A 57,039-nucleotide genomic window follows, 5' to 3' on the forward strand; every position below is an offset into this window, starting at 1 on the left:
CACACCATACGCCGCCCAGGGAAATCCCTGGGTGGCGTTCCTCGTTCAGCAACACATGCACACACAATCGACGGCGTAGGCGGCGATGGCTGCTATCCGCTCAGGTCGTCGCGACCACGCAGCCAGACGTCCTACCGCTCTCAACTTGCAGCGCGATAGGCGCCCTGCCGCTCCAGCATCCAGCCCGGATATTCCGCAGGCAAGCGGCTGACCGCGTCCAGCGCCGACAGATCCTCAGCGGTCAGGCGGATCGTGGTCGCGGCCAGATTGTCGGCCAGCTGTTCGGGACGCTTCGCCCCGATGATCACGCTCGTCACAACAGGCTGATGCAGCAGCCACGCCAGCGCGATGCGCGCCACGCTGACCCCATGGGCTGCCGCAATCGGGCGCAGGGCATCGATGACCGCATAGCCCCGGTCCCGATCCACGGGAGGGAAATCGAAGGCGGCACGGCGACCGTCGCCCGCCTCTTCATGCTCGCGGCTATATTTGCCGGACAGAAAGCCGCCCGCCAGAGGACTCCATACCATCAACCCCAGCCTTTCGCTGGTCAGCATTGGCGCGATCTCACGCTCCAGGTCGCGCCCGACCAATGTGTAATAGGCCTGTAGCGACAGAATGGGCGCCAGTTGCCGGGCGCGCGCCAGGCCGACCGCCTTCATGATCTGCCACGCGGCCCAGTTGGACAGGCCGATATAGCGCACCAGTCCCTGGCGTACCAAAGCATCGAGCGCATCAAGCGTTTCCTCGATCGGGGTTGCCGCGTCGAAACCGTGGATCTGATACAGGTCGATATATTCCATCTGCAAACGCTGCAGGCTGCCCTTGATCTGGTCGTGAATATGCTTGCGCGACGCGCCGTTGGCGTTGGGGCCGCTGCCCATGGGGCCCAGCACCTTGGTTGCAATTACCAGATCTTCGCGGGCAAGGCCCAGATTGCGAATGGCCTGGCCCAGGATGCGCTCGCTCTGGCCGCCGGCATAGACATTGGCGGTATCGATGAAATTGACGCCGGCATCCACCGCCGCCCGCACCAGCGCATCGGCCTCATCCTGCTGCAACTGGCCGATCAGGCCCCATATGCCTTCGCCCCCGCCAAAGGTCATGGTGCCAAGGCAGATTTCCGAAACAAACAGGCCGCTGGGGCCGAGTGGGCGATAGCGCATGGGAGATTCCTTCGATGGGGGGATGGTTGAAATATACGCCCCGACAGCGAACGGGCTACGCCGATTCTCGCAAACTCTTGCCCGATAGTCGCAAAGCGCGGGCGCGGGATGGAACGGCGGAAGGCCCGCGGCTACCATCGCGTCATGAGAGATGCGATGGACCATCTGCGCGGGTTGCTGGCGCGACACTGGCACGCCAAGGGGCGAGAGACGCAGATTGACGGCCTATTCCTCAGCCATGCCGAACAGCCCAGCGACATCATGCGATCCATCTATCGCACATCATTCTGCGTGGTGCTGCAAGGATCGAAGATCAGCCTGCTGGGCGAACAGGCATGGCGCTATACCCAGGGTCAATATCTGATCGCGTCGATGGACCTGCCGGTAACGGCCCAGATTGTCGAAGCCTCGCCCGATCGGCCCTATATGGCCTTCAGCCTGACCATCGATCCGGCAATGATCGCGGAACTGGTCGTCGAACTGGAGGATGCGTCGCCTGTCGCCGAACGCGGGCCGCTGGTGGTCGGCGCGCTGGATCCGTCCTTGCTCGATCCCCTCATTCGCCTGTTCGCTTTGCTTGATACGCCCCGCGATCTGCCGGTGCTGGCCCCGCTGATCCGCCACGAGATCGTCTGGCGGCTGCTGACCGGACCGCACGGGGGAAGCCTGCGCCAGATCGGGTTGGCGGGCGGCGCCATAGCGCGCATTGCCCGCGTGCTGCGCTGGATCACCGATCATTATGCTGACCCGATCAGCATCGATGAACTGGCCGGCATGGCTGCGATGAGCGCGGCCAGCCTGCACCGCCATTTCAAGGCGGCGACGACGCTGACACCCATCCAGTTCCAGAAGCAGGTCCGGCTTCAGGCCGCGCGCCGCCTGCTCCTGTCGGAAACCAACGAAGCTGCCGCAGCGGGCTTTGCGGTCGGCTATGAAAGCGCATCGCAATTCAATCGCGACTATCGGCGTCTGTTCGGCCAGCCACCGCGTCGTGATGTCAGCGCCATCAGGAAGGACGTCACGGCAGATCTGGAAGTCTGAGGCCGTTATTGGCGACGAAGCGCCGGTGTGGAGGGCGGCCCATGCCGTTCACGTCGGCGACCAGAGGACCGGGATGGGCCTCAATGCGGTTCCGACCGGTCTATCCGTCCGCCGTCGAGCAAGGGTGCGGCATCGATGGTGTCGGCATCCATCAGCACCGCCAGCTTTTCCGCCGCGGCAAGGATCATGGCCTGTTCCCAGGCTGGCAGGGCATCGAACCGGTCGATGAAGCGCATTTGCAACGGATCGGGCGCGCCGGCCAGCGCCTTGCTGCCATCGGGCAACAGGGTCAGGTGGATCTGCCGCTTGTCGCGCTCCCCGCGCTGGCGCTGAACGAAGCCGAGCGCGACGAGCCGATCCACGATCGCGGTGATCGTTGCCTGGCTGAATTGCAGCGTCTGCGCCACTGCCGAGGGCATGGCTGATCCGCGTGTGTCGATTTCATGCAGCACCAGCAATTGCGAAGGCGTGAGGCCTGTCGTGGAGGCGAGCTGGCGGCTGCCAATCTCTGTCGCGCGCAGCACGCGGCGCAGGGCGCGCAGGGTTAGCGAGGCTATTTCGGAGTTCATCCCAACGCCCATAGCGCGAAGCCAGAGGAAGCGCCATTGCACCCGAAATTTCCATTTTTATCCTTCATTGATTGAAACATTATTTGCCGTTCGGGGTTGAAAATGGCGCCCTAAAAAGGCATATAGTCGATCATCTCGCCGGGGAATCTGCTTCTCCGCGTAAAAATATAATTCGGGAGATAAACAATCTTCGATTCCCAAGCTACAGCGGCCGCTTCGCCGCCACGGGCTTCTGCGCGCTCTGAACAGGGCGAGGGGCAGGACATCATGTTCCGCAAGCCCGTAGCGACCGACGGGCCGGTCATCAGCGGATTGATCGCGGCCTGTCCGCCGCTCGATCCCAATTCGGCCTATTGCAATCTGCTGCAATGCACGGACTTTGCCGATAGCTGCATCATCGCCGAACGCGCTGGCGCGGTGGTTGGCTGGGTATCGGGCTATCGCCCCCCGGCAGCGCCCGAAAATTTCTTTGTCTGGCAGGTCGCGGTGTCATCCGCCGTGCGGGGGCAGCGTCTTGGCGGGCGCATGATCGAAGCGCTGCTGGCGCGACCAGAGCAAAGCGGCGTCGCCTATCTGACGACCACCGTGACCGAAGATAATCGCGCATCCTGGGGCCTGTTTGAAGGACTGGCGCACCGCTGGAACGCGACGCTTGAAAAAACGGCCCGTTTCGAGCGCGAAGCCCATTTTGCCGGCGCACATGACACCGAATGGCAGGCGCGTATCGGCCCGCTGCCGACCCTGACGCATATTTGAAAGAGATTTGACCATCATGACCATCATCACACAGCCCAAACCGACCGCGTCCATTCCGGACACCCGTATCTATGAACGGCGTGAATCGGGGGTGCGCAGCTATGCCCGCGCCATGCCGCGCCAGTTCAACCGCGCGCAGGGCGTGTGGATGCACGACAATCAGGGCGGTCGCTATCTGGATTTCCTGTCGGGCTGCTCGACGCTGAATTATGGCCATAATCATCCGGTGCTGAAGAGTGCGCTGGTCGACTATCTCGCTGGCGACGGCATCACCCATGGGCTTGACCTTCACACCGACGCCAAGGCGGATTTCCTCGCCGCGCTGGAAGATGTCATCCTCAAGCCCCGCGGTCTTGATTATCGCGCCATGTTCACCGGACCGACCGGCACCAATGCGGTGGAGGCGGCGATCAAGCTGGCGCGCAAGATTACCGGCCGCGAAATGGTGATCGCCTTTACCAACGGTTTCCACGGCATGACGCTGGGCGCGCTCGCCTGCACCGGCAATGCCGCCAAGCGCGGCGGCGCGGGCGTGCCGCTGAGCCATGTCGCGCATGAACCCTATGACGGCTATCATGGCCCCGACGTCGACACTGCCGAATTGCTTGAGCGGCGCTTGTCCGACCCGTCGAGCGGGCTGGACGCGCCAGCGGCCATTCTGGTCGAAACGGTGCAGGGCGAAGGCGGCCTCAATGCCGCGTCGCCGGAGTGGCTGCGCAAGATTGCGGAGATCGCCAAGCGTCACGGCGCGCTGATGATCGTCGATGATATTCAGGCGGGCTGCGGTCGCACCGGCAATTTCTTCAGCTTCGAAGGCATGGGCTTCACGCCCGACATCGTCACGATGGCCAAGTCTTTGTCGGGCATGGGCCTGCCCTTTGCGTTGACGCTGTTCCGCCCGGAACTCGATCAATGGGCGCCGGGCGAGCATAATGGCACCTTTCGGGGCAATAATCATGCCTTCGTCACGGCGACGGCCACGCTGCGCCATTTCTGGAGCGACGATCGCTTCCGGCAGGATGTGGCCCGTCGCGGCGCGCTGCTGGCGCGGCGACTGGACGCGATGGCGGCCGAACATGGGCTGTCCACGCGCGGTCGCGGCATGATGCGCGGCATCGACGTCGGATCGGGCGATGTCGCCGAAACCATCACCGCCGCCTGCTTTGCGCAGGGGCTCATCATCGAAACCAGCGGCGCGCATGACGAGATCGTCAAGGTGCTGGCGCCCCTCGTGATCGAGGACGCCGTGCTGTCGGCCGGCCTCGACATTCTTGAGGAGAGCATCCGGTCCGCGCTGGGCGTCACTTATGGCGTCGCCGCAGAATAAGAGGAGTTATCAGCTATGATCATTCGCAAACTGCAGGATATTCGCAAGTCCGACCGCAACGTGAAGTCCAAGGGCTGGGAAAGCGCGCGCCTTCTGCTGAAGGACGACAATATGGGCTTCTCCTTCCACGTCACGACCATGTACGCTGGCGGGGAATTGCACATGCATTACCAGAATCATCTGGAGGCGGTGCTGGTGCTCAAGGGCACGGGCACTATCGAGGATCTGGACAGCGGCATTACCCATCAACTGGCGCCGGGGGTCATGTATGCGCTCAACGCACATGACCGGCATGTAGTGCGGCCCGAAACCGACATATTGTGCGCCTGCACCTTCAATCCGCCGGTGACCGGCACGGAAGTGCATGACGAAAATGGCGCTTATCCCGCCGAAGCCAGCGTCGCGCGCGAACCGGCGTTGGCCGAGTAGGGCCGGGCGATGGCGCTGCCCCTCACTCGGTCGAAACGAACCGATGCAGCGCCGGCCGGTCCCGAACCGGCCATTTCGAATTTTCCATGAACGAACAAAGGGGGAGTCCCATGAAAGACCTCTACCCATCCCGCCATGCGACCATGGCGGAATTTTTGCCGCGTCTCGATCCCGTCGTCCATAGCGCCTGGAACGCGGACGCGCCCGTCAGCCGCGAACAGGCCGACGCCTTCGACCGCGACGGCTTTGTCGTGCTGGAGGATCTGTTTTCCGATGCGGAGATCGCCTTTCTTCAGAGCGAGGCCGGGATGCTGCTTGGCGATCCCGACGCGCTGGAGGAGGAAACGGTCATTACCGAACCGGGCGGCAAGGAAGTCCGGTCGATCTTCCGCATCCATGCCCAGAGCCGGGTGATCGGACGACTGGCCGCCGACGAGCGGCTGGCCGGGGTGGCCCGCTTCCTGCTGGGCGACGATGTCTACATGCATCAGTCGAGACTGAACTATAAGCCGGGTTTCCAGGGCAAGGAATTCTACTGGCACAGCGATTTTGAAACCTGGCATGTCGAAGATGGAATGCCGCGCATGCGGGCGCTGTCCATGTCGGTGTTGCTGGCGGAAAATACGCCGCATAACGGCCCGTTGATGCTGATCCCCGGATCGCACCGTCAATTCCTGACCTGCGTTGGCGAAACGCCGCAGGATCATTACCGCCAGTCACTCAAGAAGCAGGAATATGGCGTCCCTGACGAGGACAGTCTTGCCGAGCTGGCCCACAAGTTCGGCATCGTCGCCCCGACGGGAAAGCCGGGATCGGTGGTGATCTTCGACTGCAACGTCATGCATGGGTCGAACGGCAACATCACGCCGTTCCCGCGTGCCAATGCCTTCCTGGTCTATAATGCCGTGTCGAACCGGCTGGACGCGCCCTTCGGCGTCGACCGGCCGCGCCCCGACTTCATCGCCGCGCGCGGCGAGCCGCAGGTGATCACGCCCGTCACCGGGCCGCTGATGGAGGAGGCACTGGCATGAGCAATATCCATAGCGTCGAAAAGATCGGCGGCACCTCCATGGCCGCGACCGCGACATTGTTCGACAATGTACTGATCGCGGGCCGCAAGGGCGCGGACCTCTACAACCGGATTTTCGTGGTGTCGGCCTATGCCGGGATGACCGACCTGTTGCTGGAACATAAGAAGAGCGGCGACGCCGGAGTCTATGCCCGTTTCGTCGCCGACGATGATGCGACGGGCTGGCGCCAGGCGATGGACATGGTGCGCCGTGCGATGCGGGACCATAATGCCACCATGTTCGTCCGCGCCGACCGGCTGGCGGAGGCCAACGCCTTTGTCGACATGCGGATCGACGCCGTGGCCGCCTGCCTTGACGATCTGGCGCGTCTGCGCAGCCATGGCCGTTTCTGCGTCAAGGAACAGCTGATGACGGTGCGCGAGCTGCTGGCGGGTCTGGGCGAAGCGCACAGCGCCCATTCGACGGCGCTGCTGCTGCGCGACCGGGGCGTCAATGCCCAGTTCGTCGATCTCACCTTGTGGGACCAGCAGGATATGCGCGAACTGGACGATCGGATCAGGCAGGCATTCGCGTCTATCGACCTGTCGACCACCCTGCCGATCGTCACTGGCTATGCCGGGTGCACGGAGGGCATGGTGCGGCGCTATGCGCGGGGCTATTCGGAAATGACATTTTCGCGCATCGCGGTGCTGACCAAAGCGCGCGAAGCGATCATCCACAAGGAATTTCATCTGTCGAGCGCCGATCCGCGGCTCGTCGGCACGGGCAAGGCCCGCAAGATCGGTCGCACCAATTATGATGTGGCGGACCAGCTGGCGAATCTTGGGATGGAGGCGATCCATCCCGGCGCGGGCAGGGGGCTGCGCCAGACCGACATTCCGCTGCGGGTACGAAACACGTTCGACCGGGAGGATGGCGGCACGCTCATCTGCGGCAACTATGTTTCGGATACGCCGCGCGTGGAAATCGTGACCGGCGTGCGCCATGCACAGGCCCTGCAATTTTTCGAACAGGATATGGTCGGGGTGAAAGGCTATGACGCCGCCATTCTGGACGCGCTGGCCCGCCATGGCGCATGGATCGTCAGCAAGGCATCCAACGCCAACACCATCACCCACTATCTGTCGGCCGATGTCGCGACGGTGAAGCGGGTGATCGCCGACCTTCAGGCGCAATATCCCGATGCGTCCATATCGTCCCACCCGGTCGCGATCGTGTCCGTCATCGGCAGCGACATTTCACGGCCGGGACTGATGACGGACGCCTTGCAGGCGCTGGCGGACGCGCATGTGCCGATCGTCGCGATGCAGCACCAGATCCGCAATATCGACGTGCAGTTCATCGTCGATGTCGACCAGTATGACACCGCCGTTCGCGCGCTGCACCGCGCGCTGGTGGAAGATGGCCGCGAAGCGATGAAAGGCCGGCGCGCGGCCTGAGCCGCGCATCCGCATCATCCATGCTTGCCGCCGTCCATCCTGTCCGCAGCCTGCTGCTCGCCATCTTCATATTGATGGCGGGCAGCGGCTTTCTGTCCACGCTCATCGGCCTTCGGCTGGAGCGGGCCGGGGCGGGCACGATGGCGATCGGCGCGGTCGCCACCGCCTATTTCGGCGGGCTGGTGATCGGCGCATTGCGCGCGGGGTCGATCGTGCGGCAGGTCGGGCATATCCGCGCATTCGCCGCCTTCGTGTCGCTGTTGTCGGCGAGTACGCTTGCCTATGCGCTGCTACAATATCCACTGTTCTGGGCCTGCCTGCGCCTGATCGACGGCATGTGTGTCGCGGGCGTGTTCATCTGCCTTGAAAGCTGGCTCAACGACCGGGCCGAAGCCGAAACGCGCGGCAGCATATTGGCCGCCTATATGGTCGCGCTCTATTCGGGACAGGCGGTCGGGCAGTTGCTGCTGGGGGCAAGCGGGGCGCTGCCTGCGGTGCCGTTCCAGATCGCGTCGATCCTCGTTTCGCTTGCTATCATTCCGCTCTGCCTGACCCGCAGCAGCGCGCCTGCGCCGGTAGAGGCGGAGGCCTTCACGATCCGCGCCCTGTACGCATCCTCGCCGCTCGGCACGGTCGGATCGGTTGCGACGGGGCTGATGCTGGGCGCATTCTACGGCATGGCGGCGGTGCATGTCCGGCGGCTGGGGCTGAATCTGGGCGCGACCGCCAGCTTCATGATGATCGTGATCCTGGGCGGGGTTGCGCTGCAATGGCCGTTGGGGCGCCTGTCCGACCGGCTCGACCGGCGGCGGGTGATCGTCGGCTGCTTCGCCGCGACGCTGGCGGTCTGCGTGCTTCTGGCGATGCTGGCGTCGGGCGGACTGGCGTTGCTGGCGCTGGGCGGGTTGTTCGGCGGCCTCAGCTTCGCGCTCTATCCGCTTTGCGTCGCGCACTGCAACGACCGGCTGCTCGCGAACGAGCGGGTCGCGGCGAGCGGGCGGCTGGTCTTGCTCTATTCGGTGGGCGCGGCGATCGGTCCGCTGGGGGCCGCGATGATGATGAGCCTTGCCCCTGGCGGCGGCCTCTTCCTGTTCATCGCCCTCTGCGCCGCCGCGACGCTTGCCTTCGGTCTGTGGCGGCAGGCCGCGACACCCCCTGTTCCCCTGCCTGACCAGCAGAATTTCCAGATCGTGCCACGTACGACGCCGATGGCGGCGCTGCTCGATCCCAATACATCGGACGGACTTGACGAATGACCGCTTCTGCCATGCCCGCCGTGCCCGACGCCCTGGCGCAGGCCGACAACGCCACCCTGCGCCGCGCGATCGCCGCGTCGGCGCTGGGCAACGCCACGGAATGGTTCGACTATGGGATCTACGCCTATGGCGTGACCTATATCTCGGCCGCGCTTTTCCCCGGCGAGGTGGACGATGCGGTGCTGTTCGCGCTGGCGACCTTCGCCATCTCCTTTCTGGTGCGGCCTCTGGGTGGCCTGTTCTGGGGACCGATGGGGGACCGGCTGGGGCGCAAGTCGGTATTGGCGCTCACCATATTGCTGATGTCGGGCGCGACACTGGCTGTCGGCCTCATCCCCTCCTATGCGCAGATCGGCTGGGCCGCGCCTGCGCTGCTGATCCTGCTGCGGATGGTGCAGGGCTTTTCGACCGGCGGCGAATATGGCGGCGCGGCGACCTTCATGGCCGAATATGCGCCCGACGACCGGCGCGGCTTTTATGGCAGTTTCCTGGAGTTTGGCACGCTGGCGGGCTTTTCGTTCGGCGCGGCGCTGATGCTGGGCTTTTCGCTGCTGCTGGGTGACGCCGCGATGCATGACTGGGGGTGGCGCATCCCGTTCCTGGTGGCCGCGCCGATGGGCCTGATCGGCATGTATCTAAGGTCGCGGATGGAGGATACGCCGGTGTTTCGCCAGCAGGCCGCCGAAGGCAGCGGATCGCCGCCGCTTGCACGGCTGTTGCGCGACCATAAGCGGCCGATGCTGGTCGTCGCCGGACTGGTCGTGGCGCTCAATGTCGTCAACTATACCCTGCTCAGCTACATGCCGACCTATTTGCAGCGCCGCATCGGCCTGTCCCCGGACGAAGCGTTGATCGTGCCGATCATCGGCATGCTGTTCATGATGCTGTTCCTGCCCTTTGCCGGGCATATGTCCGACCGGGTCGGCCGGCGGGCGATGTGGCGCCTGTCGCTCGTGGGCCTGCTGGTGGCGGTCGTGCCGCTCTACATGCTGATGGCGACGGGGTTGGTGGGCGCGATTGTCGGGTTCGTGCTGCTGGGCCTGCTCTATGTCCCGCAACTGGCGACGATTTCCGCAACCTTCCCGGCGCTGTTCCCGACAGCCGCGCGCTTTGCGGGCTTCGCCATCGCCTATAATATCTCGACGTCGCTGTTCGGCGGCACCGCGCCTGCGATCGGCAGCGCGCTGATCGGCTGGACCGGCAATGAACTGATGCCCGCTTTCTACATGATGGCGGCCTGCGTCATCGGCCTGATCGCGCTCCGCTTCATGCCGGAAACGGCCGGTCGATCGCTGCACGACGATCCGTTCGTGCGGGCCGGCATGCGGGATCAGCATGAGCCGTCCAAATGAATAAGCCCGCAGGATTGCGGGCTTATTCACTGGCGGTCTGCTGGTTCCCCGTGATGCTGTTCAGGCCCTCTGGTCAGTGCTGACCCCTGGCCGTCACAGCCATGGATCAGCCGACCAATATGTCGTCCAGCGCATAGGTCTTTTTGACACCGGCCAGCGTGGCAAAGGTGTAGGATTGCCCGGATAGCGTGGCGATGATGTCGAGGCCGTCGGGGCCAAGATGGGTGGAGAAGGTCACGGCCGGGTGATCGTGCCGAAGGTCGCTGACGTCGATATGATCCTTGCGGAATTCGAAGTCGGCGATCGTGTCATGACCATCGTTGAGCGAATGGAACATGAACGTGTCCGCGCCGCCCTTGCCATAGAGCAGGTCGTCGCCGCCGCCGCCTGAGATCACGTCATTGCCAGCATTGCCGACGATCTGGTTGGCAAGGCTGTTGCCGATGACGGTCGTGGCGTCCTTCGTGTTGACGATGACATTTTCGACATTGGTGTCGATCGAGTAGCTCGTCCGGTAGAGCAGGACCGTATCGGTGCCCTGATTGGCATGTTCGATGACATAATCGCCCACCTTGTTGATGGCGTAGCTGTCGTCGCCCTGGCCGCCGCGCAGGATGGCGGCGCCATTGCCCGACAGCTTGTCGTTGGTTTCCGCCCCGACGAAGCTGTTGAGCTGCTTGTCCAGGCTCACCTTGTAGGTGGCGTTGGCGCCTTTCGCCGCGCTGCCCGCGTCCTGCATGTCGAAATCGGTGGCCGTCAGGCTGTTCATGTCCCTGTTGTCGAGGATGATCTGACGACCGCCCGACAGGTTGACCACCGTATCCTGACCGACCTGCTGCATCGCCGCCTTCAGCGCGCCGAAGCTTGCAAATTCATCTCCAGCCATGTGGATGATGTCGCCCGCGCTGAAATCAGTGATGCGGGTGACTGCGTCGGCCTTGCCCACCAGGAATATGTCATTGCCTGCACCGCCGCTGAGCAGATTGTTGCCCGCGCCGCCGATCAGCAAGTCATCGCCCGCATTGCCGCGGATGATATTGTCGCCGTCATTGCCGATGCCCACGGCGCCTTCGGTCCGGGTAATCTCCAGATTTTCGGTATGGTCAGGCATCACCATATAGCGCGATGTCGCAACGATGGTGTCGATGCCGCCGCCAGCCTTTTCCACGACCTTGGCCGCTTCGATATTGCTGACGATATATTTGTCGTCGCCCAGGCCACCGGCAAGCGTGCCGCTCTTGAACATCAGCAAATCGTTGCCGTTCGTGCCCTGGTTGACCGCGACGCGCCCGGTTTCGCCACCCTCTGCCCATTTCAGACCCGGTTCAACCGGCTTCGATGGCGCGGTCTGGGCCTCGCTCGGCACCTGGGGGACGACCGGCTTTTCCGGAACGCTGGGCGCTTCCGGTACGCTGGGCGCTTCCGGCACGCTGGGCGCTTCGACCTCCTTGGGCGTTTCCGGGGCGCTGGGCGCCGGGGCCGGGGCCGCGCCAGCCAATTTGTCCAGCACGTCCTGCAGGCTGCCCAAAACGCCGGTCGTCGCGGCGGTGATGGCCGCCACGGCATTGTCGGCGAAGGACACGGTGTCGCTGCCGGCTTCGATGAACAGCGTCTTGGTATCGCGCGTGATGAAATTGTCCGTCACGCTGATATTGTGGCTGGTGAAGGTGCCATATTTGGTGGCGGCCGAATTGCCCACCAGGACGGCGGTGTAATAGCCTTCCGCCGCTTCGAGATAATTGCCCGTCGCAACCGAATCGACCGCGCCGCGAAAGGCGAGGGGACGTTTGCCGACATCTTCCACACGGTTGCCGACCACGGTGACATCCGACGCCTGGAAGGCGTCATAGCCTTCTAGCATCTTGTAATTATAGGATGTCCACCCACCCACCGAGATGCCGTCAGCCGTCACGCCATGGACGTAATTGTTGGAAATCAGGATGTCCGACGATCCGCCCTTGGCAAAGATCGCCGCGCTGGTTCCGGTATTGCCGCTGACGTCATTGTGCGAAATCACGCCATGGATGATCGACATGAAGTCGATGCTTTCGTCGATGCCGCCGGTAATGACATTGTTGGTGACGACGACGTTGGAGCCGCCATTCGCCTTCACGCCATCCTGCACCACATTGTCGATCACGTTATTCTTGATAACGATGTTCTTGATGGGGTCGGTATAGTCGTTGCCGTTCTGGCTGAACTGAATGCCGTTCTTGCCGCCGGTGATGTGAAAGCCGTCGACGATGAAATTTTCGGTGCCCCCGCCGCCGATCGTCGCCATCGTGTCGCTCTTGGCCGTGATATGGGCGGCCTGTGGGCCGTCTGCCGAAATCAGCCAGATGGGCGCGCTGTCGGTTCCGCTGACATTGCGTGGGATCAGGACATTTTCGACATAGTCGCCGGCCTTGACCATGATGGCCGCGCCGGGCGTCGCTGCATCGACGGCTGCCTGAATCGTTGTGAAGGGTTTTTCCGCCGATCCGTTCGGCTTCCCCCGATAACTTGCATCCCCGTCGACCCATATTATTTTCGTGGGCGTGACGTCGCCCCAGAGATCTTCAGTCATGAAAAAATACTCCCGCTGCCCGATACGGATAGGCGAGAGCGACTGAACACCGTGTAATATGGTAGAGTTAACTTCAGATTAGGTATAAAAATATTTCGCGGTCATCCGTTATAGCTTTCTGGGCCGGATGACGTCCGAAAATCTACACTATATCCTGTGGCCACAGCCAGGAAAATTGCGCGGCCTACTTGGTGGGCGCTTTATCTTCTATCATGACCATGGGCGTCGATGCAACGGCATCAACGCCCGCGACTATGCGATCATAGAATGATATAGTCGGCGCTGCTGAGCGCAGTGACGTTCAGTATCTGAAAACTGTTCTGGATGCTGTTGTCCGCCGTCGCGATGGTCCACAACTGCGTGGCGTTATTATAGGTCAGTGTCGCACCCGGCCCATATCCTGAAAATTCCAGCCGGTCGCCGGTCGCTACCCCGGCCCCCTCGAAATCGGCGATTATGTCGCCCTGGACATGCCCGACCTTGAACTGGAACGTATCCTCGCCCAACCCGCCATAGAGCGTGTCAGCGCCGCCATCGCCCGAAATCTTGTCCCGTCCGCCGCCGCCATAGATGATATCGTCGTCGGCGCCGCCGGATATGACGTCATTGCCGTTGCCGCCGGACAATATGTCGAAGCCCTTGCCGCCGGTCAGCCGATCGGAACCGGCACCCAGCGTGATGATGTCGTCGCCCGATCCGGCCGAATAGTTGATGGTTTCAAAGCCGGTAATCTGCGTGCCGTCGGCCAGCGTGACGATCACCCCGGCCTGTTCCTGCAACGAAAGATCGACAATCTGCGCGTCGCTGAACTGCGACCGGTTGAGGGCCAGCGTATCCTTGCCCGCGCCGCCGATCAGCATCAGGTCGGGATCGTTGCTGGTCACGATGTCGTCGCCCGCGCCCGCATCGATCCAGTCGAACCCGCGGCTGCCATCAATCTTGTCGATGCCATTGCCGCCCTGGATGATGTCGTCGCCATTGCCGCCGTAGATCAGATCGTCGCCGTCCATGCCCTCGATCACATCATTGCCGTCGCCGCCCGAAATCTGGTCGGCATAGGCACCGCCGCGCAGCAAGTCCGACCCGCTGCCGCTCGCTATCTGCAAGGTTTCGATATTGACCAGGCGGGTACCGTCGAACAGTTCCAGGATCGGGCTGTTATTGGCGTTGAACGAACTTGTGTAGCTGATGTCGACGAAGATGTCGGCGGTTGCGGTCGACCGGTCGAGATAGATGGTATCGATATTGTGGCCGCCATCGATCAACCCGTCGGCGTCATAGCTGATCAAAAGATCCTTGCCGTCGCCGCCGCGCATGACGTCGCGGCCAGCGCCGCCATCCAATATATCGTCGCCCGCTTCCCCGGTCAGGCGGTCGTCGCCCACGCCACCATAGAGGCGGTCATGGTCTGCGCCGCCATCCAGTTCGTCATTGCCAGCGCCTCCGAACAGGTCGTCATCCCCGGCGCCACCGCGCAACTTGTCGTTGCCGATATTGCCATAGAGCCGGTTGCGGCCAGCGCTGCCGCTGATCGAGGTATCCTGATCACGCAGCGTATAGACGTCCTCGATCGAACTGGTGCCGACCTTGTACACCGACGCATTGCGGGTCAGGATGACCGCGTCATGGCCGCCACCCGCGGCTTCGATGGCCTGGTCGTTCCGGTCGTCGAACACATAGATGTCATCGCCCAGGCCGCCATACATCATGTCCGCGCCACGCTGGCCGCTGATATAATCCGCCGTCGCATGGCCCGACCGGTCGCCGTACAGCACATCGTCGCCCGACTTGCCGATGATCTGGTCGCGGGCCACCGCGATGCCACCGTCGACACCGCCGACAAATCCATATTGTTCCGGGTCATATGTGGCGAGCGGATCGAAGGCGGCGTTGCCGCCCAGATCATAGGTCGTGGCTCCGGGCGCATTGGTGAACAGCGCCTTGCCCTTGAAGATATTGTCGGCGAAGCTGATGTCGTCGGAAAAGCCGGTCAGCCCCCTGGGAATATATTGTTCCGCAACGCCGTAAAGGCTGGCTGTGACGCCCCGCGCGACATTGGAAATATTGGCCGTGTTGAACAGATTGTCGGTGACCAGCACGTCCTGCGCGCCTTGCAACAGCAGCGAAGTGGGATAGTCGGTCGCGATGTTGCCGCTCACCACGGCATGTTTCACTTCATAATTGACGAAATGCGCGCCGTCCCCGTCCGCGCCGACCTCGATCGGCAGATAGGCGATGCCGGTGGGGCTGCCGATCTTGATCGCGGGGCCTTCGGTCGAGCCGATCACATTGTTGCGGATTTCGACGAAAGTCGAACCGCCCTTCACCGTGATCGCGGAATCGCCGGTGTAATCGCGTCCGTCCAGCGCTTCCCATTCATCCTTGGACGTGATTTCGTCAATCACATTGCCCTGGATCAGCAATTTCGACGTGCCAACAAAATCGATGCCCTGTTCATGCGCGCCGATGATGCTGTTGTTGACGATCTGGATGCCAAAGCTCTGGGCGATGTGGATCGCGTCAATGCCCCAATCGGTGAAGACATTGTTGATCAGGAGGATATTTTCGACCTTGTCGCCCGCATAGCCTTCCTGAAAGGCGGCGTTCGCACCGAAATTGCGGCTGACCAGATTGACGCCATAGGTACCGATCGTGTCCGATCCCTGCACCGTGAACCCGTCTATCACCCAATTGGCGGTGCCCCGGCCAGATATGGCGCTTGTTTCGGCGACTGCGGGCGGCGCGATGACGGCCGCGCCCGCGCCATCGGCGGAAATCAGCCGAATGGGGGCGTCGGTCGTGCCCTCGACACTCAGGTTGAGCGCTTCATTATAGGTTCCGGCCCGCACCATGATGTCGGTGCCTGGGCCTGCATTGTCGATCGCATGCTGGATCGTGGCGAAGGGGGAATCGGCGCTGCCGGTCCCGGCCGCGTCATCGCCGGTCGTCGACACCCACAATATGGTGGTGGCTGGCGGCGCGTCGCTGAAGATGATCGTGTCGTGGGCGGCCTTGATCGTGATGTCGATCGATTTCTGAAAGGTGAAACCGGTCGAATCCTCGACCTGGACCACGACGGTGCGCTGCGTGCCTGCGCGAATGTCCAGCGCGCTGTTGACGACCAGCTGGTCGCCGACGACGGCGAAGGCGCCGCCAGCATCGTCCACCAGCGAATAGACATGAGTGTCGCCCTTGTCCGGATCATCCAAGAACAATTCGCCCACCGGAGTGCCGATGTCCGAAAATTCATTCACCCATGTGGTGTGCAGGCTAAGGTCCAGCGGCGCGTCGGGCGTGTCGTTGACGTCGACGCGGAAAATGATCTGGGCTCTGTTGGGGCCGTCTGTGGCAAAGACGGTCAGGTTGAACCAGTTGGAAAAATCCTGCGGCATCTGGCCCGAAAAGGTCATGGTCGCCGGATCGAAGCTGAGCCAGCTGTTGACGTCCGAACCGACGCTGCCGCCGAAGGTCAATATGCTGTCCGGATCCTCAAACAGGCCGGTCGCCGGAATCGTAACGGAAAAGAAACTATCCTCCTCGACCACCAGGTTGGGCAGGGTTCCAATGACGAAGGGCCGTTCCGACACGGTCAGGTCGAAGGCCAGCGTCGCGCTGTCGCTTTGATCGCTGGCGTTCAGGAATATCGTATAATCATGGTGCCCGTCGGTCGGGCCACGACCGCTGAACGTCAGCGTGTCGGGCGAGAAGGTCAGCCAGTCGGGCAGGGCGGACCCGTCGGACAAGGTGGCGCTGTAGGTCAGCGCGTCGCCATCGGGATCAATGAAGAATGTCGCGGGTATGACGAGAGAGTAGGGCGTGTTCTGACCCGTCAGCTGACCTTCGATCACGCCATTGACCTGCGGCGGGCTGTTCACCGGCGGGGGTGGCGGCGAATCGCCTTCCGGATCGCCCGTGCCGGTATCAGTGCCGGTATCAGTGCCTGTATCGGTACCGGTTTCGCCATCCTCTTCAGCGACATAGTCGGACGGGACAATATCAAATTCAAATAGCCCGTCTGTCGTCATGCCTGTCAATCCCATCTGGATGTCAAAAGGAATGAGACACAAGTGCCTCAAATCGCTTTATTTTCTTGCATGAGATGTCGTTTCCGGACGCCTGGAACGCGGTGACATTTGTCCTGCCCGAAAAGGCTAATCAAAGGTTAAGCACAACGCAAGCGCAGCAAAAATCTGTTCGTCGCAAAATCGTCATTATATTGTCCTGTATTGATACGGACTTGCGCCGAGTTTGCGGGGTTAACGCAGGCGCGAGGCATTATTCGATTGAATCTAAAATATTTTTTCAGCGAAGATGCGATGGTGGAGGCGCTTTGCGCGCGCTTATTTATACTTTGCACGCCCTGTTCGCCCTGAGCCTGCCTATCTGCGCAGTTGCCATGGTGCGCCGCGATAACTTATGGCAAGGGGTGGTGACGGCGCGCGGGGTCGGCCGGGTCGGGGCCTGCACGCGAAACCGGCGGGACGGTGGGGGCTATGATCAAATATCGCCAGGACATTGACGGGCTGCGTTCGCTGGCGATCTTGCCCGTGCTTTTCTTTCATCTTGGCGCGATCCGCCTGTTCCCCGGCGGCTTCGTTGGCGTGGACGTGTTTTTCGTGATCTCCGGCTATCTGATCACGAAGATCATCTATGACGACCTGTCCAATGAGCGATACAGTATCGCGCGTTTCTACGAACGCCGCATCAGGCGTATCGTCCCGGCGCTGATACCGGTCTATCTGTTCGTCTGCGTCGGCGCGCTGCTGCTATATTTTCCGAGCGAAGGGCGGGAGATCGGGCGAACGGTGGTCAGTTCGATCTTCTTCGTTTCGAACATCCTGTTCTACGCAAAGTCGGGCTATTTCGATGCCGGGGCCAAGACATCCCCGCTGCTGCACACCTGGTCGCTGTCGGTGGAGGAGCAATTCTACATCGTCCTGCCGCTGCTGCTGGTGCTGATCCTGCGCTTTGGCTTTGCCGTGCAGCGCTATGTGTTCGTGGCGCTGACGATCATCAGCTTCGTGGCATCCGTGGTGATGGTCCGGCTGCAACCCGAAGCGGCCTTCTACCTGCTGCCGTTCCGGGCGTGGGAGCTGATGCTTGGATCGTTGATCTCGATCGGCGTGGTGCCCGCCATCCGCAGCCGCCCGCTGGCCGAAATCGTTGCGGGTGGCGGACTGTTGCTGATCATCGGGTCGATCCTGCTCATTTCGGAAAAAATGCCCTTTCCCGGCCTGCTGGCGGCGCCCGCCTGCCTTGGCGCGGCGGCGCTCATCCATGCGGGCGCCGGTTTCCAGACGCTTTCGACCCGCCTTTTGTCGCTGGCGCCGGCGCGCTTTGTGGGCCTCATATCCTATTCGCTCTATATCTGGCATTGGCCGGTCATCGTATTTTATGCCTCGAGGACAGGCGAACTCGACAAGGCCGACAAGCTGATCCTGCTGGCTATCATCACGGCGCTTGCCATCCTGTCCTGGCGCTTTGTCGAACGGCCGTTCCGCAAACCCCATGGGGCCGATTCCCGCATGGGGCCGGTCTATGGCTGGGCGGTCGGCAGCTTCGTCGCGGTCACGGCGCTGGCCCTGCTGATCGCTCCGGCGCGCAAGGCGATATGGCCCGACTATGCCGTTCCCGAACAGATATTGGCGTTTCAGACGCCACCGCGCGCCGCCATGCGCAATGGCACCTGCTTCATCGCCAGCGGATCGGGCGCGCAGGATTATGACGCGGCCCAATGCCTGTCGTTGCGTGCCGGGGCGCGTAACGTCCTGCTGATCGGCGACAGTCATGCGGCGCATCTCTATGCCGGGCTGACCAAGGCGTTTCCCGATGTGCATTTCCTTCAGGCCAATGCTTCGGGCTGCATGCCGCTTGGCCGCTTTGCCGGGCCGGAGCGGTGCACGCAGGTCATCAGCAAGGCGTTCGATTTTGCCGCCGCCCATGGGAAGCAGCTCGACGGCGTGATCATTTCCGCGCGCTGGAAAAAAGGCGACGCCCGCCGCATCGGCGACACCATCGCGCGGATCGGATCGGCCGTGCCCGTCACCATCGTCGGCCCCAGCGTCGAATATCGACTGCCCTTGCCCAAAATATTGGCGCAGGCCTGGCCCGATCAAAGCGGCGGATCGTCCGCTTCTTTCCGGGGAGAACCGGGACCGGGTCTGGACAAGGCCATGCGGGTCGCGGTCGAGCGGGCGGGCGCGCGCTATATTTCGATGGAGGAGGCCATCTGTCCGGGGGGCACATGCCGCGTATGGGCAGGCCAGCATATTCCGCTCCAGTTTGACGAAGGCCATCTGACGACCCAGGCATCGCATCTGATCGTCGCGCAGATCGCGCCGCAGTTCCGATTCCGATGACCCATATGTCGCCGCAGGCCGGGCAGCTTGATCTGCCGGAAAAGGGCAGACCGGAAAAGGGCAGAAAGGTCATGGTCCTGACGACCATGACCCATGCGTCGGGCGCGCCGATCGCCGCGCTGCGGCTGGCCGCCGGACTGGAGGCGAGCGGCCATGAGGTCAAGGCCGTGTTCCTGTATCACCGCGAGCCGATGAACGGCACGGACTATCCGGCGCAAAAGCTGCTGGGCCATGTCCCCCGCACGCCCGTCGACATGATGCGGATCGTCGTGCGGCTATGGCGATGCCTGCGCGCGCACCGGCCCGACGTCATCATCATGTTCCTGCCGCTGGCATCGGTGGTCGGCGCAAATGTCGCGCGGCTGGCCGGAATTCGCCGCCGGATCATGTCCTTTCGCGTGCCGCGCGACACCTATTCGCCGGTCATGCGCGCCGCCGACCGCCTGTCCGCATGGCTGGGCAGCTATACCGACGTCGTGGGCGTGTCGCGCGCGATGCTGGCCGGATGCGCGGCCTATCCCCGCTGGCTGCGCGATCGGGCCGTCGTCATCCATAACGGGCTGAAGGACTGGCCACGCAGCACGCTGGACAAGGGCGCGGCGCGCGCGCTGTTCGGCCTGCCGACAGATGGGCGGCTGGTCGGCGCGCTGGGCCGGCTGGAGGAACAGAAGAACCCCGAACTGCTGGTCGAAGCGCTCGCCCAATGTCCCGCTCATGTCCATCTGGTGCTGGCGGGCAGCGGCAGCCTGCATGACCGGGTCGTGGCATTGGCCGACAGCCTGGGCGTTCAGGACCGGCTGCATCTGCTGGGCGATGTCCCGCGCGACAAAGTCCCGCACCTGCTGGCGGCGATCGACCTTTTCGCCCAGCCATCGCGGTTTGAAGGGCAAAGCAACGCCCTGCTGGAGGCGTTGCATGCGGGCCTGCCCTGCCTGGTCAGCGATATTGCGGAACAGGTGGAAACGCTCGTCGGGGACGATGGGCGCGCCGCCGGGCAGGTGCTGCCGCTCGATGATCCCGCCGCCTGGGCGCGGGCCATGGCGGAAGAGGGGCAGGGCGCTGATCTGGACGCCATCATTGCCGAGCGCGCGGCCCTGTTCACCTTCGCCGCCATGATGCGGTCCTATAATGCGTTGCTGCGTGCGCGATGATCGGGTGCCGACCAACCGCCTGCTGCACGGAATGCAGCCCTGCGCAGGATCAAATTCGCCGTAACGGAAGGAATGGCGATTGCATGGTGACGCCGCCTGCGTATAGCAGAGGCGTCGGGGATGCTGCACAGGCTTTTACGGCATTGCAGCGCTAGGAAATCAGGAGCGGCTTTATGAAACTGTTCGTCATTGGCTTTCCCAAGTCGGGTACGACTACGCTGCACAAGGCGCTGGAAGCCAGTGGCATGTCCACGCTTCATTGGCGGCAGGGCGACAAATTCTTGGGCAAGATGATCTATGACGCCTATATGGCGGGTGAAGATCCATTGCGTGACTTTGGCAACATTGATTGCATCACCCAGGCGGACGTGTGCCTGCCGCGGCACAAGCTGAATTACTGGCCGAACCTGGATTTCCAGATCATCGCGGCCATCCGGCGCTATCATCCCGATTGCCTGCTGGCGCTGAACTATCGTGATCCGGTCAAGGTGGTGTCGAGCATGAATCGCTGGCTGGACATGCGCAAACGCTTCATTGCGTCCGACATTCCCGGCCTGCCCAAGGGCTTTGGCGCCAAGGACAGCGAATTGCTGACCTGGATCGAGGGGCATTATGATGCCTGTCGCCGGTTGCTGGGGTCGGACCCCAAATTCTTCGAATATGATATTGAAGACCCCAAGGCGCCGCAGATATTGAGCGAACGGCTGGGGGTCGAGCTTGCCTGGTGGGGCAAGGCCAATGTGAACGAGGCCGCCTGAGGGGACAGGCGTGCGGCCAGCCCGCTCGACGGGTTGTCAATCGATCGGATGAACCGGCCCGTTGTGGGCGGTGTAGGGGTAGCAGGGGCACATCCGATGGCGACAGCGCGGCGACGGCAGATGCCATATTGGCTGGCGTCCATATTGACATATGGCTTCGTCAATGTGGTGACGCGCGGCGCAAGCGGCGTGCTGACGCTGCTCTACGCCTATCGCCTGACGCCCGGCGAACTGGGTTCCTACGCCATTTTGATCACCATCGCGGCGTTGATCGACGTCGTCACCAACCTGGGCGTGACCCAGGCCATCCTGCGGCAATATTTCGATTTCAAGCATGATGGCGACGCCGGGAAGGCCTTTCTGGCGCGGGTCATACGGCTGACCCGGCTGATCGGGCTGACGCTGGTCGTCGTGGCGGGCCTCATCTGCCTGTCGATGTGGGACCATCTGGTCAGCAATCATCTGCCCAGCTGGCCCTATCTGCCGCTGATGCTGGTCTATGCCTATGTCATGCGCAGCAGCAAGATTTTCGATATAGTCGCGCGCACGCTCGACAAGCCGGGCATGTTCGCCACCTATCGCCTGGTGCAGATGGCGGCGCTGATCCTGCTGTCGTTCCTGTTCGTGTTCCAGTTGCGCTGGGGCCTCCAGGGGGCTTTGCTGGCGACGGTCGGGTCGGCTGTTTTCGGTGCGGCGATCCGATCCTATCTGTTCCGCAACCAACTGCCTGCGTCCGGCCGGTCCGACCGATCGGAAATCACGGCGCTCTACAGCTACGGCCTGCCGCTCCTGCCGCGCGAACTGGCGGAATGGGGCCGCATCCCCGCCCAGCGGCTGATCGTCGCGAGCGTCATGTCGGTCGCCGATGTCGGCATGTTCTTCCTGGGCAGTTCGATGGTCGCCATGCTGACCATGCTCACCGATTCGATCGAAATGTGGCTCAACCCGCAATATATGCGGTTGCGGACCAGCACGGGCGCGGACGTCAAGGCGCGGCTGCACATGATCCGCCAGATGCTGCTGGGCGTGGTGACGCCGGTCTATATCGGGTCCATCCTGTTCCTGCCCGACATCATCCGGCTCGTCCTGCCGCCCGGCTATGCAGCGACGCTGCCGATTCTGGGGCCGCTGCTGCTGGCATCCTATGTCCAGATCCAGTCGCAGTTTCAGCAGCGCCAGCTCCTGTTTCTCAAACGCACCGTCTCGGTTTCGGTCGTGACCATCTCCACCTCCGCGGCCTCGCTGGCGGCGGCCTATGTCGCGGGCGGCCATTGGGGCGTGCAGGGGGTTGCCTGGGCGGTCGCTTTGGTCTCGACCGTCGGGCTGATGGCGGGTCGGGGCGTCGTGAGCCGCTATGAGGAGAATGAACTCACCCTGTCATCGTCCCTGTGCGGCCTCCTCATCGTATTCCTGCCGGCGCTGGTCATGTCGTTGCGCGCCGACATGGCGTTCGAATGGATATGGGAAGGGGTGAAGATGCTATATCTTCTCCTGGCCACCACGCTGGTCTTCCTGTTGTGGATGCGCGGCCATCTGGCCGAGCTTATGGGGGGCAAGGGCCAGAAAAAGAACAAAGGGATGGAGTCGGGCAAATGAGCGGCCCAGCGATTGAGGCATCCGCAGCGCCAGAGGCGGCAAGCGCGCCCCAGAGCGCGCCGGAGCGGCCACGGCTCGCCCATCTGGACGTGGGCCGCGGCATCGCGATCCTGCTCGTCGTGATCTTTCACGCCTATCGCGGCTTTCTCAATGCCGGGACGGCGGGGGCCGGGTCGATCTGGCCGTTGCTCGACTATAGCGTCTACATATTCCACATGGCCTTCTTCTTCATCGCGGCGGGCTATTGGGTGCCGCGCGCCTTGAAGAAGGGTAGAGGCCCTTATCTGAAGGACAAGCTGGCGACGACCTGGTGGCCGGCCGTGCTCTGGTCGCTCATCTATATCCTCATCAACAACGTCATGGCCTCCTATGTGAACAAGGCTGTTCCCATGGACGATCTGTGGCGGATCCTGTTCTTTCCCGCCCTGCACTTCTGGTTTCTGGGCGTGCTGTTCCTGTTCTTCCTGTGCATGGCGATCAGCCGGAACCTTTCCTTCTGGCTGCTGGTCGCGGTGGTCGCCTGCGGACTGGTCGATGTCTTTCCGATGCGGGAAACCTTCGCGCGCTATTGCCATTTCGGGATATTCTTCGTTGCCGGGGCCATATTGTCCACCAACCGGTCGCAGATGACGGGCAAATGGTGGCCGATCGCTCTGGTCGTGCTGGGCGCCACGATCTGGCTGGGGTTCGACAGGGGGATTGGTCTCTATTCGGGCTGGCTGGTCCCTGGCGGCTTTGCGGGGATCATCCTGCTGCTGGCGCTGGCCCAGGCGATCGCGGGTTATCGCGTGGGACAAGTGCTGGGGTGGATCGGCCAACGATCGATGCCGATCTACGTCCTGCACATTCTGCCCATGTCGGCGGCGCGAATCATCTTGCATCGCGTCGCGCCGGATTTGAATCTGGATCTGCGAATCCTGATCGTTTCCACCTCCGGCCTGATTTTTTCGCTGATTGGCTATGCACTTGCGGCTCGACTGAACCTGTTGACCCTTACCGGGCTGGGCAAGGACAAATCGCGCATTGCCGTGGCGAACTAGGACGTAAAATATAGATGACGGAACGCCGTTAAATTTTTTTTCATGCAAATTTCGCGCATGCGAGATGATGCGGAATGACTTGACAAAATCGTAACGATGGAATCCAAACGGCGGATACATCCCCGACCGCGACCACAGGCTCGCGGCGTTTCGCTTCTACATCCCCTGAAATCCGCCGTTTCAAGGCGTCATCGGTCGCATCGTCCCGCGCATGACTGTTGCTGTCGAGTCGATTGTTGCGGCGGCATGGACCCGCGGGGCCGGTTTGCGGGAAATATGACAATCTATGCTTACTGTCTCAAATAGAGGCAATCTCGCAATAGCGTAACGGCGAAGCATTGACGTGATATAGTTACCAAGTTACTAACGCCCCGCGGACAATGAGGCAGCAAACGTCTCTGGCTATAACCGCTTGAAGCAGTGAAATGAATTCGCGGGCGCAGCAGTTGAGCAACATTAACTAACAGGAGATGTCTTATGGCAGTCATTAAGGGTACGCCGGGCAACGGCAACACCGCAGACGATCTGACCGGCACCGATGCCGCAGACCAGATTGCGGGTGGCGACGGCAATGACCGGATTCGTGGCGGTTTGGGGGATGATTCCATCTCCGGCGGCGCTGGCGACGATGGCATCACCGGCAACCAGGGCGACGACCTGCTGTTCGGTGGCGACGGCAATGACGACCTCAATGGCGGCGCGGACTATGACACCGCCCAATATCGTGGCGCGCTGAGCGACTACACCATCTATCTGAACGATCGTGGCGAAGTCATCGTCATCGACAATGTCGGTAGCGATGGTCGCGACACGCTCAAGAACATCGAAGCTCTGAAGTTCTGGGAAAACGGCGCGTACAAGACCTACGCAATCGCCGACATTCTTCCCTGATCTAGCTGGGCTATTCGGCTGGCGCAGACCAACAGGGCTGCACCAGTCGATTTGCCTGCCTTCATCTTGTGAACAGTAAATTGCCGCTGACGCTGGGGATATGATCCACCAGAGTCAGCGGCAATTTGCTTTGGCGCTCCACAGCGTGCCTCTACGCCTTGCAGGCCTATCGCGACTTACGTATTTTCATCTTTGCCGCTGGCAAATCATCCCCTGGCGGATGGATTGCAAAGCCGTTGCATCCCTGCAAAGGCAGGAATGAGGGCAGGGGGCATCGGTCGCATGATTGGCGCCCCTGTAACGGATAGCCCTGTATCGGTTAGCTCTGTGTCGGATTGGTTCTGTGCCAGATTAACACGCGCTTGGTGACGGCAGGATGGATGTGTGGTGCGGGGCCGACTATCGGCAGGTGGCTGGCGCTAAATGCCTTTGGGGGGCGAGCAGATAGATGATCTACCGCAGGGATATCGACGGACTTCGTTCACTCGCGGTACTGCCCGTCGTGCTTTTCCACGCCCATGTGGCGGGGTTCGATGGTGGTTATGTCGGCGTCGATATATTTTTCGTCATATCGGGCTATCTGATCACCTCCATCCTGGCCAAGGACATTGATGCCGGGCGCTTTTCGCTGGTCACCTTTTACGAACGGCGCATCCGGCGCATCTTTCCCGCCCTGTTCGTGCTGTTGCTTGCCGTGCTGGTCGGCGGCGTTGCGATATTGCTGCCCAGTTTCCTGCGCGAACTGCCCGGCACGGTCATCGGCACCTTGCTGTTCGTGTCCAACATCATCTTCTGGATGAAGTCGGGATATTTCTCCGGCGATTCCGAACAAAAGCCGCTGCTGCACACATGGTCGCTGGGCGTCGAAGAGCAGTTTTACATCTTCTTTCCGGTCATCCTCTTCCTGCTCGCCCGTTATGCGCCGCGGTATCGTCTGCCGGTTGTCGCCGCCATGGCGGTCGCATCGCTGGTGGCCTGCATCGTCCTGACAAAGCCCTATCCCGATGCCAGCTTTTACCTGATTCATACCCGCGCCTGGGAATTGTTCGCCGGCTCCCTGCTTGCGCTGGGCGCCATGCCACAGATCCGATCGCCCATGGCGCGCGAAGTCGTGAGCCTGGCGGGGGCTGCCGCGATTCTGGTGGCGATATTCAGCTTCACCGATCAGACGCCGTTTCCCGGCTATGCCGCGCTGCTGCCCGTGCTGGGCAGCGTCGCCCTGTTGCACAGCGCGCCCGGCACCCTTGTCGGTCGGCTATTGTCGATGCGATTGCCCGTCGCGATCGGCCTGATCTCCTATTCGCTCTATCTGTGGCACTGGCCGATCGTCGTTTATGGCCGGTTCCTGGGCCTGTTCGCCCTGGGCGCGGCCGGGTCCGCCATCATTGTCGGCCTGTCTCTGGCGGCCGCGACCCTGTCCTATTTCTGGGTCGAGCAGCCATTTCGGAAAAAGGACCGTGTCGGCCGGGCCCGCCTGTTCATGCTGGCGGCGGTGGGCGCGCTGATTCTGGTGGCGGGCAGTGCGGCGCTGTGGGTCAAGCATGGCTGGCCGGAGCGTTTTGCCGCCTCGACGGTCGCCTATGACAATGGCCGTTATGATGTCAGCCCGCAGCGGGGACGGTGCCACCGCGACGAGGGCCATGACCGGCCGCTCGATCGATCCTGCGTGCTTGGCGCAGGCGCAAGCAAGGCCGTCCTGTGGGGCGACAGTCATGGCGTGGAACTGGCCAAGGCGCTGGCCGTCGGCGACCATGCGATTACCCAGATCACCTATTCCCATTGCCCCCCGGCGATCGGCTTTGATGATCCCTATCGTGCGGGGTGCAAGGCGCATAACCAAAGGGTGGCGGACTGGATTGCGGCGCAGCCGATCGACACGGTGGTGCTGGCCATGCGCTATCACACCTATCAGGACGCACCCGGCTTTTTCCAGGGGCTGGACCGGACGATTGCGATGCTTCGGCGCGCCGGAAAGACCGTGCGAATCATCGGTCCCGTGCCTTTCCCCGGTTTCGACGTCCCCACCCACCTCGCCAATGGCGGCACCCCGGCCATATCCCGCGCGGCGTGGGAAGCGGCGGACCGCGATACATTGAACTGGCTTGCCCGCAACGTGCCGTCGGATATAGCTGTGCTTCGGCCATCTGACACGCTATGCAACCGCACGTCATGCGCGCTCGCGCGGGATGGGCGTTCACTATATTTTGATGCCAATCATCTAACCCTGTTCGCCGCCGGATGGGTCACGCGGGAATTCTGGCAGAATTCCACGAACTCGCTTTCTCGTTCTGGCAAGAATATGTAGAACTCTGTTCATAAGACGCCAAGTCGGACGGGGCGGCTTGCGGCTTGATGCAGGACAAATTGATGCTGAAGGTATTTGATTCGGAATCGGAAATCGGTTCGGCGCTCCGTCGATTCCGCTTCGCCATAGGACAAATCAGCATAATCAGCGCGGTGCTGAACATTCTGATGCTGGGCGGCTCCTTTTTCATGCTGCTGGTCTATGACGAGGTATTGCCGAGTCGTAGCATCCCCACGCTTGTCGGCCTGTTGATCATCATCACTATTGTCTATTGCTTTCAGGGGGTGCTGGACCTGTTGCGGTCCAGGGCGATGATCCAGATCGGCGCATTGGTCGACCGGGAAATCACGCCGCGCGTCTTCGACGTCATCACCAAGATGGAGTTGCGGCGGCGCGAAATGCCCGAAGGGACGCAGGCCGCGCGCGATCTGGACGCGATCCGCTCCTATGTTTCGGGGTCGGGGCCGCTGGCCCTGCTCGATCTGCCATGGGTCTTTCTCTATCTGGCCGTCTTGTTCATGTTCCACTGGACGCTGGGCGTGCTCGCGTCGATCGGCGTTGTCGTGCTGGTCGCCATCATGCTGGCCGCCGACCGCATGACCAAATCGGCCACGATGAAGGCGACGCAGATCGGCTCCAGCCGATCGATGCTGATCGAAATGTGCCGGCGCAATGCCGAAGTCATCTATGCCCTGGGCATGCATCGCCGCGCCCGGCAATCGTGGGAAGATGCAACCGCCGCCTTCGTCCGGTCGACCGACCGGCTCGCCGATGTGGGCGGGCGGATGCAGGGGCTCAGCAAGACCTTCCGCATGTTGCTCCAATCCCTGATGCTGGCTGCGGGCGCTGCGCTGGTGATCGACAATCTGGCGTCGGGCGGCGTGATCATTGCCGGTTCGATCCTGAGCGCGCGGGCGCTCGCCCCGGTCGAATCGGTCATCAGCAACTGGAAGGGCATGACTGGCTGCGTCCAGGCGTGGCGGCGTCTCGACGCCATGCTCAAACAGGTGCCGGCGCCGATGCCGACCATGGAGTTGCCGCCGCCAAGCCAGCAATTGTCGGTGGAAGGGCTGACGCTTGGCCCGCCCGGCGCGAAGAAGGTGACCGTCAGCGATGTCACCTTCACCCTGAATGGCGGCGACGTGCTGGGGATTATCGGCGCGTCGGGGTCTGGCAAGTCCAGCCTTTTGCGCGGCCTTGTCGGGATATGGGAGCCTTTGCGCGGCGCGGTCAGGCTGGACGGCGCGTCGATCGACCAGTGGGACCCGGACATTTTGGGCGCGCATATCGGCTTCATGCCGCAGATGACGGACCTGTTCGATGGCACCATCGCGCAGAATATCGCGCGTTTCGACCCGGAAGCCCGGTCGGAAGACATTGTCGCCGCGGCCAAATCGGCCGATGTCCATGACATGATCGTCAAGCTGCCCAAGGGCTATAATCACCCCCTTGGCACCAATGGCGGCAATTTGTCCGCTGGCCAGCGTCAGCGCGTGGCATTGGCGCGGGCGCTTTATGGCGATCCCTTCCTGATCGCGCTGGACGAACCCAATTCCAATCTGGACGCCAATGGCGAAGATGCGCTGGGCGCGGCGATCCAGGCGGCGCGCGCGCGTAATGCGATTGCCATCATCGTTGCGCATCGCTCCAATATCCTGACCCATGTCACCCATCTGCTCGTGATGTCGAATGGCCAGATGCAGTTGTTCGGCGTGCGTGATAAGGTGATGGAGAAGATGAAGCTGCCTGCGCCCCGCCCGCCCCGCGTGGACGACAAGCCGGCGGCGATTTCGTCGGCCGGCGCCGCTTAGCAGTTCGACAGGGATTTCGGCATGTATTATCTGATCACCGACCAGCGCAGCGATCGTCCTGTCGAAATGACGCCAGCCGTCAAGCTGACGCGCAGCCTGCGCAACGCGATGCTGCTGGTGGGCATACTTGTTTTCGTGCTGGGCGGTCTGGCGGCCTTTTTGCCGATGGCCAGCGCCGTCATCGGGTCAGGGGAAGTGACGGTCGAAAGCCGCATCCGACAGATTGGTCATCCGACGGGCGGCGTGATCAAGGATTTGCCCGTGCGCGAAGGCCAGCATGTCAAGAAGGGGCAGTTGCTGATGGCCCTCGACAATCGGGTCAGTTCGGCATCGGCGGCGATGACCGGCGCGAATATCGACCAGCTCGAAGCGCGCGAAGCCCGGCTGATCGCGGAGCGGGACGGATTGCCGTCGATCATTTTCCCGGCATCGCTGCGCGCCCGTGCCAAGGATCCGGCAGTTGCGGAAATCATGCGGGTCGAACAGCGCGCCTTCGCGTTCCGCCGGGCATCGCGCGGGGGTCAGGAAGCGCAGGTGCAGGAAAGGATTCGCCAGACCCAGACGCAGATCGCCGGGTTCGACGATCAGGTCGTGTCGCTGCAAAAGCAGGCGGAACTGATGGACGATCAGCTGGCGGCCACCCGGATGCTTTGGGAAAAACGCTATACCACGCTCGACAAGCTGAGGTCGCTGGAACGGGCCGCCATCGCTGCGCACAGCAGCGTGGCCGATGCGCGGGTTCAGGCCGCGCAGGCGCGGGCGCGACTGTCGGAAATCAGCCAGCAGGGCATATCGATCACGTCCGATCTGAGCGGGCAGGCGGGGACTGATCTCGCCACCGTCCAGGCGCAGCTTATCGAACTGCGCCGCAACAATATCACCGCGATCACGGACGATGAACGCAATGCGATCCGCGCGCCATCCGATGGCGTCGTCGACAAGATCAAGTTCGCGACCATCGGCGGGATCGTGCCCGCGGGCGAAACGCTGATCGAACTGATCCCCGATGGCGACGATATGGAGGTGACGGCGCGCATCTCCATCGCCGATATCGATCAGGTCAGCCCCGGCCAGCCGGCCATGTTGCGCTTTTCCGCTTTCAACATGCGCACGACGCCTGAAATCGCCGGAACGGTCGTCTATGTGTCGGGCGATCGCCGCGCCGATGAGCGCAACGGCATGCCCTATTATGTCACGCGGGTTCAGGTGACGAAGGACGAGCTGAAAAAGCTGGACGGTTTGAAGCTGAAACCCGGCATGCCCGTGGAAACCTTCATCAAGACCGGCGAACGTTCGATGCTGAGCTATCTGGTCAAGCCGTTGAGAGACCAGCTCTACCGCGCGTTCCGGCACGACTAGCGCATTTTCCGGGCGGGCGGCAGGGTGCCGCTGGCCCGGAAAGGCTGGTGCGATTAGGTCGATGGACTGGCGCCCGCACAAACGCGCGGCGGCAGGCGTCGCTTACAGCGTCAGGACGATGCCCATGCTCACCCAGATGCCGTCGAAACTGTCGATCGGCGAATTGGTGTCTCGGCCATTATAGGAAACCCGCGATGTAACGGACCAGCGGCGATTGAGGCGATAGCGCCCAAGCAGGCTGCCGCCATATTCCGTCGCGTTGCCGGTCGTCACGCCGACCGGATTATAATGGACCGCATTCGCGCTGGCCGTGAACAGCAGGGCGGGCGTGGGCACATAGTCGACGGCCACCGTTCCGCGCGTGAACTGGTCGCCAGCCACCAGCGGCGACGCGGTTTCCTGAATATCGCGCAGGCCATTGACCCGCACCGTCAGATATTCGGTCGGGTTCCACAGCAGGTTGATATTGTAGGACAGGCTGCTGACATCGCGAAGCTGGGGTACCTGATCGCGATATTTGCGGGTCAGATAGCCGATCGTCGCGACGCCATAGAGGCGCTGGCTTATGTCAAAGCCCAGCCCGACTTCACCCTTTACGCGATAGGAGTTGCGATCGGGCGCCAGGCCCGAAGGAAAGCCAGGTTCCCCCGGCCCCAGGTCATAATAGAAACGGTCATAATCGACCTGCCCGATGACATCGATCCCCTCGCGCACCCGATAGCCAAGCCGGGCATTGCCGCCCAATTGGCTATAGTCGCGAAAATCCTGGTCGATGACGGTGCCGGTGCGGCTGATGGCGTCGGCAAAATCGACCCGCCTGCCGTGGACGCCAAAGCGATAGCTCAACCGGCCAGCGGAAAAGGCATAGGCCAGTTCGCCGTCGAACCGCCCATGATGGACGGGCGAGCGCGCCAGGGTGACATTGTTGCGCCCCGTGCGTTGATCCACTTCGCGCTGGGCGGATGCTTCGAATGTGATGTTCGCGCTGTCGACCGCGCCCCAGCGGTTGCGGGTCAGGACGCCGAATTCCGAAAAATTCTCATCCTTTGAATCGAAATGGAACCGGTTGGAATTGAACAGCTGGACGACATGGCTCGATTGCTGGCTGTTGCGGGCCATGGTGACACGGGGGGCCAGGGTGACATAGGCGTCGCCCCGGCGGTCTGCGTCCGATGCCACGACATTGTCGGTGCCGGTCAGGTCGTAGGTCAGTGCCGGATAGACAAAAACCGTGCCGATCCGGCCGCCGATGGGCTTATATTCGTCAGGGACACGGGCCGCCACGCCGACATCGTCGGGGATTTGCTGCGCATAACCCGTTACGGGGATGGATGTGACCGCGGCAGTCGCCGCGATCCAGAAGTAATGTTTCAATTGAAACCCCCAAGCGGCCTGACGTATCATGGTCACCGGCCTCTATACACCAGAGTCGATGCCTGTAAATCTCCGGTTAACCATCAAAATGCAGGGCGCGCATGGTCGCCCTTTTTGTACGAGAAGCGCCTGCCCAGGCAGGCATCACATAGGCTGCACACGCCGTTGGGCGATGGGAGAGGTGAGCGATGAACCATTTTGCGATTGCAGGGATCGTCCTGACCGCTGTTACCGGCCTGTACGTCGCGTCCGCCAGCAATCCCAATGTCGTGGGCGAACGCCTGCTCGCCCAGCAGCAGGATATTGCGGCGCTGCGCATGGATGCGGACGTCCTGCCAGCGCTGCCGCCGACCGGGCTAGACGCAGCGGTATTCCGCAAGGCAAAGCCGCAGCGCTTCGTCTGGGTATCGGCTGGCGCGCCCGCTCAGTCGGGGAATGGCAGCCGCGACCGTCCCTTCGCCCGGATCGGCGATGCGGTGATGATGGCCCGCCCCGGTACGGCCATTATGGTGAAGGCGGGCACCTATAATGAAAATGTCCTCTTTCCCAAAAGGACGAACGGCACGCCCGATGCGCCGATCTGGCTGGTGTCGGCGGACGGCCCGCAGGCGGCCCGGATCGTGGCCCCGCGCGAAGGCAAATGGGCCGCGATCGGGGGCGGAGGGACCGACAATGTCCTGGTGCAGGGATTTCATGTCACCGGGGGCCATAATGGCATCCAGTTCAGCCAGAACGGCTATGACTATCACGATACCGTCAACAATATCGCCGTCTATGGCAACGTCATCGACAATCCCAAGGAAGATGGTGTGAAGATCAACGGCGGCAGCAATGTGATCGTCGCGGACAATGTCATCACCAACTGCTATGACGAAGCCATCGACCTGCTGGGCATCGTCAATGGCCAGATTTCGCACAACAGCGTGTCGAAGGTGGACTCGCGGACCGGGGCGATATCGGTCAAGGGCGGCAGCGACCGGATACTGATCGACGCCAACAAGATCAGCGACATCACCTCCGATGGCGTGCTGGTGGGCGGCTGGACCAGCCCGCGCATGGCGTCGCGCCCCGGCTATGAGGGGTTTGAGGCGCGTAATGTCCGCGTGACCGGCAATCTGGTCCAGGGGGTGGGCAAGCGCGCGGTAAACATCATGGCCGCCCAGCGCGTCGACGTCAGCGGCAATTATCTGGATGTGTCCCCGACCTATGGCGCGGCGATCGAACTTGGCCGCAACCATCCCCGCGCGGCGGTCGCCCTCTATTCCTCCGATGTCGCGATCGCCAATAATCAGTTCAGCCGGAAGGCGGGCCGCATGCGCTCCATGGAGGGGACGGGCAAGGTCAGGTTCCTGAACAACCGGAACGGAGGGCGACCAGCCCTGTCCGTCGGCGCGCGCCCCGTACCGCTGCCCTTTTCCCGCTGACGGCGCGCGCGGCGCGTCGTCATCATCGCTTGAGGCGCCTGTCCCGGCGCTGATCCTGTCTGCCGCGCGTCGGACGGGTGGTTGACGACGCCTCCCGGCGCCACTTGCCTGACATTATCGAAGTTTTTTTATTGTTCGGACCTGAGCCGGGCCGGCGTCGGTTCGCGCGACGATAATGCCGATTTTTCAAATCAATAGCTGAGAGAATCGCCCGTTTTTCGGGGCAAATCGCCCGTGCCGGAGGGCCGCAATCCCTGCGGCGTTAAGGAAACTTTGTAAAGAAAAATCGTTGGGTAGCTGTACGAGAAAAAAACCTATGCTAAGGATAAAAGAAAACCATATTTTTGGAGAGGTCGTATGTTGAATTCTATGCCGCGCAGTTATGCGCCCCGTTTCTTGATCACCGCGAGTGTTTCTGCCGCGCTTTGGATCGGAATTGGCACTATTATATTCACGGGTTTGCAGTAAAACTGCCAATTATCAAATATTTGGGAATCTGCTCACGGGCAGTTCAGTGACGGCTGCGCCTATGCGTAGTCGGTATGCATGTTGGTCTGTGCCGATACAGGCGTCATGCTTGTCCGCTACTGCAAGCGCAGCCTTTTTTGTCGCGTAGCCGCGCGGACATCAAAAGCAAGTCGCAGGCAGTATATTTGCAATTATATTACAACATCGCCCTGTCGAATGTTCCAAAGATGCTTTTCCGCCGACCCCTCGATAGGCAGCGTTACTGGCACGGCTCGTCCCGCCCGCTCACCTGGCGGAAATCGTCCCTGATCGCCCCGCTCCAGCCTGTTACGCGGGCAGGCCGATCATCGACAATTGCCGCCCATAATCCGGCTCGTTGCGATGGCAGGACCGGCGATAGCTGAAAAAGCGGTCCGGCTGGCTGTACGTATCCTCATCCAGCAGATCGATCCGTCCGACCCCGGCCGCCGCCAGCCGGGAGGCGACATAGGCGGCAATGTCGAACTGCACATGCCCCAGCCGCCCCGCCGTGAAGAAGCGCGCATTATCGGCATCGTCCCGCTCGAACCGCTCGGCGAAATCCAGCGTCACCTCATAGGAGGAGCGCCCGATACAGGGACCGATCGCACAGCCGATCCGCTCCCGCTGCGCCCCCAGCGCCGTCATCGCCGCGATCGTCGCGTCGGTCACCCCGCCAATCGCCCCCTTCCATCCGGCATGGGCCGCGCCGACCACGCCCGCCGCCCGGTCGGCAAACAGCACAGGCACGCAGTCCGCGGTCAATATGCCCAGCAACAGGCCCGGCCGATCCGTCACCATCCCGTCGGCGGCGGGGCGCTCGGCGTCCGGCACCGCGGCGCTGACGGTCACGACATCGGGCGAATGGACCTGATGCACCGTCACCAGCGCCGCGCCGGGCATCACCGCGTCACGCGCCAGTTCGCGGTTGCGCAGCACCGCCGCGCGATCGTCCTGCGACCCCAGGCCGACATTGAGACCCGCATGAACACCCTCCGACACCCCGCCGCGCCGCCCGGCAAAGCCATGGGGCAGGTCATGCAGGCCGGGTGCTGTCAGCAGGTCGATCATCATCACTCCTCATCATTCGACCATGGATGGTCATGTCTTGGTCGCGCAACATACTTGCGCGCGCGCGATTAGGCGATAGTCTCCGATCCCATAGCAAAAGGGGGCGGGTGATCCGGCCGCCGGGGCAAGACATCGCAAGATAAAGGGTTTCCATTCATGATATTCGGGCGCGTAAAATCTCTCGACGCCATATTGGCGACGGCAGAGAAGAAATCGCTGCATCGTTCGCTGGGCGCATTCCAGCTCACCATGCTCGGCATCGGGGCCGTTATCGGCACCGGCATTTTCGTGCTGACGGCCGAAGCCGCGCAAAAGGCCGGGCCGGGCATGATGATCGCCTTCGTCATCGCTGGCTTCGTCTGCGCCGTGGCGGCGCTCTGCTACGCGGAAATGGCGGCGATGGTGCCCGTATCCGGCTCTGCCTATACCTATAGCTATGCGGTGATGGGCGAATTGATCGCCTGGATGGTCGGCTGGGCGCTGATCCTGGAATATGCGGTCGCGGCGGGTGCGGTGTCGGTCGGCTGGTCCGGCTATGTCGTGGGGTTGATCGAACATACATTCCACATGGACATTCCCGATCTGCTGACGCGGGGACCGTTCGATGGCGGCGTGGTCAACCTGCCCGCGATGCTGATCGCCGGTCTGGTCACCTGGCTGCTGGTCATCGGCACCAAGGAAAGCGCGTCGGTCAACGCCGTGCTGGTGCTGATCAAGGTCGCGGCGCTCACGCTGTTCATCGTGCTGGCGCTGCCGGTCATGAACATGGACAAGTTCACCCCCTTTGCCCCGCTCGGCTTTTCGGGCATTTCCGCTGCCGCCGCCTCGATCTTTTTCGCCTATGTTGGCTTCGACGCCGTGTCCACGGCCGCTGAAGAAACCAAGAACCCCCAACGCAACATGCCGATCGGCCTGATCGGTTCGCTCGGCATCTGCACCATCTTCTACATGCTGGTTGCCGCAGGCGTCATCGGCACCGTGGGCGCGCAGCCGGTGACCGAAGGCGGCATCCCGATTGCGCAGGGCGGCATTGCCCTGGCACCCGGATCGACCGCGCTGTCGCAACAATGCGCCGCGCTGGCCGCCGCCGGTACCGAAGCCGTTACCTGCTCGAAGGAAGCGCTGGCCTGGACCCTGCGTGAAATCGGCTGGCCCCAGATCGGCAATCTGCTCGGCCTGGCCGCTGGTCTCGCCCTGCCTTCGGTCATCCTGATGATGATGTTCGGCCAGACCCGCATCTTCTTCGTCATGAGCCGCGACGGCCTGTTGCCGGCGATGTTCTCCAAAGTCCATCCGACCTACAAGACGCCCTATGTCATCACCATCCTGACCGGCATCTTCGTCGCGCTGTTCGCCGCCTTCTTCCCCGTCGGCATCCTGGCGGACATCTCCAACTCCGGCACCCTGTTCGCCTTTGCCGCCGTGTCGATCGCGGTGCTGGTGCTGCGCCGCACCGACCCGGCGCGCAGGCGGCCCTTCCGCACCCCGGCGATCATGATCACCGCGCCGATCGCGATTCTGGGCTGCATGTATCTGTTCTGGAGCCTGGGCGTCGAAACCAAGCTGATGTTCGTGGGCTGGGCGGCGGTCGGCCTGATCGTCTATTTCGCCTATAGCCGCAGCCGCAGCCATGTGGGGCGCGGGGTGAGCGATCTGCCGGAGCATGATGAGGGCATCCCGCCCCAGCCGGTGCCGCCGCTGCCCGGCGCGCATACGCCGGGCGGAAAGGACGCCTGATCGAACATCGAACGGGGCGGGTAACACCGCCCCGTTTGTCGTTCAGTGGACCGTTTCAAACTCTACGTCGCGCAGCCCGCTATTGTTGGGCCGGGTGAACAGCCTGCCCCGCTCCGCCCAGATCACGATCAGGAAACTCAGGGAGCCGAACACCAGCAGCCCCATGGCCAGCGGCAAGGTGGTGCCATTGAACGCGCGGCCCACGATGCTGCCCAGCGTCGCGGACAGGGCAGTGGTCAGGAACGCCTGAAAGGAGGAAGCGACGCCCGCACCTTTCGAAAATGGCTCCATCGAGATCGCGCTGAAATTGGACGCGGTGAAGGCGACGGTCAGCATCGTTATCCCCTGCAACAGCATGAAGGTGACGATCGTCTCCCGCCCCGACAGGATGACGCTCACATGGACGATGGCGATCAGGATGAAGGCGATCAGCGCCGCCTGGCTCAGTCGTCGCGCGCCAAAGCGTGATACAAGCCGGCTGTTGACCAGGCTGCCGACCCCCATGCCGGCCGCCATCAGGGCGAAGGCGATCGGGAAAATTTCTTCCGCCTTGAACACGTCAAAGAATATCTGCTGCACCGACAGGATGAAGCCGATCAATCCGCCCATCACCACGCCGCTGGCCAGCATATGGCCGATCGAACTGCGCGTGCGCATGATCGTCCCGACCGTATGCAACAGCCCGCCGACCGTGATTCGCATCCGGTTTTCCGGTCGCAATGTTTCGGGCATCCGCGCCATCAGCCATAGCAGGATCAGGCTCGCCATTATCGCCAGCGCCCAGAAGATCCAGCGCCACGGCGCGATCCACAGGATCGCCTGCCCGAAACTGGGGGCCATCACCGGGATCAGCATGAACACCGCAAAGATCAGCGACATGACCCGCGCCATCGCATCGCCCCGGAAACGGTCGCGCACAATTCCCACGGTGATGACGCGGCTCGCTCCGGCGAAAAAGCCGGCGCAGGCGCGGCCGATCAGCATGACCGGGAAGCTTTGCGCCGCCGCGCAGGCCATGGAGGAGAGGATGAACAACAGCATCGCCCAGGCCAGCACCTTCTTGCGGCCATAACGGTCGGACAGGACGCCAAACAGCAGCGACCCGATGCCCAGCCCCAGAAAATAGACGCTGATGATCAACTGCCGGTCATTGGGCTGCGCGATCGCCAGATCGCGGCCGATGGCGGGCAGGGCAGGCAGCATGGGGTCGATCGACAGGGCGTTCATCGCCATGAGACAGGCGCATAGCAGCACGAATTCGCGAAACTGGATGTCCTTGCCTGCTGGCGGGGAAGGGGGATTTTGGGCCATGGGTCCGGCTATGGGGACTAAGATGCGCCGATGCCAGTCCTAAAATGCTACTATTCGCTGCCCGGCGCGGCACCCATTAACCTTGCCCGCCCCCGCAATCGCGCGAGTCCGGCCTGACAAACGGTCAAAGCCGTTAACCATTTTTTAGCGGCTGCCGGTCCAACCTGCTCTTCGTGGAAAAAGAACAAGGGTTGTCGACCATTGGGTTAGCGTTGGAAAAGGAAACAGGGTCATGGGCAATAGTATCAAGAGTGCGCAGTTTCTAATCGAGAGCCGCATGGCGCGGGCGGCCAGCGGATCGGCAGAGGCCTGTTTCGATCTGGGCGTCGCCTATAGCTGCGGCACCGGCGACATGCCGATCGACCTGATCGAAGCGCATAAATGGTTCAACCTGGCGGCCCTTGGCGGCAGCGAAGAAGGTCAGGCGATGCGTGCCGAAATTGCCGAAGAAATGACCGCCCGCGAAATCGCCGAGGCCCAGCGTCAGGCCCGCGCATGGATCGCCCTGACGCAGGCGCGCGCCGCCTAATCAGCCTTTCTGAACGGCGTCCGCCCGGCCAGCCATAGCCGGTCCTGCTGTACGCCTGCCCGCTCGGCGGTCAGGAAATCGGCCACTGCGCGCCGAAATCCGGCATCGGGAATATAATGCGCGGAAAAGGTCGGTTCCGGGGCATAGCCGCGCGCCAGCTTGTGTCCGCCCTGCGCGCCCGCTTCGACGCGAGCAAGGCCGCGCGCGATCGCGACGTCGATCGCCTGATAATAGCATAGCTCGAAATGGAGGTTCGGTACCTCCTCGTTACAGCCCCAATAGCGGCCATAGAGCGTATCCGCGCCGATCAGGTTGAGCGCCCCTGCAACCGCCCGTCCGTCGCGCAGCGCCAGCATCAACAGCACCCGGTCGGCCATCGTCTCGCCCAATAGCGAGAAGAAGGATCGCGTCAGATAGGGCGTTCCCCATTTGCGCGCGCCGGTATCCTGATAGAAATCCCAGAATATATCCCAATGCGCCTCGGTCAGATCCGGCCCGGTCAGGTGGACGATGTCCAGCCCTTCGACCGCCCGTGCGCGTTCCTTGCGGATATTCTTGCGCTTCGCGCTCGACAGGTCGGCCAGGAAATCATCGAAACTGCCATAACTGCGATTGGACCAGTGAAACTGGCTGTCCTCGCGAATCAGCCAGCCCGCCGCCTCGAAATCGCCGACCTGGTCCGGCGCCACGAAGGTCGCATGGGCGGACGACAGGTGGTTGCGCTCCACCAGCGTCTCGATCCCCGCGATCAACGCCGGGGCAAGGCTGCGGTCGCGCAGCAGCAGTCGGGGACCGGGCACGGGAGAGAAAGGCGCGGCGATCTGGATCTTGGGATAATAGCGCCCGCCCGCCCGTTCCCAGGCATCGGCCCAGCCATGGTCGAACACATATTCGCCCTGGCTGTGGCTCTTGGCATAGAGCGGCGCGGCGGCGGCGATGCGCCCGTCCGCCCCGTCGATCATCAGCGGCAGGGGTTGCCAGCCGGTCCCTTCGCCCACACTGCCCGACCGCTCCAGCGCGCTCAGGAAATCCCAGCTGACGAACGGATTGTCGGCCCCTGCGCAGGCATCCCACTGCGCACGCGGCAGCTCCGCCACGCCGGCCGCGATACGCGCCACCACATCAGTCATCGGCGTGCCTTCACGCGATCGGGTCTGGCTGCTTCAATCACAGCCGGGGACATTGTGTCGCCCCGGCTGTTGCGCAAGGTCCGCCGCGTCAGTCAGCGGCGCGGACGAGCACGATGGCGTCGATTTCCACGACCGCGCCCAGCGGCAGCACCGGCACGCCCACGGCGCTGCGGGTGTGCTTGCCTGCCTCGCCAAACACTTCGACCATCAGTTCGGACGCGCCATTGGCGACCTTGGGCTGGTCCGTGAAGGATGGCGCGCTGGCGATGAACGCGCCCAGCTTCACCACCCGCTCGACCCGGTCGAGGCTGCCGAGCGCCGCCTTCATCTGCGCGATCAGGTTGAGGCCGCAGATGCGGGCGGCGGCGACGCCATAATCCAGTTCCCTGTCCTCGCCCAGACGTCCGGTCATCAGACCGTCGGGGGCCAGCGAAATCTGCCCGGAAATATGCAGCAGGCCGTTGGCCTCCACGCTCGACACATAGGCGGCGACCGGGGCGGCGGCCTGGGGCAGGGTGATGCCGAGTTCGGCAAGGCGGGCGTCGATGCTCATGATAAGGCTCCGTCAGTGTAGGATGTTTCGATTGGTGCCGGTCCGGTGGCCAGCTTGTCCATGATCCAGCGTTCAGCCGCTGCCCAATTGTCGATCCGCGCATGGGCGTGCGGCGCGGCAGGCACGGTTATGGCGATCTCCGGCTCGCCGACCATGTGCAGCCGCCACACGTCGGGCGCATGGCGTGCGACGGACGTGTGATGTTCGGCCAGATCGTCGATGAACAGCGCGACGCTGGCATCACGCGCGGCGACGATCGCGGCCAGCGGTTCGCCCTTCGGCCCGTGATTCCACTGGACCGGGAAGTCGAGGCCAAACGCCGCCAGCTGCTCGACCCGCAACTGGTGATGGCGTTCGCCGATATTGGTCAGCACGACGATGTCCGCGACCTGCGCCAGCCGCCCCAGCGCGGCGACCGCGCCCGCGATCGGCGTCTGCCGGTGCATTTCGGTATCGAAAAATGCGACCAGCAACCCCCATACCAGTTCGCGCTCGACGACCTGCCCGCTATCCTTGTGCCGCAGTGCCTCTGCAAAGCCGCGATCATGCATGTCGAAATGCACATTATGCGTTTCGTCCAGCCAGTCGCGGAACGGCACGACCATGTGCAACAGCACCTCGTCGCAATCGGTGATGATCAGCGGGCGGTTCATCGGCTCAGTCTCTCCTGCGCGGCGATCAAAATGTCGGGCGATGTGTCGATCGCCTCGGCACAGGCGATCAGGTCCGGCTCATGATCCGCCAGAAAGGCCAGCACCGCGCCCAATATCGCCGGATTGTCGATCCCCGCGCGCAGCGTGTCGCTGTCCAGGCCGGTCAGCGCCAGCAGCCGGTCGGCCCGCTGCCCGTCGGCCAGAATCCAGCCCAGCGCCATCAGCGCCAGCGTCGCGGGGTCTGCGCCGCTATCTCGCTTGCCATTATGGGTGTCGGGTCGCATGATCGGGTCTCGGCGGGGGTGCGGCCAGGATGTGGCGCGCTTCGGGGCTGCTTGGAAATTATGGGTGACTGGTGGCAAAGCGCGTGCTTGTTGTCGAGGACAACGAACTCAATCTGAAACTTTTTTGCGATTTGCTGCGTGCGCATGGCCATGAAGTGTTGCCGATGCGTGACGGTCGCGACGTGCTGGCGCAGGCGCGCGACTTTCTGCCCGACCTTGTCATCACGGACATTCACCTGCCCCATGTCAGCGGGCTGGACCTCATCATTTCCCTGAAGGCCGACGATCGGCTGTCCAGCGTGCCGATCATGGCGGTCACCGCCTATGCCGGGAAGGGGGACGAGGAACGGATTCGCGCCGCCGGGGCGCAGGCCTATGTTTCCAAGCCCATTTCGGTGCTGCGCTTTGTCGAACAGGTGAACGGCCTGCTGTAACAAGCCTGTCATACCGCTTTCATCACCCTGACCCGGTGCCGCCGTCCGCCTGTCATCCCTGACTGGCACTGCCCGACGGCCACAGGGGCGCGGCGCTCTGCCGACGGCCCGGAACCGCAATAAGGGTAATCATCATGTCCCATCTGACCGACGAAGCGCGCGCGCCCTATCGCGATGCGCAGCCGACCATTTCCATGGGCGACAACAGCCTGGAAGCCATCGTCGCGGCCAATCCGGCGCGCCGCACGATCCTGAAGAACGGCCTGCTGGGCCTGTCGATCCTGCCGATGCTGGGCACGCTGGCCGCGTGCGACGATGATGATGACGGCACGCCCACCCCGACGCCCACACCCACGCCGACCCCGACGCCGACCGACAGCTACACCGTCAGCTTCGCCCCCGTCGCCGCCAATATGAACGACACCGTCACCGTGCCGACCGGCTACACCGTCGACGTGCTGCTGAAGGCTGGCGATTCGGTGGAAACCGGCACCCCCTATTCGGGCAGCTTCCCCACCCCGGCCGATGCTGAAAAATGGGCGGGCGGCAACCATGACGGCATGGAATATTTCGACCTGTCGGGCGTGGACGCCAATAATGGCGGCCTGCTGGCGCTCAACTTCGAATATCCCGACTTCAACATCCTGATGTCCGGTTCCTACGATCCGGCCACCGCCACCGCCGACCAGAAGAAGATCGCCCTGTCGGCCGTCGGCATCGGTGTGGTCGAAATCGCCAAGGGCAGCGACGGCAAATGGGCAGTCAAGGCGGGTTCGCGCTTCAACAAGCGCTATACCGGCAACAGCCTCTATCGCGCCGGTGGTCCGGCTGCTGGCCTGCTGTCGGCGTCGATCAAGGGCATGCTCAACAATTGCTCGTCGGGCCGCACCCCCTGGGGCACCTACCTCACCTGCGAGGAAACGACCGACAATTATCTCGATCCGGTCCAGCCTGAAAATGACTATGGCTGGGTGGTCGAAATCGACCCCTATCAGGAACTCGCCGCCCCGACCAAGCGCACCGCCATGGGCCGCTTCAGCCATGAAAATGTCGCCTATATGGCCAATGCCGACCGCCGCGTCGCCTTCTACATGGGTGACGATTCGACGCCGGGCTGCATCTATAAATTCATCCCCGACCGCGCTTTCTCCACCGCGAACCGGGCGGCCAATATCGACCTGCTCGACTATGGCACGCTCTATGTCGCCCGCTTCAACGGCGATGGCACGGGCGAATGGCGCGCGCTGGTACAGGGCCAGAACGGCCTGATCGTCGGCGCGTCCGATCCTGGTGATGTCAGCCAGTCCACCACGCCGCCTGCCCCCGCAACGGTCAATTTCGCCAATCAGGCCGACGTGCTGATCAAATGCCAGTCGGCGGCGCGCGTTGCTGGCGGGACCATCATGGACCGTCCCGAATGGATCACGGTCGCGCCCGACAACAGCGCCGTGTTCGTGACGCTCACCAACAATAGCGGCCGCCGCGTCACCGATCCGGCCAACCCGCGCGTCACCAACCGTCACGGCCACATCATCAAGTTCAAGGAAGAGGGCAATTCGCCGCTCGCCACCAAGTTCAGCTGGGAAATCTTCCTGCTGGCGGGCGATCCGGCGCTGGCGTCGGGCGGCGCCAATCTGGTCGGCGACATCAAGGGCGACACTTTCTCCAGCCCCGACGGCATCCGTATCGACCCCAAGGGTCGCCTGTGGGTCCAAACCGACCATAGCATTCCGGGCACGTCCGGCGTGACCGGCAAGTCGATCGAGGATATTTTCGGCCAGAACGCCATGTTCTACATCGACCAGACGACCAAGCAGTCCAAGCGCTTCCTGGTCGGGCCGAAGGGGTGCGAGATTACCGGCCTTGCCTATACGCCGGACCTCAAGACCTTCTTCGTCAACATCCAGCATCCCACCGGCAACTGGCCGGTATCGGGTCAGCAGCCGCGCTCCTCGACCATCGTGGTTCGCCGCACGGACAGCCAGCCGGTCGGTAACTGATCGCTGATCCTGTTCCACCGTCATTCCGGCTTTTGCCGGAATGACGGTGGACAATCCTGGCAAACAGCAAAAGGCCCGTTCCAGCATTGGAACGGGCCTTTTACAATTCCGGCATAGCGCCTGGAACCCTGGATCCCGGCGCAAGGCCGGGATGACGACCGGCGGCTAACGCCGCCTTGCCGTCACTTGATCTTGGCTTCCTTGAACTCGACATGCTTGCGCACGACCGGGTCATACTTCTTGAAGCTGAACTTTTCGGTTTGGGTGCGCGGATTCTTCTTGGTGACGTAGAAGAAGCCGGTGTCAGCGGTGCTGACGAGGCGAATCTTGACAGTTGCTGGCTTGGCCATGGCCTTGTGTCCCCGGTCGTGAACTATAAAAAAAGTAAGAGCGGCCCGCCAAATGTCAGGACCGCCCCGTTTCAGCGGTGGCCCATGGGGCAGATTCGCCGCGCTGTCAAGGTTGGCACGCCGGTTTTGGCCGGTTTACCCGGTCTTAACCAGACAGGCGCATCATGCCCATGGGGACGACAGGACAGGGAAGGGGCTTTCCCATGCGACATGATCCGATGCTGGCGATATTGGCCGACCTGATGCGCCGGGTCGACGGGCTGGCGGGCCAGCGCGGTCATCTGTCGGTCGTCCGGCTGCACGATGAAGTCGACCAGATTCGCCACATCGCCCGCGCCTTCCACCTCGATGTGGTCGAAGGACTGGCCGGGACGCTCGAATCGGCGCTCTCGCTTCATGGCCTTGGTCCGGTGGTCCTGTCCTATCTCGATCTGATGCGCGACGCGATCAGCAGCGACATGCGCGCGGCCGACATCGTGCCGATCATCGCGCAGCGCTCACCCGCCCCCATCGCCACCCTGCGCGCCTGAACCAGCGCCGCCGATGGACGCCCTGCTGCTTGCCCTGCTCGGCTGTCTGCTTGGCGAAATCGGCGACAAGAGCCAGTTGCTCGTCCTTGCGCTGGCGACCCGCTTTCAGCGCAATGGCGCAGTGATCGCGGGCATCATCGTCGCCGCCATCGCCAATGCGGCGCTGTCCGCCACCGCCGGGGCCTGGATCGGCCCGATGCTGGGTTCGGACCCGCGCCTGCTCTTCCTCTCGCTTTCCGTCCTGTTTCTGGGGATCGGCCTGTTATGGCCGGTCACATCGCCCGATCCGCTGGCCAGCTGGCCGACCGGCGCATTCGTCACCACGATGCTGGGCCTGTTCATCCTGGGCTTTGGCGATGGCCCGCAATTTCTGATTCTGGGGATCACCACCCATAGCGGCAATCCGGTGCTGGCGGCGATGGGCGGCGCGATCGGCGTGATCGCGGCCTCCGTGCCCGTCGTGCTGCTGCGGGACCGGATTTTCGCCATCCTGCCCATTCGCGCGATCCGGCTGGGCGGCGCCGCGCTGTTACTGCTGGTGGGCGCGATGCTGGCGCTGTCGGCGCTGGCGCTGGTCTGATCGCTTTCTTCCATCAGGCTGATCGCGTTTTTCCGTGGCACCATATCGGCCTTTAATCATTATATGTCCGAAACCAATTCGCACTGCCCAGGAGGACATATGACCGCCGCCGATCTCAAGACCCCCACCGACCTTAAAAACAACGCTACCAAGACCGTGGCGCAGGCGCTCAACGGCGTACTGGCGGACAGCTATGCGCTGTATCTCAAGACCAAGAATTTTCACTGGCACGTTTCCGGCCCGCATTTCCGCGACTATCATCTGATGTTCGATGAACAGGCCGCCGAAATCCTGGCCACCACGGACCTGATCGCCGAGCGCGTGCGCAAGACCGGCAATGTCACCCTGCGCTCGATCGGCGATATTTCGCGTCACCAGAGCCTGACCGACAATGACGCCGAATTTGTCAGCCCCGCCGACATGCTGATGGAATTGCGCAACGACAATCTGGCGCTGGTCGAATCCTTCCGCGCGGTGAAGGCTGCCGCGACCGAAGCGGGCGACAACGCCACCGAAGGCATTGTCGACGACTGGACCGACCAGGCCGAACAGCGCGCCTGGTTCCTGTTCGAAGCGGGGCGCGGCGCGTAAGCCGTCGCGCATTACACGCAGTTGTTCCCCGGCGAAGGCCGGGGTCCAGTCCTGAGCGAGGAACTGGACCCCGGCCTTCGCCGGGGTACGCCATTACTATTGTTCGTCGATTAAAGTGATCGCCACGATCTCCACAGCATCGGGCTTGCCCGCGAAATCGACCGTCTCGCCGACCGTCGCATCCATCATCGCGCGCGCCAGCGGGGCGGAGAAGCTGATCCGCCCTTCCGCCGGATCGGCCTCATCATCGCCGACAAGTCCGACCGTCTTGTCCCGTCCATTGATCCGATAGGTCACCCGGCATCCGAACGCCACGGCGTCGCCCGTCGCGGTCGGGCGCAGTTCCGCCGTCGCCAGCCGCGTGCGCCAATAGCGCAGCACGCGGCCATGCTTCTTGGCATCCTCCTCGGCCATGCCGCTCAGGTCCACCGCCTCCAGCGCCTCGACCTTCTCCCGCGTCAGCCGCAATCCGCGCGCTGTCACCCAATTGGGTCCCGGCGGGATCGGCAGTTCGAACTTGGGCTCCATATGCTCATCATCGCCCTCGCGACGAAAGGCGACACTCATGACGCTCTCCTAGACATTATTATCCGTTCGCCCTGAGCGACGTCGAAGGTGAAGAGACGGACAAGGCTTCGACGGTCGCTCAGCCCCAACGATATTGAGGGTCAATCCTCATCGAACAAGCCGGCCAGCTGCTCCACCATCGTCCCGCCCAGTTGCTCGGCGTCCATGATGGTCACCGCGCGCTTGTAATAGCGGGTCACGTCATGGCCGATGCCGATCGCGACCAGCTGCACCGGCGATCGATTCTCGATCCAGTCGATCACCTGCCGCAAATGGCGTTCCAGATAGGTGCCGCTATTGACCGACAAAGTGCTGTCATCCACCGGCGCGCCGTCCGAAATCACCATCAATATGCGCCGCTCTTCATTGCGGGCGATCAACCGGCCATGCGCCCAAAGCAGCGCTTCGCCGTCGATATTTTCCTTCAGCAGCCCTTCGCGCATCATCAGGCCCAAATTCTTGCGCGCCCGCCGCCATGGCTCGTCGGCCTTCTTATAGACGATATGGCGCAGGTCGTTAAGCCGCCCCGGCATCGGCGGGCGTCCGGCGGCCAGCCATTCCTCGCGCGCCTGCCCGCCCTTCCACGCCCGCGTGGTAAAGCCCAATATCTCGGTCTTGACCCCGCACCGCTCCAGCGTGCGCGCCATGATGTCGGCGCTGATCGCCGCGATGCTGATCGGCCGCCCGCGCATTGAGCCGCTATTGTCGATCAGCAGCGTCACCACCGTATCGCGAAACTCGGTATCGCGTTCGATCTTGTAGGTCAGCGACCGGGTCGGATCGATGATGACGCGCGCCAGCCGCGCGGCATCCAGCATCCCTTCATCCTGGTCAAAATCCCAGGACCGCGACTGCTGCGCCATCAACCGCCGTTGCAGCCGGTTGGCCAGCTTGGTCACCGCCCCCTGCAAGCTGACGAGTTGCTGGTCGAGGAAGCCGCGCAGCCGGATCAGTTCATCCTCGTCGCACAATTCCTCGGCAGTGACGATCTCGTCATGCTTGAGCGTATAGGCCTTGTAATCGAAGCCGGGCGGCAGGTCGGACGTCGGCCGGTTGGGGCGGACCGGCATCATGCCTTCCTCGCCCATATCGTCCGCGCCCGCTTCGCTGTCTGCGTCGAATTCGTCGCTATATTCGGTTTCGCCGTCCTCGGTATCGCCGCCCTGATCCTCGGCGCGGGCCTCGGCATTCACATCGCTGTCGCCCGACTCGTCCTGCCCCGAATCGCCGTCCTCGGATTGATCCTCTTCATCGTCGCCCTCATCCTGGGCTTCGGGCTCTTCGGTATCGGGCGGCACGTCGGCGTCGATCAGCGCGAGATGCTCCAGCATCGCGGTGGTCAGCTTCTGGAAGGCGCGCTGGTCGTCGATCGCCAGCGCCAGCGCGTCCAGGTCAGACCCGGCCTTTTCCTCGATCCATTCCTCCACCAGCGCCACGCCCGCCGCGACGTCCCTGGGGATCGCCTGGCCCGTCAGCCGCTCGCGCACCTTGAGCGCCAGCGCGGTGGACAGCGGCACCTCGTCCGCAGACCGCGCCCGGCGGATCGCGTCGGACTTCAACCGCATGTCGAGCGCATGGTTGAGGTTGGCACGCACCCCCTCCATCTGCCTGGAGCCGATCGCCTCGACCCGCGCCTGCTCGACCGCGTCGAACACCGCCCGCGCCACGGCCTCGCCCGGCGCGGAGGTGGCATGGATTTTCGCACTGTGATGCCGCAATTTCAGCGCATTAGCATCGGCAAAGCCCCGCGCCAGCGCCACCTGATCGGCGGGCAAAGTGCGCGCAGGCGTCGGCACCTTGATCGCCTTGCCCGCCAGATGCGGCGCGTCGGCGGTAAAGCCCACTTCCACTTCCATGTCGCGCGCCATCGACCGCGCCGTCCCCGACAGCACGTCCTTGAAAGCGTCGAGGGGGGAGCGTTCGGTCATGGCAGATCCTTCAGCGCTGCAAGGCAGGCCGCGCGCAAAACAGGCAGGCTGTCGGTCATCGTGGCGAAAATGATCCTCAAATTCAGCGCATCATAATGGTGCCGCAACATATTTCCCAATCCCCGGACGGCGTCGGCCGGAATGGATGGGGCAATTGCCGCCATCCGGTCCTTGCCGATCTTGATCACCGCTTCGGTGATCCGCTCCAAACAGCGTTCCGACGCGTCGATGGTTTTGCGATCGGCGGCGAAACGCGCATAGTCCATCCCGTCGATATAGACTGCAATCGCATCGCAATTTTCCACGATGTCCAGCAACCGATGCTGTTCCCGACTAGAAGACACGCACCCGATCCTTGTCGATTTCCGCCTGGAAGCGCGGCTTTCGCGCCGGTTCGCTGACCAGATCGACCCGAACGTCCAGCCAGTCTCCCAGCCAGCTCGACATGGCCGCAAAGCGGAACAGGTCCATGCGGGCGGCATCGTCGATGGTCACGGCGACATCCACGTCCGAATCCGACCGCGCATCCCCGCGCGCGGTCGATCCGAACAGCGACAGGCTGACGACGCCCATGGCCCGCAATTCTGCTTCATGGGCTTTCAGGCGGGCAATGGCTGTCTGCTTGTCCATGACACTCCTGCGGCTTTTACCCCGCTTTCCCGACCACGCTTTCCGGCAGATCCTTGCCGAACACGCGCTGATAATATTCGGCCACCAGCGCCCGTTCCGCCTCGTCGCACTTGTTGAGGAAGGACAGGCGGAAGGCGAAGCCGACATTTTTGAAGATCAGCGCATTCTGCGCCCAGCTGATCACGGTGCGCGGCGACATGACGGTCGAAATATCGCCGTTGATGAAGCCCTGCCGCGTCAGTTCGGCGACCTTGATCATATTTTCGACTTCCTTGCAGCCGCCCTCATGATCATATTCGCCCGACTTGGCCAGCACCACCTGCGCCTCGGTCGCGGCGGGCAGATAGTTGAGCGCCACCACCAGATTCCATCGGTCCATCTGGCCCTGGTTGATCTGCTGCGTGCCATGATACAGGCCGGTCGTATCGCCCAGACCGACGGTATTGGCGGTCGCGAACAGCCGGAAATAGGGATTGGGGCGGATCACCCGATTCTGGTCGAGCAGCGTCATCTTGCCGTCGGTTTCCAGCACGCGCTGAATGACGAACATCACGTCGGGGCGGCCGGCATCATATTCGTCGAACACCAGCGCGACCGGGCGTTGCAACGACCAGGGGAGCAGGCCTTCCTTGAATTCGGTGACCTGCTGGCCATCCTTCAGGACGATGGCGTCGCGCCCGACCAGATCGATACGGCTGATATGCGCGTCCAGATTGATGCGGATGCACGGCCATTTCAGGCGCGCGGCGACCTGCTCGATATGGCTCGACTTGCCGGTGCCATGATAGCCCTGCACCATGACGCGCCGGTTGAACGCAAAGCCCGCCAGGATCGCCAGCGTGGTGTCCGGGTCGAACACATAGGCGGGATCAAGGTCGGGCACCCGCTCGTCGGCTTCGCTGAAAGCGGGAATCTGCATGTCGATGTCGATGCCGAACACATCGCGGGCGTCCACGAACCGGTCGGGGGCATCCATCAGCGTTTCGGCGCGCGTATCGGGCTGAACGTTGGAAATATCAGTCATCGGGTCTTCATCTTCCTGCGAGTCACGCCTGCCGTAGCCGATCCATCAACGGCGTGTCGATAGAGTGGGGGCAAGGGCGCGTCGGATCAAGCGGCCCATTGGGCCAGATTGGCCTCCTGCCCGATCAGGGCCAGCCCGTGCGCGATAGATGTCAGTTCGCCCCCGGTCGCGATCCGCTCCGCCCCGAAGCGCGCGTCGAATATGCCGCGGATCGCCGGAATCAGCGACGATCCGCCGGTCAGGAACACCCGGTCGATCGCGTGCGGCGCCACCCCGGCGGTCGCCAGCGCCTTGTCCACGCATCCCTCGATCCGGGCGATGTCGGGCGCGATCCAGCGCTCGAAATCGGCGCGGCGCACCTGCGTCTCGATCTCCAGCCCGCCACCGGCAAAGCGGAAATCCGCTTTGTCCTGTGTCGACAGCGCCCGCTTCAGGCTGCCCACCGCATCATAGAGCGGATAGCCCAGTTCCTTTTCGATCACCGTCATCATCCGCCTGATCGCGGCGGGATCGTCAGCCGATTTCTGCAACCGCGTCAGCTCGTCCATCGTCCGCCGGTTGCGCATCAGCGCAAGGCGCGACCAGTCGGCAAAGTCGGCGAAATAGCTGCGCGGTATTTCCAGCGTCTTGCCGAACGACTGGTAACTGCCGCCCTTGCCCAGCATCGGCAGCACCAGATGGTCCATGATCCGATAGTCGAAACGGTCGCCTGCAATGCCGATGCCCGCCGATCCCAGCGGCGTCGCCCGCCGCGTCGCGCCCACCGTCTGGTTGGGCGCTTCCACCCGCACGATCGAAAAATCGCTGGTGCCGCCGCCAAAGTCCGCGACCAGGATCGTCGCAGCCTGGGTCAGGCGGCTGGCATAGCTGAATGCCGCGCCCAGCGGCTCATAGACATAATGAATGTCCACGCCGAAATCGGCGAACATCGCGTCATATCGCTTGCGCGCCAGCGCCTCGTCAGGCCGCGACCCGGCATAGGTCACGGGCCGCCCGACGACGATCCGCTCCGGCCTCTGGTCCAATGCCCCGCCCGCATGGCCAACCATATGCGCCAGGAACATCGCCCCCAGTTCCTCGAAGCGGTAGCGCTTTTCGAATATGTTGGCGCTCTCGAAAATCGGGCTGGCGGCGACCGACTTGAACGACTGGAGGAAGCGGCTGTCTTCGGGATATTCCATATATTCCGCGATCGCCCACGGCCCGGCCTCATGCGCCAGGCCGCCCTTGACGCCGTCCTCATGCCAGAAACAGAGCGCGGAACGGAACACCGCCCCGGTCGCCTGGCTACCGGCAAATTCGACCAGATCGGATTGCTGGCCGTTGGCAATCGCAACGACGCTGTTGGTCGTGCCGAAATCCAGGCCCAGCGCGCGCGGCACATCCTGCATGCTTTTGTCTCCGGGGAAGGGGGGCCGCGCCCTATGGCATCGCCATCGCATCGGGACAAGGCTGTCCTACACGCGACTATGCTGCCATGCTCGGCCACGGCTCTTTCCGATCGTCGATCTTGCGAAAAACTTGCCATGCGCAACATGGGCGAAGTTTGCGAACTTCCGCGCGCGAAACCTGGCTGAATCTCGGCAATCATGAAGGCTGCAAATTCGCTACCAAATTCCTCCCCCTGTGGGGGAGGGGGACCGCCGCGAAGCGGTGGTGGAGGGGTATCACCCTCTCGACAGGGCGTGCATCCTGGTCAGGTCTGCGCCCCTGCCACTCCGCTAGCATGGTTCAACCCACCAATATTGGGTTTGCAAAGGACAGTATGGCCTGAATTTCAGGCGAAAACCGCTGCCTTCTTCAAATGGCCATAGGCCTCGATCACCGCCTGCAATGCGCGTTCATGGCTACGGTCGCCGCCATTATGATCGGGGTGATAGCGGCGCAGCAGCGCGGTGTAGCGCATCCGCAAAGCCTTGCGATCCGCGTCAATGTCCAGTTCCATGACGCGCAGCGCCTTGCGGTCCTCCGCCGACAGAAACTGGCCGTCCTGCCGCATCTGCGCATCGGCCCGCGCCTTGGCCACCCGTTCCTTGAACTTCGCGCCGATGGCGTCGAGCGGGTCGGAGAAGTCGGACCATTTGGGCGGCGGGCTGTGGGCGTTGGACGAAAAGGCGCGCGTCTCCCGCTCCCACCCGGCAAAGGGGCGCTGGGCGGCGGCGATTTCCTCCGGCGACATGCCGGTGAAGAAATTATAGCCCTGATTGAATTCGCGCACATGGTCCAGGCACAGCCAGCGCCAGCGCGGCCCTTCATCGCCGGGACGGGCGCTGCCCTCCAGCGGCGGCGCGCGGAACTCGCCCGGTTCGGGGCAGCCACTCACCCAGCAGGGGCGGTCGCCCTCCACCCGGCCATGGAAGCGGTTGAAGCGGCGGGTCGAGAAAGGGTCGGTCGACAAAGTTGTCCTGATGCAAGTCGCGGCAAAGCGACTATATAGGCGGCATGACCCAGATTCTGAAAGGCCCAGTGGCCACCGAAATCGAAACGCGGCTGCAAAATGCCCTGGCGCCGCAACAGCTCGCCGTGATCGACGACAGCGAAAAACATCGCGGCCATGCGGGGCATGACGGCTCTGGCGAAAGCCATTTCACCGTCGACATCGTGTCGGATCGCTTCACCGGCCAGAGCCGCGTCGCCCGCCAGCGCATGGTCAACGCAGCGCTCGCCGACCTGCTGCGCGACAAGGTCCACGCCCTTGCGATCAAGGCCCGCGCACCCGGAGAAGCCTGATGACCCTCGATGATCTCGTCATCCAGACGATCAGCCCGACCACCCATGATCTGGGCGATTTCAAGGTCCACCGTTCGCTCCCTGCCAAGGGGCGTACGATGGTCGGTCCGTTCATCTTCTTCGATCAGGCCGGGCCAGCCAAGATAGGAGCGGGGCAGGGGATTGATGTCCGCCCCCATCCGCACATCAACCTCGCCACCGTGACCTATATGTATGAAGGCGCTTTCTTCCACCGCGATTCGCTGGGCACGGAACAGATTGTCGAGGCGGGCGCGGTCAATCTGATGACCGCGGGCAAGGGGATCGTCCATAGTGAGCGTTCCCCCGACGAAGAACGCGCCAAGCTCTCCAAACTCTCCGCCATCCAGACCTGGCTCGCCTTGCCCGACCGCCAAGAGGAAATGGACCCGGCGTTCGAGCATGTCGGCGAAGGCGGCCTGCCGGTGATCGAGGCGCATGGGGTGCGCGCCCGTGTCATCATGGGGTCGCTCTGGGGCGAACGCTCGCCCGTCACCACCTATGCCGACACCATCTATGCCGACATCCAGCTGTCGCCCGGCGGCCGCGTACCGATCGACCCGTCAGCCGACGAGCGCGCGATCTATGTGTCGGGCGGTGATGCCGCGCTCGACGGGATGATGCTCGCGCCCCAGACGCTTTACGTCCTGCGCCCCGGCACCAGCGCCACGCTGATGAGCGTCGATGGCGGCCGGGTCGTCCTGTGCGGCGGCGAAGCCTTCAAAACGCCGCGCCATGTCTGGTGGAACTTCGTGTCCTCCCGCCAGGACCGGCTGATGCAGGCGCGCGAGGATTGGGACGCCCTCCGCTTCCCGCTGATCCCCGGCGACGATCAGGAGTTCATCCCCATCCCGCAGGGCCGACCCAAGACGGTCAGCTATCCGTAATTCCTCCCCATTTCGGGGAGGGGAATTGCATATGACTTTTCGTTATCCCACGACGTCATCCTGAACTTATTTCAGGATCCATAATGCCCAAAAGTCGTGGCTGGAGACGCGAAATGGATGCTGAAACAAGTTCAGCATGATGATGAAGGAGGGGTGGGGGAGGCTGGACGCGCCCTTGCCTACTGCACGAAGGCCAGCGACAGATTCTCGGCATTTTTGGGAATGTCGATCCGGCTTTCGTTGATCGACGCTTCCTCGCCCGGCTTCAGGCGGTTCTTGTCCGCCTTCGTCGTCCAGCTGAACACCAGCCGGTTCTGCCGGTCGCGCAACTGCACCAGCACCGGCGGCACTGGCAGCGCCTGCGTCCCGCTGTTCACGATCCGCGCGCCAAAGGCGAAATATTCCTCGCCAGTCGGCAGCTTGCGCCGCTCTGCGGGTTTGGACAGGTAGAAGAGCAGGTCAGGATCGCCTTCTTCGGCGACCAGTCCCAGGCTGACCGCCCATCCGGGCGGGCCGAAATAGTAAAAGGCTCCGCCCGCCGCCGCCACGACCAGGGCAAAGACGAACGCGGCATAGGTCCATAGCTTGATCGGATTGCGGCGCGGCTTGAACGGCGGCGCGGGCGCGAACTGGCTGTCCTGTGCCGGATCGACCGGCGCACCGGCATAAATGTCGTCAATACGGTTGTCCGCAGGCGCAGCGATCGGCGGCGCGACGGGGGCCGCTTCCTCCGGCACGACGGTTTCAGCCGGGGGGGCTTCCGGTGCGGGGGCAGGTACGGGTTCAGGCGCGGGCGCGGCGACCGTTTCGACCGGCTCTGCGACCGGCGGCGGCGGAGTGGGAGCCTGGACCGGCGGCGGAGCAGGCACCTCGTCCGGCCCGCTTTCGCGCGGTGGCAGGGCGGCAGGCTGCTGGAACCAGCTATGCTTGCACGCGGCGCAGCGGACCTGGCGGCCGGCCGGACCGACGGCGCTGTCCGGCACGACATAGCGCGTCGCGCAATTGGGGCACACCAGTATCATGTCGCTTCATAGGCATGGCATGGACTCGCGCGCAAGCGGTCAACTTATGTTGACGTCATTCCGTCGCGACTCGCGGTCGGATGCGGGCCGGGCTTTACGGCTGCCTGCCCACTGTGCCATGGCTGTCACTCCGGGGAAGCAGGGAGCGCGCGAGCGCCATATTTCAAGACATGTCGGCCATCGTCCAGTTCGAGAATGTCGGTCTGCGCTATGGTCTGGACAGCGAGACCCTGTCCGACGTCAGCTTCACACTGGCAGGCGGAGGCTTTTATTTCCTGACCGGCGCGTCGGGCGCGGGCAAGACATCGCTGCTCAAACTGCTCTATCTGGCCCAGCGTCCCAGTCGCGGCGTCATACGGCTGTTCGGCGAGGATGTGGTGACCCTGCCGCGCAAGCGCCTGCCGGGTTTCCGCCGTCGCATCGGCGTCGTGTTTCAGGACTTTCGCCTGGTCCCCCATCTGTCCGCCTATGACAATATCGCCCTGCCGCTTCGCGTCGCGGGCATGGAGGAGGGGGAGGTTGACGCCCCCGTCACTGAAATGCTCGGCTGGGTGGGGCTTGGCGATCGCGGGCAGGCGCGGCCCGCGACCCTGTCGGGCGGGGAGCAGCAGCGCGTCGCCATCGCCCGTGCGGTCATCGGGCGACCCGAAATATTGGTGGCGGACGAACCGACCGGCAACGTCGACGCGGACATGGCCCGTCGCCTCATGACCCTGTTCGAAGCGCTCAATCGCCTGGGCACCACCATCGTCGTCGCCACCCACGATCTGCCGCTGATCGCGCAGGTATCGGGCGCGCAGATGATGCGGCTGGACAAGGGGCGGCTGGCTGACCCGACCGGATCGCTACGCTATCCGCCGCGCCCGCAGGGCGGCGAGTGATGGCGTCGCGCACCGACCGCCGCGCCGCCGCCGCTGCGCGGCATCGCCTGTTGCCGGGCGGGCGGGTCGCGGGGCCGATGCTGTGGATCATCGCGATCATGATGTTCCTGACCGTGCTGGCCGCCGCTGCTGGCCTTGGCCTGGGCGCTGCCGTCCGCTCCATGAGCGCGGATCTGGCCGGACGCGCCAGCGTGCAGGTGGTCGAGGCGAACCCGCAACTGCGCGACCAACTGGCGGCGCGAGCGCTGACCGCGTTGCGCGGCGCGGACGGGGTGCAGGCCGCCGCGCCCGTCGATCCTGCACTGCTCGCCGATCAGGTCCGCCCCTGGCTGGGCGAGGAGGCGACGAGCGGCGACCTGCCGCTGCCCGCGCTGATCGACGTGACGCTGACGCCGGGCGATGCTGATGCGAAGGTCGCGCGCTTGCGCCGCCTGCTAGGGGGATTGTCGCCCGCCCTGCGGATCGAACCTCACGCCGCCTTCCTGCTGCCGCTTGCCGGATTGCTCTCCGCCCTGGGCTGGCTGGCTGCCGGTGTCGTGCTGCTGATGGCGCTGGCGACGGGCGCGGTCGTGGTGCTGGCGGCGCGAGGCGCGCATGACAGCCATCGCGGCACGATAGAGGTGCTGCACCTGATGGGAGCCACCGACGTCCAGATCGCCCGTCTGTTCCAGCGCCGCATCGGCCTTGACGCGATGCTGGGCAGCGCGCTGGGCTTTGCTTTCGCCGCGTTCGTCATCCTGCTGATCGGCCTGCGGCTGGGTGCGACCGGGTCGGAACTGCTGGGCGCGGTGCGCCTGCCGCCTGCCAGTTGGGCGGTGCTTGGGCTGCTGCCGGTGGCGGGCGTCCTGCTGGCGACGCTGGCGGCGCGCTGGACAGTGTTGCGCGCCTTGGGGCGGGCGCTGTGATCGTCCGGCTGTTCGCCGTCTCGATACTGGGCTGGATGCTGGGCTTTGCATGGTTTGCGATCTTCCTGCCCCAGCCGCTCGACGGTCGGCAGACCGACGCGATCGTCGTGCTGACCGGCGGCGCGGGGCGGATCGACCGGGGCATCGCTTTGCTGGAGGGCGGCGCGGCCAAGCGGATGCTGATTTCCGGCGTCGACCGGTCGGTCCGTCCGGTCGAACTGGCGGCGCAATATCAGGCGCCCGAAACATTATTCGCCTGCTGCATCACATTGGGCCGCGAAGCGATCGATACACGATCCAACGCCATCGAAACCGCCCGCTGGCTGGAACGGCGCGATTACAAGACAGTGCGGCTGATCACGACGGACTGGCATATGCGCCGCGCCGCGCTGGAATTGCGGCAGGCGCTGCCCGGCCGGGTCGCGATCGTCTATGACGCGGTGCCCAGCCGCCCCAGCCTGACGATGCTGGCGCGGGAATATAATAAATATCTGCTGCGCCGCGCCGCTGCACTTCTTGGCATTTGATGGCATAGCGCCCCGATGATCACCTTGCTGCGCTCCACCCTCTTTTCCCTCATTTTCTATCCCGGCAGCTTGCTGCTGGTGCTGATCGCCCTGATCGTCGGCCAGTTTTCGCCGCCCGCGCTGCGATGGGTGTCGACCCTGTGGGGCTGGTTCCATCGCTATTGCGCCCGCTGGCTGCTGGGGCAGAAGGTGGTGATAGAGGGCGATCTGCCGCTTGGTCCCTATCTCTATATCGTCAAGCATGAATCGATGTTCGAGACGATCGACATGCTGTGCGTGTTCGACCGGCCCGTCATCGCCGCCAAGCGGGAACTGTTCGATATTCCGCTGTGGGGAACCATTGCCGACCGTTATGGCCTGATCCCGATCGAACGCACCGCCGGGGCGAGCGCGATGCGGACGTTGCGGACCCAGGCCAAGGCGGCGAACGCCGCCGGAAGGGCGGTCTGCATCTTTCCCGAAGGCACCCGCGTTCCCCATGGCGAAGCGCCGCCATTACGGGCTGGCTTTGCCGGATTATATACGCTGCTGGGGCTGCCGGTGGTGCCGATTGCGCTCAACAGCGGGCTGGTGTCGCCAAAGGGCAGCTTCCTCAAGAAAGCGGGCGTCATCACCTATAAGGTCGGTGAGGTCGTGCCCGCCGGGCTGGACCGGCGGGAGGCCGAAGCGCGGGTCCATGCC

51 protein-coding genes (1 of these 51 only partly in view) are annotated in these 57,039 nt (G+C 63.1%); 31 read left to right on the forward strand and 20 right to left on the reverse strand.

All coding sequences use genetic code 11. From position 1 onward, the window contains the following. Positions 1 to 140: 140 nt before the first annotated feature. Positions 141 to 1,166, reverse strand: a complete 1,026-nt coding sequence (locus SX1_RS04795) for an aldo/keto reductase (protein ID WP_019052145.1) — start codon at positions 1,164 to 1,166, stop codon at positions 141 to 143. Between the two features lie 156 nt (positions 1,167 to 1,322). Here SX1_RS04795 and SX1_RS04800 point away from each other — a divergent pair, with 156 nt between their 5' ends. Then, on the forward strand, positions 1,323 to 2,207 hold the full coding sequence (locus SX1_RS04800) for an AraC family transcriptional regulator (RefSeq protein WP_086012660.1): 885 nt from the start codon (positions 1,323 to 1,325) through the stop codon (positions 2,205 to 2,207). 80 nt (positions 2,208 to 2,287) lie between these two features. On the opposite strand, the gene SX1_RS04805 is transcribed toward SX1_RS04800, so the two are convergent. Beyond that, positions 2,288 to 2,776, reverse strand: a complete 489-nt coding sequence (locus SX1_RS04805) for a MarR family winged helix-turn-helix transcriptional regulator (RefSeq protein WP_157410112.1) — start codon at positions 2,774 to 2,776, stop codon at positions 2,288 to 2,290. A 267-nt stretch (positions 2,777 to 3,043) separates the two neighbouring features. Between SX1_RS04805 and ectA the strand changes: the two genes are divergently transcribed. The 7 genes from ectA (at position 3,044) to SX1_RS04840 (ending at position 10,366) form a co-directional block, all read left to right on the forward strand. Next, positions 3,044 to 3,532 (forward strand): diaminobutyrate acetyltransferase, encoded by a 489-nt coding sequence (gene ectA, locus SX1_RS04810; RefSeq protein ID WP_017181219.1) that lies wholly within the window; start codon positions 3,044 to 3,046, stop codon positions 3,530 to 3,532. A gap of 16 nt (positions 3,533 to 3,548) precedes the next feature. Beyond that, positions 3,549 to 4,859: a diaminobutyrate--2-oxoglutarate transaminase gene (ectB, locus tag SX1_RS04815; protein WP_019052148.1), complete on the forward strand. Its 1,311-nt coding sequence runs from the start codon at positions 3,549 to 3,551 to the stop codon at positions 4,857 to 4,859. Positions 4,860 to 4,874: 15 nt separating this feature from the next. Beyond that, positions 4,875 to 5,288 (forward strand): ectoine synthase, encoded by a 414-nt coding sequence (locus tag SX1_RS04820; RefSeq protein ID WP_017181217.1) that lies wholly within the window; start codon positions 4,875 to 4,877, stop codon positions 5,286 to 5,288. 110 nt (positions 5,289 to 5,398) lie between these two features. Further along, positions 5,399 to 6,319, forward strand: a complete 921-nt coding sequence (gene thpD / locus SX1_RS04825) for an ectoine hydroxylase (protein WP_019052149.1) — start codon at positions 5,399 to 5,401, stop codon at positions 6,317 to 6,319. Beyond that, entirely contained in the window at positions 6,316 to 7,758 is a 1,443-nt protein-coding gene (locus SX1_RS04830; RefSeq protein ID WP_019052150.1) for an aspartate kinase, read from the forward strand. Before thpD ends, SX1_RS04830 begins: the two co-directional genes overlap by 4 nt. Positions 7,759 to 7,778: 20 nt before the next feature. Then, positions 7,779 to 9,014, forward strand: a complete 1,236-nt coding sequence (locus SX1_RS04835) for an MFS transporter (protein ID WP_019052151.1) — start codon at positions 7,779 to 7,781, stop codon at positions 9,012 to 9,014. Beyond that, entirely contained in the window at positions 9,011 to 10,366 is a 1,356-nt protein-coding gene (locus SX1_RS04840; protein WP_019052152.1) for an MFS transporter, read from the forward strand. The genes SX1_RS04835 and SX1_RS04840 overlap by 4 nt, the downstream gene beginning before the upstream one ends. A gap of 106 nt (positions 10,367 to 10,472) precedes the next feature. Here the strand turns inward: SX1_RS04840 and SX1_RS04845 are convergent, their stop codons facing one another. Both SX1_RS04845 and SX1_RS04850 read right to left on the reverse strand, forming a co-directional pair. Next, positions 10,473 to 12,932, reverse strand: a complete 2,460-nt coding sequence (locus tag SX1_RS04845) for a right-handed parallel beta-helix repeat-containing protein (RefSeq protein ID WP_019052153.1) — start codon at positions 12,930 to 12,932, stop codon at positions 10,473 to 10,475. A gap of 260 nt (positions 12,933 to 13,192) precedes the next feature. Further along, on the reverse strand, positions 13,193 to 16,957 hold the full coding sequence (locus tag SX1_RS04850) for a putative Ig domain-containing protein (RefSeq protein WP_026149517.1): 3,765 nt from the start codon (positions 16,955 to 16,957) through the stop codon (positions 13,193 to 13,195). Positions 16,958 to 17,425: 468 nt separating this feature from the next. Here SX1_RS04850 and SX1_RS04855 point away from each other — a divergent pair, with 468 nt between their 5' ends. The 9 genes from SX1_RS04855 (at position 17,426) to SX1_RS04895 (ending at position 30,202) form a co-directional block, all read left to right on the forward strand. Further along, positions 17,426 to 19,291: an acyltransferase family protein gene (locus SX1_RS04855; RefSeq protein WP_019052155.1), complete on the forward strand. Its 1,866-nt coding sequence runs from the start codon at positions 17,426 to 17,428 to the stop codon at positions 19,289 to 19,291. Beyond that, positions 19,288 to 20,442 (forward strand): glycosyltransferase family 4 protein, encoded by a 1,155-nt coding sequence (locus tag SX1_RS04860; protein WP_019052156.1) that lies wholly within the window; start codon positions 19,288 to 19,290, stop codon positions 20,440 to 20,442. The genes SX1_RS04855 and SX1_RS04860 overlap by 4 nt, the downstream gene beginning before the upstream one ends. Before the next feature lie 173 nt (positions 20,443 to 20,615). Further along, positions 20,616 to 21,200: a sulfotransferase family protein gene (locus SX1_RS04865; protein WP_017181208.1), complete on the forward strand. Its 585-nt coding sequence runs from the start codon at positions 20,616 to 20,618 to the stop codon at positions 21,198 to 21,200. Positions 21,201 to 21,296: 96 nt separating this feature from the next. Beyond that, positions 21,297 to 22,796 carry a lipopolysaccharide biosynthesis protein gene (locus tag SX1_RS04870; protein WP_255209701.1) on the forward strand — a complete coding sequence of 500 codons (1,500 nt, stop codon included), beginning with the start codon at positions 21,297 to 21,299 and terminating at the stop codon, positions 22,794 to 22,796. Continuing rightward, complete coding sequence (locus SX1_RS04875) at positions 22,793 to 23,836, forward strand: acyltransferase family protein (RefSeq protein WP_019052158.1); 1,044 nt, start codon at positions 22,793 to 22,795, stop codon at positions 23,834 to 23,836. The genes SX1_RS04870 and SX1_RS04875 overlap by 4 nt, the downstream gene beginning before the upstream one ends. 477 nt (positions 23,837 to 24,313) lie before the next feature. Continuing rightward, positions 24,314 to 24,727 (forward strand): calcium-binding protein, encoded by a 414-nt coding sequence (locus tag SX1_RS04880; RefSeq protein WP_019052159.1) that lies wholly within the window; start codon positions 24,314 to 24,316, stop codon positions 24,725 to 24,727. 448 nt (positions 24,728 to 25,175) lie between these two features. Beyond that, positions 25,176 to 27,032 (forward strand): acyltransferase family protein, encoded by a 1,857-nt coding sequence (locus SX1_RS04885; protein ID WP_019052160.1) that lies wholly within the window; start codon positions 25,176 to 25,178, stop codon positions 27,030 to 27,032. Between the two features lie 62 nt (positions 27,033 to 27,094). Beyond that, complete coding sequence (locus SX1_RS04890; RefSeq protein ID WP_241763563.1) at positions 27,095 to 28,843, forward strand: type I secretion system permease/ATPase; 1,749 nt, start codon at positions 27,095 to 27,097, stop codon at positions 28,841 to 28,843. Between the two features lie 21 nt (positions 28,844 to 28,864). Further along, the gene (locus SX1_RS04895) at positions 28,865 to 30,202 is read left to right on the forward strand and encodes an HlyD family type I secretion periplasmic adaptor subunit (RefSeq protein ID WP_019052161.1); all 1,338 of its coding nucleotides are present in this window, start codon (positions 28,865 to 28,867) and stop codon (positions 30,200 to 30,202) included. A gap of 102 nt (positions 30,203 to 30,304) precedes the next feature. Here SX1_RS04895 and SX1_RS04900 read toward each other — a convergent pair whose 3' ends face one another. Continuing rightward, entirely contained in the window at positions 30,305 to 31,576 is a 1,272-nt protein-coding gene (locus SX1_RS04900) for an outer membrane beta-barrel protein (RefSeq protein WP_255209702.1), read from the reverse strand. 188 nt (positions 31,577 to 31,764) lie between these two features. On the opposite strand from SX1_RS04900, the gene SX1_RS04905 reads away from it, so the two are divergent. After that, positions 31,765 to 33,000 carry a right-handed parallel beta-helix repeat-containing protein gene (locus SX1_RS04905; protein WP_019052163.1) on the forward strand — a complete coding sequence of 412 codons (1,236 nt, stop codon included), beginning with the start codon at positions 31,765 to 31,767 and terminating at the stop codon, positions 32,998 to 33,000. A gap of 795 nt (positions 33,001 to 33,795) precedes the next feature. Here the strand turns inward: SX1_RS04905 and pgeF are convergent. Continuing rightward, the gene (gene pgeF / locus SX1_RS04910; protein WP_017181198.1) at positions 33,796 to 34,557 is read right to left on the reverse strand and encodes a peptidoglycan editing factor PgeF; all 762 of its coding nucleotides are present in this window, start codon (positions 34,555 to 34,557) and stop codon (positions 33,796 to 33,798) included. 156 nt (positions 34,558 to 34,713) lie between these two features. Here pgeF and SX1_RS04915 point away from each other — a divergent pair, with 156 nt between their 5' ends. Then, positions 34,714 to 36,294 carry an amino acid permease gene (locus tag SX1_RS04915; RefSeq protein WP_019052165.1) on the forward strand — a complete coding sequence of 527 codons (1,581 nt, stop codon included), beginning with the start codon at positions 34,714 to 34,716 and terminating at the stop codon, positions 36,292 to 36,294. A 42-nt stretch (positions 36,295 to 36,336) separates the two neighbouring features. Here SX1_RS04915 and SX1_RS04920 read toward each other — a convergent pair whose 3' ends face one another. After that, positions 36,337 to 37,605, reverse strand: a complete 1,269-nt coding sequence (locus tag SX1_RS04920; protein ID WP_017181196.1) for a multidrug effflux MFS transporter — start codon at positions 37,603 to 37,605, stop codon at positions 36,337 to 36,339. A gap of 232 nt (positions 37,606 to 37,837) precedes the next feature. Between SX1_RS04920 and SX1_RS04925 the strand changes: the two genes are divergently transcribed. Then, positions 37,838 to 38,134: an SEL1-like repeat protein gene (locus SX1_RS04925; protein WP_017181195.1), complete on the forward strand. Its 297-nt coding sequence runs from the start codon at positions 37,838 to 37,840 to the stop codon at positions 38,132 to 38,134. Here SX1_RS04925 and SX1_RS04930 read toward each other — a convergent pair. From SX1_RS04930 to SX1_RS04945, 4 genes are all read right to left on the reverse strand, one after another. Continuing rightward, positions 38,131 to 39,264, reverse strand: coding sequence for a GNAT family N-acetyltransferase (locus tag SX1_RS04930; RefSeq protein ID WP_019052166.1), 1,134 nt, complete (start codon positions 39,262 to 39,264; stop codon positions 38,131 to 38,133). The two genes, SX1_RS04925 and SX1_RS04930, sit on opposite strands and share 4 nt — an antisense overlap. Positions 39,265 to 39,352: 88 nt before the next feature. Continuing rightward, positions 39,353 to 39,817, reverse strand: coding sequence for a RidA family protein (locus SX1_RS04935; protein ID WP_019052167.1), 465 nt, complete (start codon positions 39,815 to 39,817; stop codon positions 39,353 to 39,355). Then, positions 39,814 to 40,470: a hypothetical protein gene (locus SX1_RS04940; protein ID WP_019052168.1), complete on the reverse strand. Its 657-nt coding sequence runs from the start codon at positions 40,468 to 40,470 to the stop codon at positions 39,814 to 39,816. The genes SX1_RS04935 and SX1_RS04940 overlap by 4 nt, the downstream gene beginning before the upstream one ends. Next, a complete protein-coding gene (locus SX1_RS04945; RefSeq protein ID WP_019052169.1) occupies positions 40,467 to 40,754 on the reverse strand; it encodes a DUF3572 domain-containing protein in 288 nt (95 codons plus the stop codon). Before SX1_RS04945 ends, SX1_RS04940 begins: the two co-directional genes overlap by 4 nt. Positions 40,755 to 40,825: 71 nt before the next feature. Here SX1_RS04945 and SX1_RS04950 point away from each other — a divergent pair, with 71 nt between their 5' ends. Both SX1_RS04950 and SX1_RS04955 read left to right on the forward strand, forming a co-directional pair. Further along, positions 40,826 to 41,188 carry a response regulator gene (locus tag SX1_RS04950; protein ID WP_019052170.1) on the forward strand — a complete coding sequence of 121 codons (363 nt, stop codon included), beginning with the start codon at positions 40,826 to 40,828 and terminating at the stop codon, positions 41,186 to 41,188. A gap of 134 nt (positions 41,189 to 41,322) precedes the next feature. Continuing rightward, the gene (locus SX1_RS04955) at positions 41,323 to 43,188 is read left to right on the forward strand and encodes a PhoX family protein (protein ID WP_019052171.1); all 1,866 of its coding nucleotides are present in this window, start codon (positions 41,323 to 41,325) and stop codon (positions 43,186 to 43,188) included. A gap of 182 nt (positions 43,189 to 43,370) precedes the next feature. On the opposite strand, the gene rpmG is transcribed toward SX1_RS04955, so the two are convergent. Further along, on the reverse strand, positions 43,371 to 43,538 hold the full coding sequence (gene rpmG, locus SX1_RS04960; protein ID WP_017181188.1) for a 50S ribosomal protein L33: 168 nt from the start codon (positions 43,536 to 43,538) through the stop codon (positions 43,371 to 43,373). A gap of 203 nt (positions 43,539 to 43,741) precedes the next feature. Here rpmG and SX1_RS04965 point away from each other — a divergent pair, with 203 nt between their 5' ends. The 3 genes from SX1_RS04965 to SX1_RS04975 all read left to right on the forward strand — a co-directional run bounded on the left by SX1_RS04965 (position 43,742) and on the right by SX1_RS04975 (position 45,239). Further along, the gene (locus SX1_RS04965) at positions 43,742 to 44,068 is read left to right on the forward strand and encodes a hypothetical protein (protein WP_017181187.1); all 327 of its coding nucleotides are present in this window, start codon (positions 43,742 to 43,744) and stop codon (positions 44,066 to 44,068) included. Between the two features lie 13 nt (positions 44,069 to 44,081). Beyond that, positions 44,082 to 44,648, forward strand: coding sequence for a TMEM165/GDT1 family protein (locus SX1_RS04970; protein ID WP_019052173.1), 567 nt, complete (start codon positions 44,082 to 44,084; stop codon positions 44,646 to 44,648). Between the two features lie 99 nt (positions 44,649 to 44,747). Further along, on the forward strand, positions 44,748 to 45,239 hold the full coding sequence (locus SX1_RS04975; RefSeq protein ID WP_017181185.1) for a Dps family protein: 492 nt from the start codon (positions 44,748 to 44,750) through the stop codon (positions 45,237 to 45,239). A 96-nt stretch (positions 45,240 to 45,335) separates the two neighbouring features. On the opposite strand, the gene SX1_RS04980 is transcribed toward SX1_RS04975, so the two are convergent. The 7 genes from SX1_RS04980 to SX1_RS05010 all read right to left on the reverse strand — a co-directional run bounded on the left by SX1_RS04980 (position 45,336) and on the right by SX1_RS05010 (position 51,786). Continuing rightward, entirely contained in the window at positions 45,336 to 45,806 is a 471-nt protein-coding gene (locus SX1_RS04980; protein WP_019052174.1) for a GreA/GreB family elongation factor, read from the reverse strand. Positions 45,807 to 45,907: 101 nt separating this feature from the next. Then, on the reverse strand, positions 45,908 to 47,734 hold the full coding sequence (cobT, locus tag SX1_RS04985) for a cobaltochelatase subunit CobT (RefSeq protein WP_019052175.1): 1,827 nt from the start codon (positions 47,732 to 47,734) through the stop codon (positions 45,908 to 45,910). Next, on the reverse strand, positions 47,731 to 48,078 hold the full coding sequence (locus SX1_RS04990) for a HepT-like ribonuclease domain-containing protein (protein ID WP_026149518.1): 348 nt from the start codon (positions 48,076 to 48,078) through the stop codon (positions 47,731 to 47,733). The genes cobT and SX1_RS04990 overlap by 4 nt, the downstream gene beginning before the upstream one ends. Continuing rightward, positions 48,068 to 48,364, reverse strand: a complete 297-nt coding sequence (locus SX1_RS04995) for a nucleotidyltransferase family protein (RefSeq protein WP_026149519.1) — start codon at positions 48,362 to 48,364, stop codon at positions 48,068 to 48,070. The genes SX1_RS04990 and SX1_RS04995 overlap by 11 nt, the downstream gene beginning before the upstream one ends. Positions 48,365 to 48,380: 16 nt before the next feature. Further along, entirely contained in the window at positions 48,381 to 49,388 is a 1,008-nt protein-coding gene (gene cobS / locus SX1_RS05000; RefSeq protein ID WP_019052178.1) for a cobaltochelatase subunit CobS, read from the reverse strand. Between the two features lie 86 nt (positions 49,389 to 49,474). Further along, positions 49,475 to 50,779 (reverse strand): Hsp70 family protein, encoded by a 1,305-nt coding sequence (locus SX1_RS05005; RefSeq protein ID WP_019052179.1) that lies wholly within the window; start codon positions 50,777 to 50,779, stop codon positions 49,475 to 49,477. Positions 50,780 to 51,165: 386 nt separating this feature from the next. Continuing rightward, on the reverse strand, positions 51,166 to 51,786 hold the full coding sequence (locus SX1_RS05010) for a J domain-containing protein (RefSeq protein WP_017181177.1): 621 nt from the start codon (positions 51,784 to 51,786) through the stop codon (positions 51,166 to 51,168). 44 nt (positions 51,787 to 51,830) lie between these two features. On the opposite strand from SX1_RS05010, the gene SX1_RS05015 reads away from it, so the two are divergent. Both SX1_RS05015 and SX1_RS05020 read left to right on the forward strand, forming a co-directional pair. After that, a complete protein-coding gene (locus SX1_RS05015) occupies positions 51,831 to 52,118 on the forward strand; it encodes a BolA family protein (RefSeq protein WP_019052180.1) in 288 nt (95 codons plus the stop codon). Beyond that, positions 52,118 to 53,023, forward strand: coding sequence for a pirin family protein (locus SX1_RS05020; protein ID WP_019052181.1), 906 nt, complete (start codon positions 52,118 to 52,120; stop codon positions 53,021 to 53,023). The genes SX1_RS05015 and SX1_RS05020 overlap by 1 nt, the downstream gene beginning before the upstream one ends. Positions 53,024 to 53,202: 179 nt before the next feature. Here SX1_RS05020 and SX1_RS05025 read toward each other — a convergent pair whose 3' ends face one another. After that, positions 53,203 to 54,045 carry a zinc-ribbon domain-containing protein gene (locus tag SX1_RS05025; protein ID WP_019052182.1) on the reverse strand — a complete coding sequence of 281 codons (843 nt, stop codon included), beginning with the start codon at positions 54,043 to 54,045 and terminating at the stop codon, positions 53,203 to 53,205. Between the two features lie 170 nt (positions 54,046 to 54,215). Here SX1_RS05025 and ftsE point away from each other — a divergent pair, with 170 nt between their 5' ends. The 4 genes in view from ftsE to SX1_RS05045 are tightly spaced (at most 15 nt apart) and all read left to right on the forward strand, a layout consistent with a single transcriptional unit that may run on beyond the window. Then, the gene (ftsE, locus tag SX1_RS05030) at positions 54,216 to 54,926 is read left to right on the forward strand and encodes a cell division ATP-binding protein FtsE (protein WP_017181173.1); all 711 of its coding nucleotides are present in this window, start codon (positions 54,216 to 54,218) and stop codon (positions 54,924 to 54,926) included. Beyond that, a complete protein-coding gene (locus SX1_RS05035) occupies positions 54,926 to 55,831 on the forward strand; it encodes a cell division protein FtsX (protein ID WP_017181172.1) in 906 nt (301 codons plus the stop codon). Before ftsE ends, SX1_RS05035 begins: the two co-directional genes overlap by 1 nt. Further along, a complete protein-coding gene (locus SX1_RS05040; protein ID WP_019052183.1) occupies positions 55,828 to 56,358 on the forward strand; it encodes a YdcF family protein in 531 nt (176 codons plus the stop codon). The genes SX1_RS05035 and SX1_RS05040 overlap by 4 nt, the downstream gene beginning before the upstream one ends. 15 nt (positions 56,359 to 56,373) lie before the next feature. Beyond that, on the forward strand, positions 56,374 to 57,039 hold the 5' portion of the coding sequence (locus tag SX1_RS05045; protein ID WP_019052184.1) for a lysophospholipid acyltransferase family protein. 39 nt of this gene lie beyond the right edge of the window; the window shows 666 of its 705 coding nt (coding positions 1-666); its start codon is at positions 56,374 to 56,376; the stop codon falls past the right edge of the window.

Origin of the sequence: Sphingobium xenophagum NBRC 107872 (assembly GCF_000367345.1) — a bacterium.
GTDB lineage: Bacteria > Pseudomonadota > Alphaproteobacteria > Sphingomonadales > Sphingomonadaceae > Sphingobium > Sphingobium xenophagum.

What these genes read in the sequence shown, in the direction of transcription:
- SX1_RS04795 (WP_019052145.1), bottom strand. Translation starts at nt 1,166, where the DNA reads ATGCGCTATCGCCCACTCGGCCCCAGCGGCCTGTTTGTTTCGGAAATC.
- SX1_RS04800 (WP_086012660.1), top strand. Translation starts at nt 1,323, where the DNA reads ATGGACCATCTGCGCGGGTTGCTGGCGCGACACTGGCACGCCAAGGGG.
- SX1_RS04805 (WP_157410112.1), bottom strand. Translation starts at nt 2,776, where the DNA reads ATGAACTCCGAAATAGCCTCGCTAACCCTGCGCGCCCTGCGCCGCGTG.
- ectA (WP_017181219.1), top strand. Translation starts at nt 3,044, where the DNA reads ATGTTCCGCAAGCCCGTAGCGACCGACGGGCCGGTCATCAGCGGATTG.
- ectB (WP_019052148.1), top strand. Translation starts at nt 3,549, where the DNA reads ATGACCATCATCACACAGCCCAAACCGACCGCGTCCATTCCGGACACC.
- SX1_RS04820 (WP_017181217.1), top strand. Translation starts at nt 4,875, where the DNA reads ATGATCATTCGCAAACTGCAGGATATTCGCAAGTCCGACCGCAACGTG.
- thpD (WP_019052149.1), top strand. Translation starts at nt 5,399, where the DNA reads ATGAAAGACCTCTACCCATCCCGCCATGCGACCATGGCGGAATTTTTG.
- SX1_RS04830 (WP_019052150.1), top strand. Translation starts at nt 6,316, where the DNA reads ATGAGCAATATCCATAGCGTCGAAAAGATCGGCGGCACCTCCATGGCC.
- SX1_RS04835 (WP_019052151.1), top strand. Translation starts at nt 7,779, where the DNA reads ATGCTTGCCGCCGTCCATCCTGTCCGCAGCCTGCTGCTCGCCATCTTC.
- SX1_RS04840 (WP_019052152.1), top strand. Translation starts at nt 9,011, where the DNA reads ATGACCGCTTCTGCCATGCCCGCCGTGCCCGACGCCCTGGCGCAGGCC.
- SX1_RS04845 (WP_019052153.1), bottom strand. Translation starts at nt 12,932, where the DNA reads ATGACTGAAGATCTCTGGGGCGACGTCACGCCCACGAAAATAATATGG.
- SX1_RS04850 (WP_026149517.1), bottom strand. Translation starts at nt 16,957, where the DNA reads ATGACGACAGACGGGCTATTTGAATTTGATATTGTCCCGTCCGACTAT.
- SX1_RS04855 (WP_019052155.1), top strand. Translation starts at nt 17,426, where the DNA reads ATGATCAAATATCGCCAGGACATTGACGGGCTGCGTTCGCTGGCGATC.
- SX1_RS04860 (WP_019052156.1), top strand. Translation starts at nt 19,288, where the DNA reads ATGACCCATATGTCGCCGCAGGCCGGGCAGCTTGATCTGCCGGAAAAG.
- SX1_RS04865 (WP_017181208.1), top strand. Translation starts at nt 20,616, where the DNA reads ATGAAACTGTTCGTCATTGGCTTTCCCAAGTCGGGTACGACTACGCTG.
- SX1_RS04870 (WP_255209701.1), top strand. Translation starts at nt 21,297, where the DNA reads ATGGCGACAGCGCGGCGACGGCAGATGCCATATTGGCTGGCGTCCATA.
- SX1_RS04875 (WP_019052158.1), top strand. Translation starts at nt 22,793, where the DNA reads ATGAGCGGCCCAGCGATTGAGGCATCCGCAGCGCCAGAGGCGGCAAGC.
- SX1_RS04880 (WP_019052159.1), top strand. Translation starts at nt 24,314, where the DNA reads ATGGCAGTCATTAAGGGTACGCCGGGCAACGGCAACACCGCAGACGAT.
- SX1_RS04885 (WP_019052160.1), top strand. Translation starts at nt 25,176, where the DNA reads ATGATCTACCGCAGGGATATCGACGGACTTCGTTCACTCGCGGTACTG.
- SX1_RS04890 (WP_241763563.1), top strand. Translation starts at nt 27,095, where the DNA reads ATGCTGAAGGTATTTGATTCGGAATCGGAAATCGGTTCGGCGCTCCGT.
- SX1_RS04895 (WP_019052161.1), top strand. Translation starts at nt 28,865, where the DNA reads ATGTATTATCTGATCACCGACCAGCGCAGCGATCGTCCTGTCGAAATG.
- SX1_RS04905 (WP_019052163.1), top strand. Translation starts at nt 31,765, where the DNA reads ATGAACCATTTTGCGATTGCAGGGATCGTCCTGACCGCTGTTACCGGC.
- pgeF (WP_017181198.1), bottom strand. Translation starts at nt 34,557, where the DNA reads ATGATCGACCTGCTGACAGCACCCGGCCTGCATGACCTGCCCCATGGC.
- SX1_RS04915 (WP_019052165.1), top strand. Translation starts at nt 34,714, where the DNA reads ATGATATTCGGGCGCGTAAAATCTCTCGACGCCATATTGGCGACGGCA.
- SX1_RS04920 (WP_017181196.1), bottom strand. Translation starts at nt 37,605, where the DNA reads ATGGCCCAAAATCCCCCTTCCCCGCCAGCAGGCAAGGACATCCAGTTT.
- SX1_RS04925 (WP_017181195.1), top strand. Translation starts at nt 37,838, where the DNA reads ATGGGCAATAGTATCAAGAGTGCGCAGTTTCTAATCGAGAGCCGCATG.
- SX1_RS04930 (WP_019052166.1), bottom strand. Translation starts at nt 39,264, where the DNA reads ATGACTGATGTGGTGGCGCGTATCGCGGCCGGCGTGGCGGAGCTGCCG.
- SX1_RS04935 (WP_019052167.1), bottom strand. Translation starts at nt 39,817, where the DNA reads ATGAGCATCGACGCCCGCCTTGCCGAACTCGGCATCACCCTGCCCCAG.
- SX1_RS04940 (WP_019052168.1), bottom strand. Translation starts at nt 40,470, where the DNA reads ATGAACCGCCCGCTGATCATCACCGATTGCGACGAGGTGCTGTTGCAC.
- SX1_RS04945 (WP_019052169.1), bottom strand. Translation starts at nt 40,754, where the DNA reads ATGCGACCCGACACCCATAATGGCAAGCGAGATAGCGGCGCAGACCCC.
- SX1_RS04955 (WP_019052171.1), top strand. Translation starts at nt 41,323, where the DNA reads ATGTCCCATCTGACCGACGAAGCGCGCGCGCCCTATCGCGATGCGCAG.
- rpmG (WP_017181188.1), bottom strand. Translation starts at nt 43,538, where the DNA reads ATGGCCAAGCCAGCAACTGTCAAGATTCGCCTCGTCAGCACCGCTGAC.
- SX1_RS04965 (WP_017181187.1), top strand. Translation starts at nt 43,742, where the DNA reads ATGCGACATGATCCGATGCTGGCGATATTGGCCGACCTGATGCGCCGG.
- SX1_RS04970 (WP_019052173.1), top strand. Translation starts at nt 44,082, where the DNA reads ATGGACGCCCTGCTGCTTGCCCTGCTCGGCTGTCTGCTTGGCGAAATC.
- SX1_RS04975 (WP_017181185.1), top strand. Translation starts at nt 44,748, where the DNA reads ATGACCGCCGCCGATCTCAAGACCCCCACCGACCTTAAAAACAACGCT.
- SX1_RS04980 (WP_019052174.1), bottom strand. Translation starts at nt 45,806, where the DNA reads ATGAGTGTCGCCTTTCGTCGCGAGGGCGATGATGAGCATATGGAGCCC.
- cobT (WP_019052175.1), bottom strand. Translation starts at nt 47,734, where the DNA reads ATGACCGAACGCTCCCCCCTCGACGCTTTCAAGGACGTGCTGTCGGGG.
- SX1_RS04995 (WP_026149519.1), bottom strand. Translation starts at nt 48,364, where the DNA reads ATGGACAAGCAGACAGCCATTGCCCGCCTGAAAGCCCATGAAGCAGAA.
- cobS (WP_019052178.1), bottom strand. Translation starts at nt 49,388, where the DNA reads ATGACTGATATTTCCAACGTTCAGCCCGATACGCGCGCCGAAACGCTG.
- SX1_RS05005 (WP_019052179.1), bottom strand. Translation starts at nt 50,779, where the DNA reads ATGCAGGATGTGCCGCGCGCGCTGGGCCTGGATTTCGGCACGACCAAC.
- SX1_RS05015 (WP_019052180.1), top strand. Translation starts at nt 51,831, where the DNA reads ATGACCCAGATTCTGAAAGGCCCAGTGGCCACCGAAATCGAAACGCGG.
- SX1_RS05020 (WP_019052181.1), top strand. Translation starts at nt 52,118, where the DNA reads ATGACCCTCGATGATCTCGTCATCCAGACGATCAGCCCGACCACCCAT.
- SX1_RS05025 (WP_019052182.1), bottom strand. Translation starts at nt 54,045, where the DNA reads ATGATACTGGTGTGCCCCAATTGCGCGACGCGCTATGTCGTGCCGGAC.
- ftsE (WP_017181173.1), top strand. Translation starts at nt 54,216, where the DNA reads ATGTCGGCCATCGTCCAGTTCGAGAATGTCGGTCTGCGCTATGGTCTG.
- SX1_RS05035 (WP_017181172.1), top strand. Translation starts at nt 54,926, where the DNA reads ATGGCGTCGCGCACCGACCGCCGCGCCGCCGCCGCTGCGCGGCATCGC.